At 65.2% G+C, this 48,046-nt stretch carries 46 protein-coding genes, 1 tRNA gene and 4 pseudogenes; 24 read left to right on the top strand and 27 right to left on the bottom strand.

The genetic code is table 11. The annotated features are described in order from the left end of the window. Positions 1-1,199 (top strand): HNH endonuclease signature motif containing protein (locus QOC76_RS22170; protein WP_526360412.1); only part of this gene is annotated, 1,199 nt, incomplete at its 5' end. Between the two features lie 19 nt (positions 1,200-1,218). On the opposite strand, the pseudogene QOC76_RS22165 reads toward QOC76_RS22170, so the two are convergent. Further along, positions 1,219-2,022, bottom strand: a pseudogene (locus QOC76_RS22165) (dolichyl-phosphate beta-glucosyltransferase); the annotation flags it as partial. 73 nt (positions 2,023-2,095) lie between these two features. On the opposite strand from QOC76_RS22165, the gene QOC76_RS22160 reads away from it, so the two are divergent. Beyond that, the gene (locus tag QOC76_RS22160; RefSeq protein WP_526360410.1) at positions 2,096-2,500 is read left to right on the top strand and encodes an HIT family protein; all 405 of its coding nucleotides are present in this window, start codon (positions 2,096-2,098) and stop codon (positions 2,498-2,500) included. Here QOC76_RS22160 and QOC76_RS22155 read toward each other — a convergent pair. Both QOC76_RS22155 and QOC76_RS22150 read right to left on the bottom strand, forming a co-directional pair. Beyond that, the gene (locus QOC76_RS22155) at positions 2,472-3,938 is read right to left on the bottom strand and encodes a sensor histidine kinase (RefSeq protein ID WP_526360408.1); all 1,467 of its coding nucleotides are present in this window, start codon (positions 3,936-3,938) and stop codon (positions 2,472-2,474) included. The two genes, QOC76_RS22160 and QOC76_RS22155, sit on opposite strands and share 29 nt — an antisense overlap. Before the next feature lie 54 nt (positions 3,939-3,992). Further along, positions 3,993-4,712: a response regulator transcription factor gene (locus tag QOC76_RS22150; protein WP_526360420.1), complete on the bottom strand. Its 720-nt coding sequence runs from the start codon at positions 4,710-4,712 to the stop codon at positions 3,993-3,995. A 125-nt stretch (positions 4,713-4,837) separates the two neighbouring features. On the opposite strand from QOC76_RS22150, the gene QOC76_RS22145 reads away from it, so the two are divergent. The 9 genes and pseudogenes from QOC76_RS22145 to QOC76_RS22105 all read left to right on the top strand — a co-directional run bounded on the left by QOC76_RS22145 (position 4,838) and on the right by QOC76_RS22105 (position 13,851). Then, positions 4,838-5,575, top strand: coding sequence for an MlaD family protein (locus QOC76_RS22145; RefSeq protein ID WP_526360406.1), 738 nt, complete (start codon positions 4,838-4,840; stop codon positions 5,573-5,575). A gap of 22 nt (positions 5,576-5,597) precedes the next feature. Next, a tRNA-Thr gene (locus tag QOC76_RS22140) sits at positions 5,598-5,672 on the top strand. Between the two features lie 71 nt (positions 5,673-5,743). Then, positions 5,744-6,147: pseudogene (locus QOC76_RS22135) on the top strand (HNH endonuclease). A 233-nt stretch (positions 6,148-6,380) separates the two neighbouring features. Further along, complete coding sequence (locus QOC76_RS22130) at positions 6,381-6,596, top strand: hypothetical protein (RefSeq protein ID WP_526360404.1); 216 nt, start codon at positions 6,381-6,383, stop codon at positions 6,594-6,596. Positions 6,597-6,746: 150 nt separating this feature from the next. Beyond that, positions 6,747-7,152, top strand: a pseudogene (locus tag QOC76_RS22125) (HNH endonuclease signature motif containing protein). 533 nt (positions 7,153-7,685) lie between these two features. Further along, positions 7,686-8,024, top strand: a complete 339-nt coding sequence (locus QOC76_RS22120) for a hypothetical protein (RefSeq protein ID WP_526360402.1) — start codon at positions 7,686-7,688, stop codon at positions 8,022-8,024. Between the two features lie 343 nt (positions 8,025-8,367). Further along, the gene (locus QOC76_RS22115; RefSeq protein WP_526360400.1) at positions 8,368-10,368 is read left to right on the top strand and encodes a glycosyltransferase family 2 protein; all 2,001 of its coding nucleotides are present in this window, start codon (positions 8,368-8,370) and stop codon (positions 10,366-10,368) included. 167 nt (positions 10,369-10,535) lie between these two features. Further along, positions 10,536-12,785 carry an acyltransferase family protein gene (locus tag QOC76_RS22110; protein ID WP_526360398.1) on the top strand — a complete coding sequence of 750 codons (2,250 nt, stop codon included), beginning with the start codon at positions 10,536-10,538 and terminating at the stop codon, positions 12,783-12,785. 67 nt (positions 12,786-12,852) lie between these two features. After that, entirely contained in the window at positions 12,853-13,851 is a 999-nt protein-coding gene (locus QOC76_RS22105; RefSeq protein WP_526360396.1) for a glycoside hydrolase family 26 protein, read from the top strand. A gap of 15 nt (positions 13,852-13,866) precedes the next feature. On the opposite strand, the gene QOC76_RS22100 is transcribed toward QOC76_RS22105, so the two are convergent. Continuing rightward, a complete protein-coding gene (locus QOC76_RS22100) occupies positions 13,867-15,105 on the bottom strand; it encodes a lipase family protein (protein WP_526360394.1) in 1,239 nt (412 codons plus the stop codon). A gap of 161 nt (positions 15,106-15,266) precedes the next feature. Further along, on the bottom strand, positions 15,267-15,563 hold the full coding sequence (locus tag QOC76_RS22095; protein ID WP_526360392.1) for a hypothetical protein: 297 nt from the start codon (positions 15,561-15,563) through the stop codon (positions 15,267-15,269). A gap of 102 nt (positions 15,564-15,665) precedes the next feature. Between QOC76_RS22095 and QOC76_RS22090 the strand changes: the two genes are divergently transcribed. Both QOC76_RS22090 and QOC76_RS22085 read left to right on the top strand, forming a co-directional pair. After that, entirely contained in the window at positions 15,666-16,370 is a 705-nt protein-coding gene (locus QOC76_RS22090) for an ABC transporter ATP-binding protein (RefSeq protein WP_526360390.1), read from the top strand. Next, a complete protein-coding gene (locus QOC76_RS22085) occupies positions 16,370-18,928 on the top strand; it encodes an ABC transporter permease (protein WP_526360388.1) in 2,559 nt (852 codons plus the stop codon). The genes QOC76_RS22090 and QOC76_RS22085 overlap by 1 nt, the downstream gene beginning before the upstream one ends. 4 nt (positions 18,929-18,932) lie before the next feature. Here QOC76_RS22085 and QOC76_RS22080 read toward each other — a convergent pair whose 3' ends face one another. From QOC76_RS22080 to QOC76_RS22070, 3 genes are all read right to left on the bottom strand, one after another. Further along, on the bottom strand, positions 18,933-20,252 hold the full coding sequence (locus QOC76_RS22080; protein ID WP_526360386.1) for an acyltransferase: 1,320 nt from the start codon (positions 20,250-20,252) through the stop codon (positions 18,933-18,935). A 6-nt stretch (positions 20,253-20,258) separates the two neighbouring features. Then, on the bottom strand, positions 20,259-21,596 hold the full coding sequence (locus QOC76_RS22075; RefSeq protein ID WP_526360384.1) for a cytochrome P450: 1,338 nt from the start codon (positions 21,594-21,596) through the stop codon (positions 20,259-20,261). A 226-nt stretch (positions 21,597-21,822) separates the two neighbouring features. Beyond that, positions 21,823-22,185 carry an intersectin-EH binding protein Ibp1 gene (locus QOC76_RS22070; RefSeq protein WP_526360382.1) on the bottom strand — a complete coding sequence of 121 codons (363 nt, stop codon included), beginning with the start codon at positions 22,183-22,185 and terminating at the stop codon, positions 21,823-21,825. A gap of 327 nt (positions 22,186-22,512) precedes the next feature. Between QOC76_RS22070 and QOC76_RS22065 the strand changes: the two genes are divergently transcribed. Continuing rightward, on the top strand, positions 22,513-23,244 hold the full coding sequence (locus tag QOC76_RS22065; protein ID WP_526360418.1) for a cutinase family protein: 732 nt from the start codon (positions 22,513-22,515) through the stop codon (positions 23,242-23,244). Here QOC76_RS22065 and QOC76_RS22060 read toward each other — a convergent pair. Further along, positions 23,237-24,040: a bestrophin-like domain gene (locus tag QOC76_RS22060; protein ID WP_526360380.1), complete on the bottom strand. Its 804-nt coding sequence runs from the start codon at positions 24,038-24,040 to the stop codon at positions 23,237-23,239. The genes QOC76_RS22065 and QOC76_RS22060 overlap by 8 nt on opposite strands. Before the next feature lie 64 nt (positions 24,041-24,104). After that, positions 24,105-24,689, bottom strand: a complete 585-nt coding sequence (locus tag QOC76_RS22055; RefSeq protein WP_526360378.1) for a TetR/AcrR family transcriptional regulator — start codon at positions 24,687-24,689, stop codon at positions 24,105-24,107. Between the two features lie 132 nt (positions 24,690-24,821). Here QOC76_RS22055 and QOC76_RS22050 point away from each other — a divergent pair, with 132 nt between their 5' ends. After that, positions 24,822-24,983 carry a hypothetical protein gene (locus QOC76_RS22050; RefSeq protein ID WP_526360376.1) on the top strand — a complete coding sequence of 54 codons (162 nt, stop codon included), beginning with the start codon at positions 24,822-24,824 and terminating at the stop codon, positions 24,981-24,983. Between the two features lie 9 nt (positions 24,984-24,992). Here the strand turns inward: QOC76_RS22050 and QOC76_RS22045 are convergent, their stop codons facing one another. After that, a complete protein-coding gene (locus tag QOC76_RS22045) occupies positions 24,993-25,229 on the bottom strand; it encodes a hypothetical protein (protein ID WP_526360374.1) in 237 nt (78 codons plus the stop codon). Between the two features lie 56 nt (positions 25,230-25,285). Further along, positions 25,286-25,729 (bottom strand): YdeI/OmpD-associated family protein, encoded by a 444-nt coding sequence (locus QOC76_RS22040; protein ID WP_526360372.1) that lies wholly within the window; start codon positions 25,727-25,729, stop codon positions 25,286-25,288. 112 nt (positions 25,730-25,841) lie between these two features. On the opposite strand from QOC76_RS22040, the gene QOC76_RS22035 reads away from it, so the two are divergent. Next, entirely contained in the window at positions 25,842-26,735 is an 894-nt protein-coding gene (locus QOC76_RS22035; protein ID WP_526360416.1) for an NAD(P)-dependent oxidoreductase, read from the top strand. Here the strand turns inward: QOC76_RS22035 and QOC76_RS22030 are convergent. The 3 genes from QOC76_RS22030 to QOC76_RS22020 all read right to left on the bottom strand — a co-directional run bounded on the left by QOC76_RS22030 (position 26,732) and on the right by QOC76_RS22020 (position 29,474). Beyond that, a complete protein-coding gene (locus tag QOC76_RS22030; RefSeq protein WP_526360370.1) occupies positions 26,732-27,571 on the bottom strand; it encodes an SDR family oxidoreductase in 840 nt (279 codons plus the stop codon). The two genes, QOC76_RS22035 and QOC76_RS22030, sit on opposite strands and share 4 nt — an antisense overlap. A gap of 52 nt (positions 27,572-27,623) precedes the next feature. After that, positions 27,624-28,559, bottom strand: coding sequence for an enoyl-CoA hydratase/isomerase family protein (locus QOC76_RS22025; protein WP_526360368.1), 936 nt, complete (start codon positions 28,557-28,559; stop codon positions 27,624-27,626). Positions 28,560-28,862: 303 nt separating this feature from the next. After that, positions 28,863-29,474: a hypothetical protein gene (locus QOC76_RS22020; protein ID WP_526360366.1), complete on the bottom strand. Its 612-nt coding sequence runs from the start codon at positions 29,472-29,474 to the stop codon at positions 28,863-28,865. Between QOC76_RS22020 and QOC76_RS22015 the strand changes: the two genes are divergently transcribed. The 3 genes from QOC76_RS22015 to QOC76_RS22005 are packed head-to-tail and all read left to right on the top strand — an operon-like array spanning position 29,464 to position 31,530. Beyond that, the gene (locus QOC76_RS22015; RefSeq protein WP_526360364.1) at positions 29,464-29,856 is read left to right on the top strand and encodes an intersectin-EH binding protein Ibp1; all 393 of its coding nucleotides are present in this window, start codon (positions 29,464-29,466) and stop codon (positions 29,854-29,856) included. The genes QOC76_RS22020 and QOC76_RS22015 overlap by 11 nt on opposite strands. Before the next feature lie 45 nt (positions 29,857-29,901). Next, complete coding sequence (locus tag QOC76_RS22010) at positions 29,902-30,063, top strand: hypothetical protein (RefSeq protein ID WP_526360362.1); 162 nt, start codon at positions 29,902-29,904, stop codon at positions 30,061-30,063. Continuing rightward, complete coding sequence (locus QOC76_RS22005) at positions 30,064-31,530, top strand: alpha,alpha-trehalose-phosphate synthase (UDP-forming) (protein WP_526360360.1); 1,467 nt, start codon at positions 30,064-30,066, stop codon at positions 31,528-31,530. It abuts the gene before it with no gap. On the opposite strand, the gene QOC76_RS22000 is transcribed toward QOC76_RS22005, so the two are convergent. The 12 genes from QOC76_RS22000 to QOC76_RS21945 form a co-directional block, all read right to left on the bottom strand. Then, positions 31,517-32,011 (bottom strand): mammalian cell entry protein, encoded by a 495-nt coding sequence (locus QOC76_RS22000; protein WP_526360358.1) that lies wholly within the window; start codon positions 32,009-32,011, stop codon positions 31,517-31,519. The two genes, QOC76_RS22005 and QOC76_RS22000, sit on opposite strands and share 14 nt — an antisense overlap. After that, complete coding sequence (locus QOC76_RS21995; protein WP_526360356.1) at positions 32,011-32,736, bottom strand: Rv1363c family protein; 726 nt, start codon at positions 32,734-32,736, stop codon at positions 32,011-32,013. Before QOC76_RS21995 ends, QOC76_RS22000 begins: the two co-directional genes overlap by 1 nt. Continuing rightward, entirely contained in the window at positions 32,737-34,449 is a 1,713-nt protein-coding gene (locus QOC76_RS21990; protein ID WP_526360354.1) for an MCE family protein, read from the bottom strand. Beyond that, positions 34,449-35,642, bottom strand: coding sequence for an MCE family protein (locus QOC76_RS21985; protein WP_526360352.1), 1,194 nt, complete (start codon positions 35,640-35,642; stop codon positions 34,449-34,451). The genes QOC76_RS21990 and QOC76_RS21985 overlap by 1 nt, the downstream gene beginning before the upstream one ends. After that, positions 35,642-37,051 (bottom strand): MCE family protein, encoded by a 1,410-nt coding sequence (locus QOC76_RS21980; RefSeq protein WP_526360350.1) that lies wholly within the window; start codon positions 37,049-37,051, stop codon positions 35,642-35,644. The genes QOC76_RS21985 and QOC76_RS21980 overlap by 1 nt, the downstream gene beginning before the upstream one ends. Then, positions 37,048-38,106: a virulence factor Mce family protein gene (locus tag QOC76_RS21975; protein WP_526360348.1), complete on the bottom strand. Its 1,059-nt coding sequence runs from the start codon at positions 38,104-38,106 to the stop codon at positions 37,048-37,050. Before QOC76_RS21975 ends, QOC76_RS21980 begins: the two co-directional genes overlap by 4 nt. After that, positions 38,099-39,133: an MCE family protein gene (locus QOC76_RS21970; protein WP_526360346.1), complete on the bottom strand. Its 1,035-nt coding sequence runs from the start codon at positions 39,131-39,133 to the stop codon at positions 38,099-38,101. Before QOC76_RS21970 ends, QOC76_RS21975 begins: the two co-directional genes overlap by 8 nt. Beyond that, complete coding sequence (locus QOC76_RS21965) at positions 39,133-40,335, bottom strand: MCE family protein (protein ID WP_526360344.1); 1,203 nt, start codon at positions 40,333-40,335, stop codon at positions 39,133-39,135. Before QOC76_RS21965 ends, QOC76_RS21970 begins: the two co-directional genes overlap by 1 nt. 7 nt (positions 40,336-40,342) lie before the next feature. Continuing rightward, entirely contained in the window at positions 40,343-41,185 is an 843-nt protein-coding gene (locus QOC76_RS21960) for an MlaE family ABC transporter permease (RefSeq protein ID WP_526360414.1), read from the bottom strand. A 183-nt stretch (positions 41,186-41,368) separates the two neighbouring features. Beyond that, the gene (locus QOC76_RS21955; RefSeq protein ID WP_526360342.1) at positions 41,369-42,133 is read right to left on the bottom strand and encodes an MlaE family ABC transporter permease; all 765 of its coding nucleotides are present in this window, start codon (positions 42,131-42,133) and stop codon (positions 41,369-41,371) included. A gap of 264 nt (positions 42,134-42,397) precedes the next feature. Then, complete coding sequence (locus tag QOC76_RS21950) at positions 42,398-43,318, bottom strand: 3-oxoacyl-ACP reductase (RefSeq protein ID WP_526360340.1); 921 nt, start codon at positions 43,316-43,318, stop codon at positions 42,398-42,400. A gap of 12 nt (positions 43,319-43,330) precedes the next feature. Continuing rightward, positions 43,331-43,522 carry a ferredoxin gene (locus tag QOC76_RS21945; protein ID WP_067077361.1) on the bottom strand — a complete coding sequence of 64 codons (192 nt, stop codon included), beginning with the start codon at positions 43,520-43,522 and terminating at the stop codon, positions 43,331-43,333. A 174-nt stretch (positions 43,523-43,696) separates the two neighbouring features. Between QOC76_RS21945 and QOC76_RS21940 the strand changes: the two genes are divergently transcribed. The 5 genes and pseudogenes from QOC76_RS21940 to QOC76_RS21920 all read left to right on the top strand — a co-directional run. Further along, entirely contained in the window at positions 43,697-44,878 is a 1,182-nt protein-coding gene (locus QOC76_RS21940) for an acyl-CoA dehydrogenase family protein (RefSeq protein WP_526360338.1), read from the top strand. Between the two features lie 17 nt (positions 44,879-44,895). Further along, positions 44,896-45,993 carry an acyl-CoA dehydrogenase family protein gene (locus QOC76_RS21935; protein WP_526360336.1) on the top strand — a complete coding sequence of 366 codons (1,098 nt, stop codon included), beginning with the start codon at positions 44,896-44,898 and terminating at the stop codon, positions 45,991-45,993. Positions 45,994-46,070: 77 nt separating this feature from the next. Next, positions 46,071-47,624 carry a long-chain-fatty-acid--CoA ligase FadD17 gene (gene fadD17, locus QOC76_RS21930; RefSeq protein ID WP_526360334.1) on the top strand — a complete coding sequence of 518 codons (1,554 nt, stop codon included), beginning with the start codon at positions 46,071-46,073 and terminating at the stop codon, positions 47,622-47,624. Positions 47,625-47,634: 10 nt separating this feature from the next. Continuing rightward, positions 47,635-47,763 (top strand): DUF6597 domain-containing transcriptional factor, encoded by a 129-nt coding sequence (locus QOC76_RS21925; protein ID WP_526360332.1) that lies wholly within the window; start codon positions 47,635-47,637, stop codon positions 47,761-47,763. Positions 47,764-47,835: 72 nt separating this feature from the next. Then, positions 47,836-48,046 (top strand): annotated as a pseudogene (locus QOC76_RS21920) (AraC family transcriptional regulator); the annotation flags it as partial.

Raw genomic sequence — 48,046 nt, 5'->3', positions numbered from 1 at the left:
TTGCGATGGGCAAGAGGCTGCCACAGGTCGGCAAGGTCTTTTTGGCCGGCGATATCGACTACCTGATATTTCAGGCGCTTGTGTCGCGCACCGACCTGATCATCGACGAAGACCGGCTGGCTGCGGTCGACGCCGCGCTCTCGCTGGCTTCGGCGCGGTGGCCGTCGTTGACCAGGGGCCAAATGATCGCGCGGATCGACCGCATCGTCGCTCGCCACGACCCCGATGCCCGTCGGCGGCGGAAGAAGAAGCGAGACGACCGCTGGGTCGATATCTGGGACAGCGGCGACGGCGTCAGCGAGATCCGCGGCTTCCTTCGCGTGATGGACGGCCGTACGCTCGATGCGCGGCTCGACATTCTTGCGGCCACCGTCTGCAAGAACGATCTCCGCTCTCATGCGCAACGGCGCGCTGATGCGTTCGGCGCGTTGGGGACTGGCGCGGACCGCCTCGCCTGCGAATGCGACAGAGCGGATTGCGCAGCCGCCGACAAGCCGGCAAGCGCTGTCGTCATGTACGTAGTCGCCAACCAGGACACCGTCGACGGGGTCGGAGACAACCCGGGCTACACCGTTGACCCGGATGACCTTGTCCCTCCTGACCTCATCGCGGAATTGGCCGAGTCGGCCAAGCTGGTGCCGCTCGTCCATCCCGGCGACGCCCCCGCGGAGTGCGGCTACACCGCATCGCGGCAATTGAGCGATTTCGTGCGCTGCCGGGATCTGACATGTCGCTTCCCAGGCTGTGACCGTGCCGCCATCCATTGCGATCTGGATCACACGAATCCCTACGGCGACGGTGGTCGCACCCATGCGTCGAACCTGAAGTGCCTCTGCAGGATTCATCATCTGCTCAAAACGTTCGGCGGTTGGCGCGACCGACAATTGCGAGACGGCACTGTCATCTGGACGTCCCCGTCAGGCGAAACCTATGTCACCACACCCGGTAGCGCGCTGCTGTTTCCGTCGCTATGCGCACCGACCGGAGCACTCCCCGTGCCCGCCACCCCATCTCGGGAATGCACAGACCGCGCCACGATGATGCCCAGACGCAGTCGCACCCGGGCGCAGAACCGGGCACTGCGCATCGCTGCCGAACGCAGGCTCAACCGACAACACCGCGAGACCGAGCTCGGCAGACGACGCTGGGAAGAGGCGATCGCGATGTCTGCCGTCAAGGACGAGCCACCGCCCTTTTAGGCGCCGAAGACGTTTCACATCGAGGCGCCCCCGCCACCTTTGGCGCGCGGCCAAGTCTGTGCCGTAATTCGCGGATCGGCAGCGCCCGAGTGACGAGTGCCCACCAGAGTCGCCAGCAGCCCTTCAGATCACCGATCGCGGTCGGCACGATGTCCACCCGTGAGTCGGGGTCTTCGATCCAGTCGACGGGCACCTCGTGGATCCGCAAGCCGACGCGTTCGGCGATGACCAGCAGTTCGGTGTCGAAGAACCAGCCGGTGTCACCGACGAATGGAAGCAGTTCGCGGGCGACCTCGGCGCGCACCGCCTTGAAGCCGCACTGAGCGTCGGAAAAGCGTGCACCCAGCGCTGCGCGCAGCAGCAAGTTGTAACTGCGCGAAACGAACTCACGCTTGGCACTTCGGATGACTCGCGACGACGAAGTCAACCGCGAGCCAATCGCCAGCTCGGAATGGCCTGAGATCACCGGCGCGACGAGGGGCATCAACGCCGACAGGTCCGTGGACAGGTCGACGTCCATGTAGGCGACAACGTCCGCAGGCGATTTCGCCCACGCCGCGTGCAGCGCCGCGCCACGGCCCTTCGCATCGATATGGATGACGTCGACGTCGGGGAGTTCGTCGACGAGCCTGTGTGCAACGTTGAGTGTGTCGTCCGTACTTGCGTTGTCGGCCACCGTGATCCGCGCCGAGTACGGCACGTAGGTGCCGACATAGTCATGAAGGCGGTGGATGCAGCCGGGAAGGCCACGCTCCTCGTTGTGAACGGGAATGACGATGTCGAGCAGATAGCCCGGCGCACATGAATGCGCCGGATCAGTCATAGCGTCAACCGTCTACGAGCGAGCTGCCACCCCACTGCCACGTCACTGGGAGATTGCTGCAATGCTCGTGGGCATGGCTACCGTCTTTACCCAGATCATCAACGGCGATTTGCCTGGCCGGTTCGTGTACGAAGACGATGACATCGCGGCGTTCCTGACGATCCAGCCGATGACGCAGGGGCACACGCTCGTCGTCCCGCGGGCGGAGATCGACAAGTGGCAGGACGTCGACTCGGCCGCGTTCGGCAGAGTCATGGAGGTCTCGCAATTGATCGGCAAGGCGGTGTGCAAGGCATTCGGCGCCGAGCGGGCGGGCATGATCATCGCCGGGCTTGAGGTTCCCCACCTGCACGTGCATGTCTTCCCGGCCTACAACCTCACCGATTTCGGGTTCGCGCATGTCGACCAGAATCCGTCGCCGGAGTCACTCGACGAGGCGCAGACCAAGATCAAGGCGGCGCTGGCCGACCTGACCTGACCGACGCCGCGACATCGTGCGCGACGGCATCCGCGATGCGCGGCAACTTGACGGTGAACCGGGAACCCCTGCCCGGTGCGGTGGTGACGCTGACCGAGCCGCCGTGGGCGTAGACCAGCGAGTCGACGATCGACAGCCCCAGCCCGGTGCCGCCACTTGCCCGGTCGCGGGACTCATCGGTGCGGTAGAACCGCTCGAAGACACGGTGGGCGTCCTCGGGAGTCATGCCGGGACCCTCGTCGGCGACCTCGAGCAGGGCGTTGTCGTCGTCGGTGCCGACACGCACGGTGATTCGGGCGGTTTCCGGCGTGTGCTGCAGCGCGTTGGCGACGAGATTGCCCAGTACCTGGCGCAACCGCGCCTCGTCACCGAGCACCTCCGGCGTGCCGGGGCCGTCGATGACCTCCACGGTGATTTTGCGTTTCGGGGCGATCGACCGCGCGTCGTGCACTGAGTCGGTGGCCAGCGCCAGCAGATCGACGCGGTGACGATCCAGTGGTCGCTGCGCGTCGAGGCGGGCGAGCATCAGAAGATCCTCCACCAGCAACCCCATCCGGCGCGACTCGCTCTCGATACGCGACATCAGCATCTCGATGTCGCGGGCGGCGCCCTGGCGGTACAGCTCCGCGAAACCCCGGATCGTGGTCAGCGGCGTCCGCAGCTCGTGGCTGGCGTCGGTGATGAAGCGGCGCATGCGCTCCTCGGATCTGCGGGCGTGTTCCGCGGAGGATTCCGATGAGGCGACAGCACGCTGGATCTGTGCCAGCATGCCGTTGAGCGCCAACGACAAGCGGCCCACCTCGGTACGCGGATCACGTTGTGGGATACGGCGATCCAGCTGTCCGGCGGCGATGTCGGCGGCGGTCTGCTCGACTTCGGTCAGCGGCCGCAGGCTGCGGTGCACCACCCAGAAACCGGCGACGCCAAGCACCAGCAGCACGGCAGCGCCGATGCCGGCCTGCGACCAGATCAGCGCGCGAACCGTCGACTGGACATCGGACAGATCGATGGCCACGGTCGTGATCTGATCCTGCGGCCCGTGCACCGACATCGCGCGCCACTGCACGTGCGAATTGTCGATCGAGCCGACGGTCACCGGTGCCGGACCGACGTCGTTGTTCGCGGGCAGTGCCGGTTCAGCCGCACGATCGTTGACGGCCATCCAGATCCGGCCGTCGGGATCGACCCCCCGCACGTAGAAGTCCGACGGCGGACGGGCCGGGTTGGGCTCCATCGGAGGCACCGGCATGCGACGCGGCGCCTGCGCCCAGCTACGTGAGGCGTCGAGCAGTGTCTCGTCGATGCGATTTGTCAGGCTGTGCCGAAGTATCGAGGTGACGGCGATGCCGGACGCCAGCAAACCGCACGCCACCAATACGAGGGTCGCGGCCACCAGCCCGACCCGCAGCGGCACACCTCGTCCGCGCACACCCGCCATACTCCTATTGTTCAGCAGAATCTAGCTGAGTTCTCGGCTCTTCACGGCAAGTGTTCATCGCGGTTCCCGCAAAACGTAGCCGACGCCCCTCAGTGTGTGCAGAAGGCGCTTCTCGCCGGTGTCGATCTTGCGGCGCAGGTAGGAGACGTAGGACTCGACGACGTTCACGTCGCCGCCGAAGTCGTAGCGCCAGACGTGGTCGAGGATCTTCGGCTTGGACAGCACCGTGCCTGCGTTGATGATGAAATACCGCAGCAGCGTGAACTCGGTCGGCGACAGCGAAACCGGCTCGCCGGCCTTCCACACCTCGTGGGTGTCCTCGTCGAGTTCGATGTCGGCGAAGGTCAGTCGGGCGCTTCGCGGCTCCTCGGTGCCCTTGCCGGAGCGGCGCAGGATCACCCGCAGCCGGGCGACGACTTCTTCCAGGCTGAAGGGCTTGGTGACGTAGTCGTCGCCGCCGAGCGTCAGGCCTGCGATCTTGTCCTGGAGGGTGTCGCGGGCGGTGAGGAACAGCGCGGGCGAGTCGATGCCGTCGGCGCGCAGCCTACGGAGTACGCCGAAGCCGTCCATCCCGGGCATCATCACGTCGAGGATGACAGCGTCGGGCCGCACTTCACGGGCCTTGTCGAGCGCGGCGGGCCCGTTGGAGGCCGTGTGGACCTCGAAGCCCTGGAACTTGAGGCTCACCGAAAGCAGCTCGACGATGTTGGTCTCGTCGTCGACGACGAGAACTCGGGCCTCTGGGACGGATTCTGGGAGTGCAGCCATGGCCATCATCCAAATGTCTCCTGATTTCCTGGCAATGAAGCTGCAGGACGGCTGTCAACTTCCTGTGAGTCTTATTGTGCTCCTCTCTATGGCGTGGCCGTAGGCGGCAGCTACAGCCATACACTGAGGTGATGAATCTGGGGAAGAGCCTGGCCGATCTCGCCACCGCCCCGGTCCGAGTCGGGCTTGCTGCCGCCGAAACCGGCCTTGACGTCGCCAATGGCGCGTTGGGTCTGGCGCAGCGCACGCTGGGGCAGGCCAATTCGAGGGCCAGGTCCGGATCGGGTTCGGTCGCCCACATGCTGGGCATCGACGAGGCGGTCGAGCGGGCGAACCGGCTGGCCAGATTGATGGACGAGGACCAGCCGCTGGGCCGGGCGCTGACGCCGGGCGGTCCAGTCGACCGGCTTCTGCAGCCGGGCGGTGTGATCGACAAGGTCACCATGCCGGGCGGGGTATTGGATCGGCTGACACAAGACGACGGCGGCCTGATGAGGGCGATCGAACCGGGCGGCCTGGTCGACCAGTTGCTCAACGAGGATGGCCTGGTCGAGCGATTGCTGGCCGAGGACGGCTTGGCCGATCGACTGCTCGCCGAGGGCGGATTGGTGGACAAGCTGACCGCCAGGAATGGGCCGCTCGAGCAGTTGGCCGGTGTCGCCGACACACTCAACCGGCTGACGCCCGGGCTCGAAGCCCTGGAGCCGACGATCGAAGCGTTACGCGAGGCCGTCATCGTGCTGAGCCAGGTGGTCAATCCGCTGAGCAATATCGCCGATCGCATCCCATTTCCCGGCCGCAGGCCCCGTCGGTCGTCGTCCCCGGCGCGCCCCGTCACGTCACAGCGCGTCATCGATGCCGACGAGTGACCCGATAAGCTCGGGCCCGCAGGCCTCCTTAGCTCAGTGGTAGAGCAACATACTTGTAATATGTAGGTCATCGGTTCAATCCCGATAGGAGGCTCCACCCGAGGTGGCTCCACCCGAGGCTCAGACCGCCGACGGCTGGTTGTCGGTCGCCCGTCCTAGCTTGCATACATGAGGCAGTGCCGCGGCTGTGGTTCAGAACTCTCAAAGCGCAGCCAGAAGGTCTGCTGCGGCAATGCCTGTCAGGCGTCAGCCCGGCGCAGATCGAATACGACGCGCTGGCTCGAATCCGGCGAGGCGTGGGTCGGGACTCGCCGCGGTCACTACATCCGGGAGTATCTCGCTGACGCCCAGTCGGGGTGCTGCGCGATCTGTGGCGGAGCCGTCACTTGGCTTGACCTGCCCTGGCGTTGGTCTTGGACCACAACGACGGGGACCCGACGAACAATCGCCGGGAGAACCTGCGGCTGGTCTGCCCGAACTGTGACTCGCAGCTCGCAACATACAAGAGCCGGAACCGCGGCAACGGTCGCGCCTTCCGTCGGCAGCGATACGCCAACGGCCAGTCGTACTGAGCGGCGACCAGCGACGAAACGCTGCCGACTTAACGCACAAGGATGAATCCACCAACCGCCTAGCAGGACCAGTACGCACCTCTCGCCAGACGGCGCCTGCTACTCACGAGGGTGCCCGCCGCGCAATATGCCAAACCTTGGCACGGCGCCTTGTCTCGATCGGCCCCCGGAACAAACGATGATTGCGTCGGCAGATACGGGGCAATATCAACCTTCACGAAGGAGGTGCAGCAATGGGAAATGCAGACGACGCAGCTGCAGCGGCAGCCGATCGAGCCGACGACGCAGAAGCGGGCGCACACCGGGCACACGAGTCAGCTGACCGGGCCCACAAGTCGGCCGCTGACACCCACCGTCGGTCCACTCGACTACGCGAGCAAGCCGAAGCCCTCCATCGCGAAGCCCGGTCCATCCGCGAACGCGCAACCGAGCGGGCTGACGAGGACTGAGCATCGCCAACCACATGCAGTAGCGCTCTACTGCGCCCCGCCGCAATTCACGCAAGTGACGATGTAAGCGGAATGTCATCGGTTCAATCCCGATAGGAGGCTCCACCCAGCGTCCAATTCATGTCGGTGGCCGATCGTAGCGTCAAACGCATGAGGCAGTGCCGCGGCTGTGGTTCAGAGCTGCTCTCGAAGCGAAGCCAGAAGATTTACTGCGGCAATGCGTGCCAGGGTTCGTTCCGACGCAAAGCCCTCACGAAATTGTGGCTCGAATCCTGAGGCGTGGATTGACGGCCGCCGCGGCCACTACATCCGCGAGTATCTCGCCGACGCTCAGGCGCGCTGCTGTGCTATCTGCGGTGGAAGCAGCATGTGGCTTGGCCTGCCCCTCGCGCTGGTGTTGGACCATGTCGACGGGGACCCGACGAACAATCGGCGGGAGAACCTACGGCTGGTTTGTCCGAACTGTGACTCGCAGCTTGCGACATACAAGAGCCGCAACCGCGGAAACGGTCGCGCGTTCCGCCGGCAGCGATACGCCATCGGACAGTCGTACTGAGAGCGGCACCGCTCGCTCTCATCCGATCTCGCGTCCGGCTTGCTTGCCAATCAGATAGGAAACCCTTTCGGTTCCAGACCGGAATCTGGCTTTCTGGCGATTACGGAATCATCACTTGATCATCATGATTTAGCTCATGGCCACGTACTGGAAAGAACCGCAACTCAACTGGTGGCCCATGACGTGGCAGGAGCGTCGTCACGCATGAAAGGAACTGGGCTACGACACACTGTCGGTATTGCTACCGATCTTGTTTAGCGGCCTAACCGGTTCTACCCCAAGCGTTTCCGACTGTGGCCACATATGCCTGCCTCTGCACAGCGTGGTACAGCGGCGGACTGTCTACACCGCAGGCGATAGGAGAAGGAGTATCCGACATGAACGTGGAGTTGATGCAAGAGAGCCGAAGACGCCGGCACCGGAGCGGCCGAGGCAGTGCATGGCAGTCCGGACGCTACCGCGATTTCCACCTCGAGGCATCATCACGCGTTCGTGGGCGTACTCATCTTCGAGCTGCTGGTGACGCTGACGGAATGACGGTGGAACCTCAATCACCCTGCGAGCCAGAACATGACACCACGACACAAGAAGGAACTGATGACCTCATGATGCCACTCACACCCGGCGCACAAATCGATGAACTGCGCCGTCTTTTGCGCGAGTCGGAGCAGCGCCGCCAGGCCGCCGAACACAAGCTCGCCGATCGCGAGCGCCAACTCGGCACCGCATCCCAGACGATCGCTGCCCAAGATCACCGTCTCGGCAGCATGACTGGTGAACTCGCGCGGCTGCGGGGTACGGCGGCAGCGACTGTAGTCAACGCCTACGCGCTCGACTTCCCGCACTTATTCAAGAGTAACCAGAAGGCTTGACGCCCCTTGCTGCGTTCTAGCCAGAGCCCTACCTCACGCTGCATTCTAGCCAGAGCCCTACCTCACGCTGCGTACCGGGCGAAGCACTGCCCTTCGTCACCCGACAGCAGTTCAAAGTCCCCGGCGCTACTGCCGGGGACTTTTGTGCTGGGCTCCATGCCGAGTCGAACCCCAAGTGCTCACCAGACGGATAGGAAATCCTTCCCCTTCAGAAGTGGACTCTGGCTTCCTGGCGATTACGGACGCGCTCCCCGATCACGACGATGTTTCTATGACTACGTACTGCGAAGAGACGACGAGCCTTCGTCCTGGCCCGACGGAAGCTACGGTCCCGGCCGGCGCCATGCCGCTCGCGCAGATGCCCCGCACGTCCGGTAGCCGCACACTGGGGCGCAATGACCTGAACCGGTCCGATCCGCGCCGCCATGTGCACCGGCCAGACCCGCGTCGACACGACCGGCGGCACGATCATCGTGGCGCCGACGGGACGTGGACCGGCCGCACCAAGGTGCTGCACGAGCCTCTCACGGAGCGGCTAGCGCTGCACGAGCCCGCCACAGAGCGGATCGTCCGCAAGGATCTGGCAGCGCTGGACACTTATCAGCTCACCGAACAGGCCGTCGAAGCGGAAGCAGAAGGCCTGGTCGCCCCGCCGGGTGACAACGAGGTCTACTCCTACTTCGGCGCGCAGATGCGGTGGGTGCAGATCCTACTGCTGGCCGCCTCTGTGCTCGCGGGATGGAGCCTGCTGCATTTCGCCATCGCGTCGATCGCAGTCTTATGGCCTATGTTGATTGTGTTGGGGCTGAACGTGATTGGCACCATACTTTCGTCGCTGACCAGCTTCAACACCAGGCGGGTGTCGGCGAAGACACACCGCAAGCTTGTCGAGGGTTGGGTTCCCTCAGGTCCTGCGCCGAGCATCGATGTCTTTCTTCCCACATACGGAGAAGACGTGGCGGTTCTGCGCAACACGTACACGCATGTCAAGGCGATGGAGTGGGCGGGCAGGGTCGACGTTCACGTACTCGACGACGGCGATCGCGGCGAAGTCGGGGAGCTGGCCGCAGAGTTCGGCTTCGACTACGTCGTGCGACCGAATCGTGGGCACCTGAAGAAAGCCGGCAACCTTCAATACGCCTTCTCCCGCACGTCGGGAGACCACATCGTGATTCTGGACGCGGATTTCTGCCCGCGGCCAGATTTCCTGCAGCACCTCGTTCCGTATATGGATGACCCGGCCGTCGGCATCGTACAGAGCCCGCAATACTTCGACAGCGGCGAGAACCTGAACTGGATTCAGCGCACGGCGGGCTCGACCCAAGAATTGTTCTACCGCTGGATCCTGCCGTCGCGGGACCGGGTCAACGCTGCGATCTGCGTCGGCACCTGCGCGCTGTACCGACGCAAGGCCCTCGACGCCACCGGCGGATTCGCGCAGATCGAGCACAGCGAAGACATTCACACGGGGCTGCATCTGATGCAGGCGGGCTTTCAGACCCGCTACGTGCCGATCGTCGTCTCACGCGGCTTGTGCCCAGGCGACATGGCCGGCTTTCTCAACCAGCAGTACCGGTGGTGCAACGGGTCGCTGGTGAAGCTGCACAACGCGAAGCTTGACGGCTCCCGAGTGAAAATGACCTTGCGCCAACGGCTCTGCTTCTGGGCGGGGTTGTTCTATTACATCACCACCGCTGTCAATGTCCTCGCGCTCTACCTTCCCGGCATGATCATGGCCGCGTTTTTTCCGACCCAGGTCCAGCCCGCACAGTTTGTGCCCTTCCTCGTCGGACTCTGGGTCTATCTGGTGGTGATACCGGTGGTGTCCAAGAGCCGCTGGCGGTTTGAGGTCCTGCGCCTGCAGATGGCCTATAGCTACGCCCACCTCATCGCGATCGCGCACAAACTGCGGGGCCGCTCAGCGGGATGGGTACCCACCGGCGCGATGGATCGCCCCAATCCCCTGGCCCGCAGCATCAGCCGGTTGGGCGCCGTTGCGATCATGGCATCGCTCGTGCCGTTCTGGGCCGTGGTCATCTACGACATACACGCCTATGGCGTGCGCCAGTACTGGCTGATGGCGATGTTCGTGGGTATCTACACATATCTCGCCCTGCCGTTGCTTGTCGAGTTCATCAAGATCCTGTGGCCATCCTTCGGCAAGCTCCTGGGATCCCGGACGGACGGCGCTTCGGCACCAGCAACCCAAAGCGGCCCTAAGCCAAGGCGGCGCAATCCACATCGGATCTCCGCTTACGAGGCGGTGTGCTACACACTCGCGCTGGTTCTGGCCGCAGCCGTCGCGTCCGGGTGGTTCGACCTGATGATTCCCTGGACCTCCTGAGTTCGACTACCGCCGATGCCCGCCGAACCGAATTATCTGTGGCACAGGAGGTTCGGGAGCAACCGCCGGCCTCCCTTACCAGGGGGATAGAAAACCCTTGCCTGTCAGCAGTCGATTCTGGCTTGCCGGCGATTACGCCCGTACTCCGAAAACGCGACGATTTCCTCATGACTAAGTACTGGGAAGAACCGACCGTGAGGTATCGCCCGGGGCCGACCAGCGCGACGGCCCAGACGGCGAGGATGCAGCTGCCGCGGACGTCCCGTACCGCGAGTATCCCGGCGCCGGCGCACCACCGTGTACACCGGCATCCGGCCACCGTCGTCGTCCCGACACAGCCGTCCACGGCCAAGGCGAAGGTCGAGCCCAAGCCCAAGCCCGAAGCCAAGAAATCGGAAAACCGCTTCTTCAACGATGTCGAAGGGCTGCGAGGCATCGCCGTCGCGCTGGTGGTGCTGTTTCATGCGGGTGTGCCGCACATGGCTGGCGGCTTTGTGGGCGTCGACGTGTTCTTCGTCATTTCGGGCTTCCTGATCACCGGCCTGCTGCTGCGTGAGTTCGAGCGCAACGGGCGGGTGTCCTTCAGGGGCTTCTACGCGCGGCGTGCACGCCGCATCATCCCCCCGGCGGCAGTGACCATCATCGCGACGTCGATCGCCGTTTGGTTCCTGATGCCGCTGCTCTCGGTCTTCCGCCAGGCACTCGATCTGCTGGCCGCAACGATGAATATCGCCAACTGGCGCTTCATCGCCGCGGGCAAGGACTACCTCGCCGGGGCGTCGGACGACAGCGTTGCCACGCACTTCTGGTCGCTTTCCATCGAGGAACAGTTCTACTTCATCTGGCCCGTGCTGTTGGTCGCGCTGGCTGTGCTGGCCAAGCGCATGCGGTGGTCCATCCGTATGGTCGTCGGCTGGGGAATCGCCGTGGTCACCGCCGCCTCCCTGTTGGCATCGCTGCACTTCACGGCCAGCGACCCCACCCTGTCTTACATGGCGACCCACACGCGCGCATGGCAATTCGGCATCGGCGGAGTCGTCGCGGTTGCGGGCCCTCTGCTAACCGGCTTGATCACGAGATTGTCCGTGCGAGTGGCGATGTGGGTGCTCGGTTGGGCGGGACTGGCGGCAGTACTGGTGGCGACAGTCGCCTACGACCACACCACGCCTTATCCGGGCGTGGCCGCGTTGTTACCGACGCTCGGTGCCGCCGCGATCATTGTGGCCGGACAGGTGGCCACCAGCAGCAGGCCCGCCGTCGGATGGTTTCTCGGGGCGCGTCCCTTGCGGTGGCTGGGAAAGGTCTCCTACGGCTGGTATCTGTGGCACTGGCCCGCGCTGGTGCTGTTCAAGAGCTACACCCACAACACCGGCTGGCCGACGTTGGTGGGCGTGACCATGGCGGCACTGGCGCTGGCATGGGCCTCCACCGCACTGCTGGAACGCCCGATCATGTCGTCAGGCGAACTGAAGCGCAATCTGCAGGCCTCATTGTCAGTCGGCTTCACCGGCACCATTGTGGCCGCCGCTGTGACGATGAGCCTGGGCGTCCTGGCGGTCAACCTGGCCAGCGGGGCGACTTCGTCCAATGCGTCGGTGAGCTTCCAATCCGTTTTCGGCGCCGACACCGGTGCGAAATCGGGACCGGTCACGCCCAACCCGTTCAAGGCCTTCGACGATCGGCCCGACCGTGACGAGTGCCTGGTTCCACTGGGCAAGCGCGAACAGCCGAGCACTTGCGTGGATGGCCCAGCAGGCGGCGTGCCTGCGGTGCTCTTCGGCGACAGCCACGCACAGCAGTGGCTGCCGGTGGTTCAGGTCATCGCCAAGGAAAATAACTGGCGGCTCAACCAATTCACCAAGGCGGCATGCCCTGTCGCCGCCCTACAACCCAGAGACGGCCGCACCGACCCGTTCACGAAGTCGGACTGCCTCGGCTGGCGTGCGGACAGCGTCAAGGCGATCGTCGCGCTGAAGCCCAAGTACATCGTGATCAGCTCGCTGTCCACGTACGTGCCCGACTATCAGGAGTTCAAGACCGCCTGGGATCAAACGCTGAACCAACTGCGGGCGACTGGCGCGAAGTTGATCTACTTGCGCGATACGCCATACCCGAACAAGAACATGCCGGAATGCATCTCGGGCGCCACCGACAACTGGTCCGCGTGCGACTTCAACCTGAACAACACCCCCCGGACCGAACCCATTGTCACAGACCAGGTCCGGGGCCAGAACCTCGACATTCCCGTGCTCGACCTCAACGCGTACCTGTGCGAGGACAACAAATGCCGCGCAGTGCGCAACGGCACGTTGCTCTACCGCGACGATTCTCACCTGACGGCAACCGCGGTCAAGGCGCTACTGCCGGCGGTCCAAGCCGGGGTCCGTGACAAGGGAATCGATCTGAGCGGCCGCTGACGTTCGGCGGGGCGAAGGCTCGGGCGTCCCGTAGGGTGTGTCTCTGCCGAACACATGAGGGTCGGAGGTGTCGTTGCCCAGCGGACACGCGGCGAGGTTGTCCCGTCGCAGCCTGCTCGCATCGATCCCCCTGGCGGCGTTCACCGTGGTGGCCGCCGGCGGATGCCAAAGGTCAGAACCGCGCCAACCAGACCAACCTCACGAATCACGCCGGTTCGGGCTGGCCGCAACCGGTATCGACGACGCGACGGTGCAGCGGTCACAGGCCGCCGCGCAGCAATTGGGCAAGCACTTGGACGTGTTGACCGTCTACGAGGCATTCGTCTGGGAGAGGTCGCTGCCCACCACGTTTCTGGATGCCGCCGCGGCCGCCGGCTGCACCCCGGAGTTGACGTGGGAACCCTGGGATCCCCGCGCCGGCAAGCACCAGGTGGCTTACACGGCCGGACAGATCGCAGGTGGTCGATACGACAACTATGTGCGCACCTGGGCCAACCAGGCGGCCTCCTATGACAAACCGTTCCGGCTCCGGTTCGCACACGAGATGAACGGAAACTGGTACCCCTGGGCGGTGGGATCACCGGGCGGCTCGTCGCAAGATTACGTCGCGGCCTACCGCAGAGTCCGCAGCATTTTTGACGACGCGGGGGCCAAGCGCGTCGAGTGGGTGTGGTGCCCGAACGTCATCATCGATGGCAATGCCGAGGCGATCTCACCGTGCTATCCCGGCGACAGTTTCGTCGACATCCTCGGCGTCGACGGCTACAACTTCGGCGATCGGCCAGGCCATCAATGGATCCAGCCGGCTGAGCTTTTCGGCACCACGTTGGCCCTTGTCGCGCAACTCGCGCCGGGCAAACCGGTGTGGATCAACGAGGTCGGCTGCGGCGACCAAGGCGGCGACAAGTCGCGCTGGATCTCCGATTTCGTCAGCTGGCTCGCCGGCACCGACGTCCGCGGGCTGACCTGGTTCGAGGTCGACGGCAACCCCGATGCACCCGACTGGCGGCTCACGAGTTCGGCCGTAACCACCGCTGCTGCCAAGGCCGTACTGGCGTCCTGGTAGCGCGGCTGATCTCGGTCAGCAGTTGCCGACGGCGGGGACGCCGGCGAAGCGATCGGCGATCCACTGGCCCAAGGCCGCACCGGGATCAAGTTTGTGCCCTTGGTCTTGCAGGCGGATCCGCAGAATGGTGTCGCCCAACGCGCAGGCCCGGCCCATGGCGACCTCGGTCCATTCCGGCGGAACGGTTTGATCCGATCCACCGTAGATCGCCAACAGCGGGATTTTGGTTGGCTGTTGGGGCAGCGCGTAGGAGCTGAGCCGCTGGCTCAGCCGGTCGGCCGCGGCCGGCGACGACGGCTCGGCGTCGGCCGGAGCGAACTTGGCAGCCAGGGCATCCTTGCGTTGGGACGCCGGCGGTCGGCAGGCAAGCAACGTCGCTTTATCGTCGCGTAGAACGCCGTGCAGGTAGTCGTTCGGATCGATTGCCTTGTCGACCGATGCCAAACCCTCGATCACGTTCGGGTACAGGAACATCTGGTCGTTGGTCAACGTCGATGACTCGGCCCGCTGCACCAGCCCGAGCATGTCTGCCGTGGGAACCAGCGCCGCGGCGCCAAGCAGATCGGTGCCCTGACCGTAATCCGCAGAATATTCGGCGGCCGCCCAAGCGGTCTCGCCGCCCTGCGAGGATCCCAACGCCACCCACCGCGACGACAGCTGCGGCACCACCGTGCGGGCGGCTCGCACCGCGTCGATGAGGTTGAATGCCGCCGACTTCGGCTCTAGGTAAGCATGTGGTGTCATCGCGTCCTGGCTTGACCCGTCGGGCTTGCCCAGACCCGCATAGTCGGTGTAGGCCACCGCGTAGCCGAGGTTGAGCTGTATCGCCACCGGAGTGATGTCGCCGAGCAGGCGGGAATCCGCGGTTGGGCCACAGTCGGGGGTTACCCCAACGGTTCCATGGGCGTAGCCGATGACAGGCCACCCTCCGGGCGGCGGGTCGCCTGGCGGTGTGAATACCGCACCGGAAACCACGGTGGGCAATCCAGTGATGCCGGATATCGATCGGTACACCATCGTGTGTGCCGTTGAGCCGACAGGCAGCTCGCTGAAATCGAACGGCGTCTGGTCTGATGAGCTCGCCACGGTGCCGCGGGCGGCCAAGTCACCGTTGGTGATGGCTGGCATCTGTCGGGAGTAGTTGAGTTCCTCCGGCCCTGTGTTGGAGGGGGCGGCGGGTTGCGACGCGCTGCACGCGGCAACCACGGCGCATGCGAGCACGCCGCCCACTCGCCCAACGAACCTCGCGATCATGTGTGTCCCCTTGATCCTTGATCACGAGGATGGCATAGGCGACACCCTTCAGAGGCCTTTCCAGTCGCTTGCATTCTGCCCACGCGGGGGTAGCTGACCTCCCATCGCCGCTTGGCGGTCTTCGTCCGAGAACGCAGCGGACCTCCCGGCGCGCGTTTCGCTCACCATCTCGTGCGCGCGCCGCATTGCTCCGGTTGTGGCCGCTTGGCCAGCATTTCCACTGTCTGCCAAGTGCATTCGTGACTAGAGTCTTCCATCCCGTCGGTCATGATCAGGCAGATGACGTGGCCCGGCCGCTGCTCGACGCGCAGCGCTGACAACTGGTCGCCGATCTCGGTGATGAATCGCCCGATGGCGTCGAGCAGGGCAAGGGTCACCTGGCAACCGCCAAGCTGCTGGTGTTGCGCGTTAATGAGTTCACGCCAGCCGTCCTCGATCGCGGCCTTGGAGCTCTCCATCGAACCTGAGCGGTCGAGCAGGGCGGCAAAACTGCACCCGGATCAGATTGCAGTAGCGCGCCACTGCGCCCATCGCAATCCACGCGAGTGACGATCGACAGCGTGAAGCCGGTACTGCAGCTCGAAGGCGTCGGCAAGACGTACCGCAGGGGCGACGAGCAGGTGCGCGTGCTCGTCGACTTCGACTTCACGTTGAACGCAGGCGAATTCGTTGTCGTGACCGGACCATCGGGAGCAGGCAAGTCGACCCTCCTTCATATTGCCGGCGGGTTGGACGCACCAGAGCGCGGCAACGTCGCGGTGAACGGCCAGGACGTGTGGTCGATGAGCAGCGGCGCCCGCGCGGCATTCCGGCGGCGCAACCTCGGATTCGTGTTCCAGTTCTTCAACTTGGTGCCCATGCTGACCGCCGTGGAGAACGTGTCGCTGCCGCTGGTTCTGGACGGTATGTCTGCCCGAGCAGCCGACGCACGCGCTGAGGAGTTGCTGGAACGGGTCGGGCTCGGCGACCGCGCACGGTACCGGCCGGCCGAACTGTCGGGCGGACAGATGCAGCGGGCGGCGGTGGCGCGTGCGCTGGTGGCCCGGCCGTCCCTCGTCCTCGCCGACGAGCCGACCGGAAACCTGGACAGCCATTCGTCGACGGAGGTGTTGAATCTCCTGCGTTCCCTGTCAGACGAAGACGGCGCGGCGGTCGTCATGGTGACCCACGACCGGGCCGCGGCGCGCTACGGATCCCGCGAGCTGCACCTTGTCGACGGGCGCGCTTCTGCAGTAGACGCCGACGCGCCCGCCATGGAGCGGTGATGCATAGGCTCGGCGCCGGATGGCTGTCTTTCCGGCGCATCCACCTCGCTGCGCTGATCGCCGACTGGCGCCGGACGATGCTCAGCGTGATCGGCGTCGCGCTCGGAGTGACGGTGGTTCTCGGGACATTGATACTCAAAACCGAGCTCGCCAGCCCGTTCGACTCATTCGGCCCGTCGCTCACCCACTCCGCCGACAAAGGGGTGGTCGAGGTCACCCCGAACGTGAGCGGCCGGTTGCCGATCGAGACCGTCGACCGGCTGCACGCCGAGGTGGCAGGGGCGCAGGCGGTCATCCCGATCGTCGCCGCCTTGACTCCGGTGGACATCGCCGGCGGCAGTCACGGGTTCTTTCTGCTGGGCGGGTCATGCCAGATCGAGCTGCTGGTCGGAAATTTCAACTGCGAACAGCGCGCCCACGAGGGCGAACCCGCGGCCGGCCCCGGCGTGCCACTGCAGATCGCGGCGGTCATCGCCCAGCGGCATGGCCTACAGCTCGGCGACGAGTTACGCATCCCGGGCCTACCTCCCGGTTCGGCACACGTGGGTTGGACGTTCCAGGAGTTCGACCCGGTCAAGGGCATCAACGACGGCTACGTGCTGTTGGCCCCTTCGGTGGACATCGCCGCGGGCCTGCTCTCCTCGCCCGGCTACGCAACGGCCGCGTTCGTCCTGCCGACTCAAGGTGTCGACATCGCGGCCGACGTCGACCGCGTCATCGCCGGCGTCGCAACGGCAGGCCCGCCCAGGCCGCACCTGCCTGCCGTATTCGCGAACAGCACACAGAGTCTCAACCTCACCGCGCTGGCCGGCATCATCGTCGGCATTCTCATCGCCGTGAACACCGTGCTGCTTGCCGTGGAGGATCGGCGAGCGGTGATGGGGACCATCGGCGCGATCGGCGCCAAACCGGTCGGGTTGTTCGTCGGAATGCTTGGCGAGGGCGCCGTGGTGGGTCTGCTCGGTGGCTTGTTTGGCGTCCCAAGTGGTTTTCTGCTGGGGACATATCTGGTGGACAGATTCGGGCGTTCGATGTTGGCCGGGTCAGGGGGCAGCATCGCGGCGCACTTCACGCCCACCTTGATCGTGATGGGAGCTGCCGCCGGGACCGTGTGTGGAATCCTCGCGATGTTCGGGCCTGCCGCCAGGTTGGTCCGCGACGGGCCGTTGGCTTCGATGGCGAGCGCCGGCGGAGTGCAGCGCGCCAGGAAGATCCCGATGTGGCCGCTGATCGTCGGGGCAGCGTTGCTGGCCGCCGCCGTCGTCCTGCTGAAGATATTCGAGCGCGGGTCGCTGCCGCTGAGCATGGGCATCAACGGCTTGACCGTGGGGCTGTGCGGCGTGGTGTCGGTGACGGTGTGGATCGCCCCGCGTGCCGCCGGGCTGTCGAGCGGGTTGCTGACAAAAGTGCGGCCCGCCGTCGGGCGGCTGCTGGGTGCCGACATCAGGCGCTACACGCTGCTGTTCGGACTCTCTGCCGCACTACTCGCCGAGAGCACCAGCCTGGCCATCGGCTCGAGCGGCATGCAACTGCTCGGCACCGAGCAGATTGCCACGCAGAAGGCGAACCGACTGCCCGCAGCCTTGTTGATCAGCGCACAATCGGTGCTCGATCAGCGCGACGGCAGGATTTCCGACCCCACATTCGAGATGGTGACCGGCGCCGCCGACGGGCGGAGCGTCTCGTCGCATTGGCAGTCGACGATCTCGTCGGGGACGTTGTCGCGAGAGGTGGTCGGCGTCACGCCGGGCGATTGGTACAGCGAAGCCATCTATGAGCCGAACGACGTCCGTGACAGATTCTGGCAGGGTTTGCGGGACGGCGAGGTCGGCCTTACCGAGATCGCCGCGAGCCGCCTCGGCGTTGCCGCGGGTGACAGCGTCGACCTGCCCACCGTCGAAGGGCCGAAGCGCTACCGGGTGGCTGGAATCTTCCGTCCACAGATGGTCAATGACGCCGCGGTGGGCGATATCGTGCTGGTGTCGGAAAGATTGGCGCGTTCCGATTGGGCTGCCGCACGCGACCACGTCGCGGTGGCCTATCCGTCCTCCGCCGACGCGACCGCACACCGTAGCGATTTCCTCGACCTCGGCGCCGGATTGTTCGTGTACGACAATGAGCAGTGGCGTTCGGTGGCCACCAACGGGATCACCCGCTTCTTGCAGCCGCTCACTTTCGCGGCGTACGTAGTGATGGCGGCGGCCGGCCTGAGCGTGCTGAACGTGTTCCTGCTGGGGCTTGTGCAGCGCAAGCGTGAGCGAGCCGCGTTGCGTGCAATCGGGGTGACCTCCGGGCAGGAACAGGCCGTCATCATCGCCAACGCCGGCCTGCTCGGCCTTCTCGTCGCCGGCCTCGCCGTGCTTGGCGGTATTGGCCTCACGTACCTCTGGTCGCTCGGCTCACCAGTGTTCTACGGCATCAAGATTCAATGGGGTGTGCTGGGTCTGCCGTTGCAGACCGGAGTGGCGGCCGTGTTCGGACTCGTCCTCGCCGCCGCGGTGTATCCCGTGATCCATGCACGGCGGCTGGAGACCGTCGAGGTGCTGCGAGCCAGTTGACGCGTCAGGCGTGAACCGGACGGTGCAATCGTGGAATGTCGTCGTATGCGCACCGAAACCGGTGTAGGTATTCCCGAATCCCGGGGCTCGACATGGCCTCGAATTCCTTGGGCGGCAATGCCATCTGGAAGACCAGTCCGCGACCGTCTGCCCCTTCCAACAACGCCCCGAGTCCGGCAACAGGTGATTGCACCACCGACGTGACGTAGGACGTGAACGTGTCTTCGAAGTGGATGCGATAGACGCCGAAGCCGCTCTGGTTCGAGACGAAGGGGTTCCACCGGGCCGGATCGAAGGCGGTGGCTACACAGCGAGCGCCCCGCCATGCACTGGCAGCGTCCAGGACCTGTTGGTTGATGCGCATGTCGCAGTGTTCGTCGGCAAAGTGGTCCACGCTGTGCCGAATGCGTTCGGCAATCGAACTGGCAGCCTCTCCACGCCGCAGGTCCACGTTCAGCGTCGTGATGATATTGCCGATAAGCAGCGGCTCGAGGCCACAACGACTCCTCGCATTCACCGCGATCGCAAGGGTGCGACGATCCACCGCGGGATTCGCCTTCATGAGCGCTTCGGAAACATGGGCGCACACAACGTCGTTCGCAGACAAGCGGATCCGGGCTCCGTAGGCGTCGCGCATGCGGGCGATTTCGTCTTCTCCGAAATAGAGAATCAAGGTCCGCTGCTTGCGCGCATCCTTGGCCAGGTACAGCGCGCTACGGGCAAACTCTGCGATGCCGAGGAAACGCACACCGGGCTTACAAGCCCCGTCGGCGGGAAGATGCTCGTCGAGGTAGGCGGCGCGGTCTTCGACGATCAACGGCTCAGCGAGTGGCTTGTCGGCGGCCGCGGCCGACCATGCGTTCATGAGGTGCATCGACGTCTGCATGTCGCCGATCGCGTGGTGCCAGGAGAAGCCGATCGCCGTCGCGTCGTCGGCAAGATGCGTGACGCGCACCTTGCACACCGGGCCCAATCCCCATCGTGCCGTGGCGCCGTTCACCGGGTCGACGAGCCATCGTCCGCGGTCCTCCGACGTCGAACGGATCGCATCACAGAGCGTGCGGTCCGACGACACAGTCGTGAAAGGCACACCCTGCCCCTCACATCGGATTCGCATCCTCCCGCCGTCGGTGGCCATTCGCCCCGCGAAGATCGGAATATTCGTGAGCGCTTGCGCAAACGCACGGGCGAGCGCCGTCGTGTCGAGATGGCGCTCGAAGAAGAACACAACGTGGACCGCCAGGTTCGCGACAATGGCGTCGCCCGCATTGCACCGGATCTCGAGCCGTTGTGGGTGCGATGGACTGATCAGCTGGGTCGACACGGTTGCCTACTTTCGGCGGTTCACTGTTACGCGGCCGCCGAGTTTCGGAGTGTGGGCGATTCCCCGAAAATGCGACTTCTCATCGGCGGCGGCATCCGTCTGGATCCGGAAGTTCTGCAGCACCGTTCGCAGCACGACATCCATCTCGGCGATCGCGAAATCGGCGCCGATGCATCGACGCGCTCCGCCACCGAACGCGAGCCAGGTCGGTGCCACCGCCTTGGCGCCGCGGAAGCGGTGCGGATCGAACCGTTCCGGGTGCGGGAAGACTTCCGGATTCTCATGCAGATCGGAGATCCTCACGAGCACCGTGCGACCCCGCGGAATCCGCCAGTCGCCGAGGTCGGCGCTCGGCGCCCTGACCCGGCGGCCGGCCACATCGATGACGGTGCGCACCCGCAGCGACTCGACGATTGTGGCCCGACGAAACTCACTGCCCCCCTCGTCGACCTCTCTGACCAGTTCGGCCAGCACGTCCGGGTGGCGCCGCAGCCGCTCAAACGTCCAGGCCAATGCCGACGCCGTGGTTTCGTGGCCCGCACAAATGAGGGTCAGGAGTTCGTCGCAAAGGTCCACCCGCGACATTCCAGCTCCGTCGTCGTGCCCTTTGCGCACCAAGAACGCCACGACGTCCGTCCGCCCGCCGAGACCCGGATCGGCATCGGCGTGAGCGATCAGCGTGCAGACGATCCGGTCGAACGCCGTGCGGAGCTTGTCCAGCCTGCCCCACGGACCGGGGCGTCCGGCCCAGGATGGCGGCGCCGGTAAGAATGCCATCAGCTGTCCGAGTTTCATGTATGGCGGGATGAGCGCACGTAGTTTCGCGAGCTCCGGCCCATCAGCACCGAAGATGGTCCGCAAGATCACGTTCAAGGTGATCCTGTTCATCGGTTCGAGCATCCGGAATTCTTGGCCCTCAGGCCAATTCGCGAATTCGCGAATTGTCTCGCCCACGATGACCGCTTCGTAGCTTTTGAGGCTGTGACCGTGAAATGCCGGCGCGAGCAGCCGGCGCCGATCGCGATGCGTACCGGCGTCAAGTCCGAATACCGAACCGGGTCCGAACCAATTGCCGAGGTTCGGCCGCACGTTGCTCAGTTGGTCGGCGCTCGCGGTACACACCGACCTCACCAGAGCCGGGTCAGAAACGACGATCGATCGACCGAACAATGGGACGTTGATTTCGAAGATGCGGCCGTGCCGCTTGATCCAACGCCACATCGCCTTGCGTCGAAAGAAAGCGAATCGAACGCCTTGCAGGAGCTTGGGTGAGCCCACCCGCGGAGGGTTCAACCTGTTCGGCGTGGATGTGTCACACGGATCGGCCGTGGCCGGATGAGGCATGCGGTCTCCCGAACTGCGACGTTCCCCGGTATCTCGATGGGAATCGTGGCTCGCCTGCGGTGGGACGGGCGCAGTAGTGCCCTACTGCGATCTGGTTCGGCTTCCGCTGCGTTGGACCTTGTTGAATGCGTCGTTCGGGCGCATTAGAGGCCCGATTCGCCCCTCGCGCTCTTCGCCGAGAAGAACTAACTGATCATCGGGGCTTTGGGTTTCGCACTCCGAAGTGCTACGGGCTGGAACTGATGGTCGAGCGCGGCACCGGCTGCGGGCCCATGTCCTGCTGCTCCTCCGACAGGCCGATGCAGGCTCCGCTGTCATGGCCGGTGCACGGGACGCCGTCGATCTCCGGGATGTCGGGGTTGGCCGCGTTCGTGGTGAATCCGCTGTCGTCGGGTGAGTTGGGCACCATGAAGGGCACGCAAGATGTGGTGTAGACGTCCTCTTCCTCACCACCCGTGCACGCCGCGAGCGGCGTGGAGATCACTGCACCGGGCATCGCAATCACCGCCACCGCCGGTGCGCCGACGACTGCCAAAGCCAGCACAGCTGCGGGGAAAAGCCGTCGAGCCGGGGCCGAAAAGTTCACCATGCGTGCGATCCTCTTCCTTCGGTGCCTATCTACCTGCTGTGAGCATTCTAGGAGGGGAATGGCCGGCCTCGGGATGAATCGGCCCCGAGCACATCCGTTCTGGGCGCCAGGATGCGGTCACCGACCTTCCGCTGCTCGGTCAGCAGGCGACAGGGTGCCGCGCGACGGAAAGTTTCACCCCTTCCGAGATGACGCGGCTTACGTCGACGGACTAAAGTTTGTAGACACAGCCGTTGGGTAGGCATGCAAGGCGGAGTGCGATGAAGCCCCGCCTAAGGTCGAGAACCAATAAGGGGCGGTGGGTTCAAGTTGATCGTCGTCAGTCGTTTGTTCGCAGCTACCGGAGTTGTCGCGTCCACGGTCTTCGCTCCTTTCCTCACTGCTCCCGCCGCTTCGGCTGCGCCTTGCCCCGACGTCGAGCTCGTCTTCGCACGCGGCACCTTCGAGCCGCCCGGTGTCGGCGGGACCGGGCAGGCATTCGTCGACTCGCTGCGCTCGAAACTCGGCGACAAGTCCTTGGACGTGTATCCGGTGGAGTATCCGGCGTCGCTGGACTTCGAGACCGCCGCTGACGGTGTCATCGATGCGAGCAACAAGGTTCAGGCGGTCGCCGCTGAGTGCCCCAAGACCAAGATCGTTCTCAGCGGTTTCTCTCAAGGGGCGGCCGTCACCGGATATCTCACCGCTGACTCGGTACCCGCAGGTTTCGAGATGCCTGCCGGTCTGACCGGGCCGATGCCGCCCGCCATCGCCGACCACGTCGCTGCGGTTGCGCTGTTCGGCAAGCCCTCGAGCGGATTCCTGCAGATGATCGCCAACACCGCACCGCCGATCACCGTCGGACATCTCTACACGGCGAAGACCGTCGACCTGTGCATCCCGGAGGATCCGATCTGCTCGCCAGGCGGCGGAGACAGCAATGCGCACAACATGTATCCCGCGAACGGTCTGACCGATCAGGCGGCGGATTTCGTCGCGCAGAAGGTCTCCGCGGCCCCCAGCACGCCGAGCACGTCCACCCCGGCCACGTCCGCCCCGAGCGTTCAGACGGCTAGGTAGGGTTACCCCGCTGGTCGCACGGAACTTGGCCGCCGTCGTCGATGCGCGTGAGCGTGCGAGTCATCTCCGTCGGCTTGATGCTGCCGTTTCCGCCGGTGTACGGGTTGTCGAGGAAGACGACCACGAGCATTCCCGCAGTAATGAGTGCGGCGACGAATCCGATCGGAATGGCCTGAATCACCATCTTCTCGCGCTTGTCGGCCTGGACGACCATGTATGCCAGGGTGAGCGTCGCCCCGATCCCCAGCGCGAACCACAGCGGCATGGGTAGAAACGGAGTTGCCTCGGCGAGCCGTTCGCGCCGACCATTGCGTCGCTGGGCAACCTCGTCGAACCACTGTGCATAGGCGGCCTCGTGTTGCGACTCCTGCGGGGCGGCCGCAGTGAAGTCGGCTTGTAGCGTGTCGACCCACGACTCCACCAGTGCGCTGGACTGGCCGTGCTCCATGGCCGGCCACTCGTCGTTGACGACGGCGCGTCCGTAGCAGACCAAGCCCCCATGCAGGCGATCACCGGTCGGCGCCGGGAAAAGGCTTGCGACAGTACTGAGTTCGGTCACGGAAACGGCTTCGATGCTGGCGCCCTCTCGCGCGCGCTGGAAACTCTGCAGCGAGAAGAGGATCACGAACGCGAGCATCACCGCGAACATCGTGCTGATCACCGACAACGACCCCGCGCTGCGCGGGAAGTCGGTGAACCAGCCACCTTCCGGCGCGCGTCGGCGGACGAGAAGCTTCGCGGTGACAGCCAACGCAACCACGACCACAACGATGATCGGGGCGAGCCAGGTCAGCACGGACAGTTACTCTATTGGCCCCGCGTCCGACTCGGCCGGCAATTCACCGAACGTCGGGCTCCGCTCAGCGAAGGTCGATCAGGCGGCGGCTGAAATGGGTGAGCTTCGACCTGAGTGTTTCATCGTCGATGTCGCCTACGAGCGGATGCATGACGGCGCTGCTGATCGCGCCCGACAACATCGCCACCTGGATGAGGTTGTCCTCGCCGGCCTCGTCGAGCAACACCCGGTACAGCCGCGACATGAAGCGCTGGAACGGTTCATGTTCGGCGAGCAACCGCACCACGATGGGATCGAACTGCAGCGTCCGCACCAGCCTGCGGTCGCGCACCGCCATGTCGATCACGCCGACCAGTAGAGCGTCGCGCGCCTGTGACCCCTGGCTATGCGCCTCGGCCTCTTCGAGCGCAGGCACCAGCCTGCCCAGTTCGCGCTCGGTCACGGCGACGACGATGTCGGCCTTGGTCCGGAACTGGTGATACACCGCCGCTTTGGTAATGCCGATCGCGTCAGCCATCATCTGCAGCGACGTCCCGCTAACCCCGTGGTCGGCGAACAGATCCAACGCGGCGTCGAGCACGCGGGTGCGTGCCGCGCTGTACTCGGTGGTCCCCAACTCATCGGTTACCTGCGGTTGCGCTGATCCCACCCGATGAGACTAGCCGACCGGCTACGGTCGGGCGCATGACTGAACACGGACCGCAGACGCGGAATGTTCTGGAGTACCAAGAGCTCATGAAGCAACTGGCGCCTACGGTCGAAGCGCCGGAGGACTGGGCCCGTGCATCGCGTCTCCGAATTGCCCGACCTGGTGTACTTCGCGGCCGAGGAGCGACACTTCCGTGATCAAGAAATCACCGTGGTGAACTCGCTGAGCGTGTTCGAGTTCGACACGGCCGCGAAGATCCGCCGCCTGTCCGTCTACCTGCAACAGGCGCGCTAGATCCGAGCCCTAGAGGAAGTGGCGGGTGGATCTGGCGACGAGGTAACCCGCCGGGAATGACTTCTCGATCACCTGGCACTGGTTGTTGTGCAGGCACTCCAGCTCGAGAACGACGCCGCCGCCTGCGATGGCTCTGCTCTCCAGGACCTTGTAGTGCTGGCAACCGCCATCCGCGTCGTAGATGGGGTCACCACAACGGACGTTCTCGATCGGAACTCGGTCCCCGCCGTCGGGAGATGAAGACATATCGACGAGCGTAAGCCGTGGTCCGGGCGCCATGACCCATTTCGCACGCAATGGGGCTACCCCAGGTTGGCGACGATGGCTGCGATGCGCCGGGCGCGGGTTTGGGCGGCCTTGGCGCCCAGCACCGATTCGACCTGCGCTCTGCGGTTGCTGGTCGAGAGCGTCTCCCAGGCGGCCGCCGCGGTAGGCGAAGCGTCCAGCGCCGCACTTAGGTCCGCGGGCACCTCGACGGTCCGCGGCGCGGTGTCGAGAGTCAACTCGACGTCGATCTGGTCACCTCCCCCGATCCCCGACTCCTGCCGCCTGGCCGCGCTGAACGGAAGCAGATACCTGCCGCCCATGGAGGCAACCGTCGAGCGGTACTCGAAGCCGTTCACATTCACCACCACGGGCGGCCGCTTACCCGACCCGAGAGCGTCCACCACATCGGCCGGGACTTCGATGCCGGTGTTGTTGCCGTCCTGGAACATCGTGGTCGAGAACTTGGTCGAGAACTTCACGCATCCGGCATAGCACAGAACTGACGAAAATTCGCTGTGCCCTGCGGATTTGGCTCGAGTCGATTCGAGAGCCGGGTGACGGGCGCATACTCGGCGCATGGCCAGGGACATACTGCGGATCGGCTTCATCGGACTGGGCAACATGGGAGCGGCCATGGCCGCGAACCTCGTCAAGGCGGGCCATGACGTCACCGTATACAACCGGTCGCGGGCCAAGGTGGACGCCCTCGTCGCCGAGGGCGCACGGCCGGCGGACTCGATCGCCGACGCGTGCGGCGGTGACGTCGTGATCACCATGCTCGCGAACGACGACGCCGTCGAGGCGGTCACCTTCGGGGACGGCGGAATCCTCGCCTCGCTTGGCCGCGGTGCGACTCACGTGTCGTCGTCGACCATCAGCGTGCCGCTCTCCGAACGGATGACCGCCGCCCACGCCGAGGCGGGCCAACAGTTCGTCGCCGCGCCGGTATTCGGCAGGCCGGAGGCGGCGCAGGCGGCGAAGCTCTTCGTCGTCGCGGCAGGCGATCGCGCAACGCTGGAAGCGATTTCGGGGGTGCTCGACGCTTTCAGCCAGCGCACGTTCATCGTCTCCGAAGAGCCGAAAGCCGCCAACCTGGTGAAGCTGAGCGGCAATTTCCTCATCACGTCGGTGATCGAGTCGCTGGGCGAGGCGATGGCCCTGATCGGCAAGGCCGGCGTCGATAAGCACCAGTACCTCGACATCCTCACCTCGACGCTGTTCGGCGCCCCGATCTACAAGACATACGGCGAGTTGATCGCGGGTGAGAGATTCCAACCCGCCGGATTCGCCGCAACGCTAGGGCAGAAGGACATCCGGCTCGTGTTGGCCGCCGCGGAAGACCTACAGGTGCCGATGCCGGTGGCCAGCTTGATCCGCGATCGCTTCCTGACCCTGCTGGCCCGCGGCGGCGCCGACCTCGACTGGTCGGCAATCGGCGCTCTGCCGGCCTGGGAGGCGGGTGCCTCCGGTCCCACCGGTTCCTAGGTCGACACCACGCCACGCAACCCGTCGGCGCCGAAGACGGGCTCGAGCATCGACGAGTAGTCCGGGCCGCGCCGCAGCATCAGGCCTCCGTCGACGTTGATCACCTGACCGGTGACGTAGCTGGACGCGTCGCTGAGGAGGAAGACGGCGGCGTTGGCGATGTCCTCGACCTCGCCAGGCCGCGGCAGCGGCGTGCACGATGCGTAGTCAGCACTCAGTTCGGGCGAATCCAGAACCGGCGCAACGAGTTCGGTCTTGATAAGGCCCGGGCGGATGCAGTTCACCCGGACCCACGACGGGCCGAGTTCGTCGGCGGCCAACTGCATCAGGTGGTCGATACCGGACTTGGAGACGCCGTACGCGCCGAACCACCGATGGGTATTGCTCGCTGCGATCGACGAGATCCCGACGAAGGACCCGCCGCCGCCCCGGACCATTTCCCGCGCCGCGTGCTTGAGCACGTACATGGTGCCGTTGATGTTCAGGTCGACGGTGCGCCGCCACAGCTCGGAGTCGATCTGCGTGACGGGACCGATCGTCTCGCTTCCGCCTGCACAGTGCACGACCCCGTGCAGCACGCCGGTCCACGCGGTCGCCGCCTCGACGACCCGGCTGACCTCGTCTTCGTTGGTGACGTCGGCGGGTTCGTAGAGCACCGAGCCCCCGTTGGCGGCATGCGGTTTGATCTCGTCGACGGCGGCGGCAAGTCGGTCGGCGTTGCGGCCGGCGATCATGACCTTTGCGCCGGCTTCGGCGGCCGTCCTGGCGACGCCCTTGCCTATTCCGCTGCCACCGCCGGTGACCAGGACCGTCCTATCCGCCAACGACAGCTGCACCGTCACTCCTCACGAAAAACTGGAACAGGTTCTCGTTATGGAACCACGCACGTCAAGGGGTGTCACGGCGCGATGGCGTCGGCGCGCCCAGCGTGCGCCAGTCCGGAACATCGGGCGGCAGACCGACGGGATACCTGTTCTCGTTGGCCGCCGCCCAATGCGCGTGGCCGAGCTCGTGAATGTGAAACGCGTGCCGCAATGCCGCGGTGAAACCCATGGCGTCGCTGGCCGCGTTGACCGAATCCTTTACAAGTAGGGCCGCCATCGTCGGCCGCTCGGCAATACGACGGGCGAACGCCAATGTCTTGTCCTCCAACTCGGCGCGCGGGAAGACCTTGGACACCATGCCGAGACGGTATGCCTCGTCCGCGTCGATCGAATCACCGGTCAGCAGAAGCTCTTTGGCTTTGCGCGCGCCGAATTCCCATGGATGCGCGTAGTACTCGACACCCGGCATACCCATCCGGACCGCCACGACGTCGCTGAACTTCGCATCGTCGGCGGCGACGATGAGGTCACACGCCCAAATCAGCATCAGTCCGGCGGAGATGGCATTTCCCTGCACCTGCGCGATGGTGATCTTGCGCAGATCCCGCCAGCGTCGGGTGTTTTCGAAGAAGAAGTGCCATTCCTGCAGATACGTTCTCTCGGCGATGCTGCTCATGCTCGAGCCGTGCGAGCGAAACGTCGGGTGCTGCTCCGGTCCCGGCTTGCGTTCGAGCAGGGCCTCCTCTGAGCCCAGGTCGTGCCCGGCGGAGAAGTTCTTTCCGCGACCGGCCAGAATCACCACCCGCACGTTGTCATCGGCCTCGGCCCTGCCGAATGCCTCATCCAATTGCACGAGCAGGGTGCGCGATTGCGCATTCTGGGCGCCCGGCCGGTTGAGCCAGATACGGGCGATTCGGCCCTCGTCCAAGGTCTCGTAGGTCACCTGCTGGGCCGGCTCTTGCGGAACCGAATCGGCGTTGGTCAGGTCCGGGCTAGCCACGGTGCACACCTCGTTACGTTCGACGCTTCAGATGTAAGGCACACTACTTCTCCTGCCCAACCCACCGCCCGGCGGGATGTCCGGCGCGCCGACCTGCGGCCCCAGCCGTCTGCGCAGCGTCACCACAGCAACCTGGCAGTCACCTCACAGTTAGACCACGAGCAAACCGCGGATACCGGCTATCAGCCAGTACTTTTCGTTGGTCGCAGGTACGCTTGCGCTAGCAGATGCCAACTCCTGCTACAACTTCGGACGAGGCATAGGCAGGGAACCGGAGGGCTGCGGTCAGGGCGCTGACAGCAATCAGCCGCTTCTCGACCGACACGGCCAGCAAACTACAGAAAGCGTGACGATGGCGACCTTCCACCTTCCAACTCGACGACTGATCCTTGCGGGGGGATTCGCTGTTGCGATCGCTGCTGCACCGGCGGTCGCAATGTTCGCCGTTTCGCCGAACGGCACGTCGGCGCCGTCGGTTTCGGCGTGCGCAGGCGGTGAAACCGAGGACCAGTTCACCAATATCTGCGTGCCCGATATCGTGCCGAACTCACCGGACTTCTCGAGCACCGCGCCGGTCGGCGGCCTTCCGGAGATCGGCGGCATCCCCTGCACCGGACACAATTCGGGCCAGTGCATCGGCCTGGGCGAGGAAGAGAACGCCGCGGGCCCGATCGCGGTTCCACATTCGTCGGTCAGCTCGAGCCCGTAGAACAGCCAGATCAGATAGGGCCGGACTCCATTTTGGCGTCCGGCCCTTTCCTTTGTGCGCCACGTTTCTCGGGTTGGCCTGCAGAAATCGCGCGAGCGTATTGACAGGAAACTTTGCGAACTCATGCAGATATCGCCCAGTTTCCATACAATCGCCCCGACGATAACCGTCAGGAGTTCTACAGAAAGCGTGACGATGGCGACCATGAAGTTCTCAGCACGACGACTGATCATTGCCGGTGGATTCGCCGTCGCGGTCGCGGCAGCGCCCGCGATCGCCTTCGTCGCGACACCCGTCCCCTCGGCCGCCCCGTTGGCCTGTACCGGTGGCGAGGAGCCCGACCTCTACACCTCGCTGTGCGTTCCGCACCTGGTGCCGAATGCCGGCCAGCCGTATTCGACGATCGCCGGCAACCCCGACCTGCCCGCAGTGAACCTGCCCGGCGGCGGCGGGTCCATTCCCTGCACCGGCCACAACTCCGGACAGTGCATCGGACTGGCAGAGGAACAGCAGGCACCCGTCGTTACACCGGAGTCGACGATAGGCAGCAGCCCGACAGTCACCGGTGTCGAAGACAACGTCGGGTAGCCCCGCCGGGGCGCTCGTCCGTCCGGCCGCATATATGGTGGTGTGATGGCTACAAAATCTGATCCCGCCGAGCTCGGCGACGTCGAACCGCTAGCCGACAGCACCGCCCGCCAGGCCCGCCGCGTCGTCGCCGCCTATGCGACCGACGCAGACGAGTGCCGGGTCTTTCTGTCGATGCTCGGCATTGGACCGAAGCTCGAGGCGTAGGTGAGTTCGGGAGACGACGAGGAAGTCGGCTCCGGCAACTCTGACTTCGTCGTCGTGGCCAACCGGCTGCCGATCGACATGGAGCGGCTGCCTGACGGCACGACGCGCTGGAAACGCAGCCCTGGCGGCCTTGTCACGGCCCTCGAGCCGCTATTGCGCCGACGGAAGGGCGCCTGGATCGGCTGGCCGGGTGTTCCGGACGCCGACGAGGAGCCCATCGCCGAGGAAGACATGCGGCTCTATCCGGTGCGGCTGTCGGCCGAAGACGTCGAGATGTACTACGAGGGGTTCTCCAACGCCGCGCTGTGGCCGCTGTACCACGATGTCATCGTCAAGCCGATCTACCACCGCGAGTGGTGGGATCGCTACGTCGAGGTGAATCGGCGCTTCGCCGAGGCGACCGCACGCGCCGCGGCGCAGGGCGCGACCGTGTGGGTCCAGGACTACCAGCTGCAGCTGGTACCGAAGATGTTGCGGATGCTGCGGCCCGATCTCACCATCGGATTTTTCTTGCACATTCCGTTTCCGCCGGTGGAGCTGTTCATGCAGATGCCGTGGCGCACCGAGATCATCGAGGGCCTGCTGGGTGCGGACCTGGTGGGCTTCCATCTGCCGGGCGGCGCCCAAAACTTTCTGATCCTGTCCCGACGCCTGGTGGGCGCCAACACGTCGCGAGCCTCGGTCGGTGTCCGGTCCCGATTCGGCGAGGTGCAGATCGGCTTTCGCACAGTCAAAGTCGGCGCCTTCCCCATCTCGATCGACTCGGGGGAACTCGATGCCAAGGCCAGGGCGAGAAGCGTTCGCCAGCGTGCGCGCGAGATCCGCAACGAGCTCGGAAATCCGCGCAAGATCCTGCTCGGAGTCGACCGGCTGGACTATACCAAGGGCATAAACGTTCGGCTGGAAGCGTTTTCAGAACTGCTCAGCGAGGACCGCGTCAAACGCGACGACACAGTGCTCGTGCAGCTGGCCACGCCGAGCCGTGAGCGCGTGGAAAGCTACAAAGTGATGCGCGAGGACATCGAGCGGCAGGTCGGCCACATCAACGGTGAATTCGGTGAGGTCGGCCATCCGATCGTGCATTACATTCACCGGCCGGTCCCCCGCGACGAACTGATCGCCTTCTTCGTGGCGGCCGACGTCATGCTGGTGACCCCGTTGCGCGACGGCATGAACCTGGTCGCCAAGGAGTACGTCGCCTGCCGCAGCGATTTGGGCGGCGCCCTGGTCCTCAGTGAATTCACCGGTGCGGCGGCCGAACTCCGGCAGGCTTACCTGGTCAACCCTCACCACCTCGACGGCGTGAAGGACGCGATCGACGAAGCGCTGAATCAGTCGCCGGAAGAGGGCAGACGCAGGATGCGCGCCCTACGCAGGCAGGTGCTCGTCCACGACGTCGACCGCTGGGCGCGGTCGTTCCTGGAGGCACTGGCCTCCACTCGCAAAGGTGACGTCAGATCGGGGTGATGTAGTTGATCAGCCACTGGCCGTCGACCTTGACGTAGTCCACCTTCAGCCGACTGCCGTCATAGACCGGCTGCTTGGACTTGTCGGTCACGGTGCGGTTCAGATACACCATAACCGAGCCTGAATTGCGTTGCGCGGCCAGCACTCCCACTCCGACGGTGTTGGCTTGGCTGACCAGTTGCCGTTCACGCGCCTGCGGGATGATGTCCTTGTTCGCCCGGTCCTTGAACTCCTGGCGGTAGCTCGGCGTCAGAAGCGGATAGATGTCGTTGAGGCTGCGCTCGACAGTCTGGTAGTCGTAGCCGAACACCTTGGGGATCTGCTCTTTCGCCTTGTCGACCAGGATGGCGCTCGCGGCGTTCTCACCCTGAATCTCGACCCCGGTCCAGTAGTACCAGCCGCCGGCGCCGGCGAGCACGACGAAGCCGAACGCCAGCAGAATGGACAACGCGCCGACGAACCTGGCGACTCGCGTCGACATCAGTTGCCCCCGTCGGGATATTTGAGGTCGTAGAACGACATGTGGCCGTTGTCGTCTTCTGCCACCGTTACCCGGAGCCGGTACGGCTTGGAGGGCTGGTTGTTGCCGTCGATGTCGGTGACCGTCACGCGCACCGCGACCAGCACATCGGCCCGATTGGCGAGCGCATCGACCTTCTCCAGCGCGGCGCCGTTGATGACCGCCTCGGCGCTGGCGTTGGTGTCGCGGAACAGCAGCTTGAGGTTGTCGGCGTTCTGCCCCTGGCTCATCATGTCCCGCAGCGGCCCGCTGGTGCTGTTGATGAACCGGTCGACATCGGCGTCGATGGAGTCCTGCGTATAGCTGAACATGTTCACCACGTACTGCGATGCGGTGTCGACGAACAGTTGGTTCTGCGCCTTTTGCGCTTCCTCGCCGCGTTGATGGCTCACGGTGAGCAAGACGGCCACCCCGAGCGCGACGACCGCGACCAGGGCGGTCACCAGCGACACCAGCGCTACCAGTCCCCGATGGGACTGCCTGCGCGGTGGGGGGCCGACGGGTTTGGACAGCCGGACCTTGGTGGTCTTCGGCACCTCGACAGGCACTCCCGACGACTGGGGGTAGCTCCCCCCCGAAGGGGAGGGGGAGGCCACCGCACCGCTGGCCGGCCCCGCCGCCCTCGACGCACGACGTCTTCCCGCCGACTTCGGCGATGCTTGCGCCGAAGCCGTGTCTTCACTCATCTACGCCTGCCTTGGAGCCATCATCAGATCAACCCAGTTTTCCGCGGGCGCCAGTGTGTCATTTCCACCCGCGAACACGCCAGTTCCCCCTGCTGGGTCGACGAACTTGCCGCTCTGGTCATAGGTTGCGCTGGCCATCGGAGGCGCCTCGGCGGGTAGCGGCGGCGCATCCGCAGGCGGGGGCGCGTCCGCAGGCGGTTGGCCGGGCAGCGGCAACAACGGCGCACCCTCCGGAGGAGGCGGCGGCGTCCTGCCGTACGGCGGCACCGCCTGATCGGGCGGCGCGTAGAACGGAAACGGCGATGGCAACGGCCCTGGCTGATTCGGCGGCACCGGCAGCGGGAACGGACCGTGAGGCGCCGGACCGGGCCCCGGTGCGACACCGGGCGGCAATTGCACCACCGGCGGGCCCGGGTCGGGATCCACCTGCGGCGGGATGAACGGGAACTTGTTCTGCGGCAGGATCATTCGCGGATCATCGATCGGCTGGCTGCCGTACGGGATCGGCGGCCCCCGCCACGGATTGCTTCCAAGCGGCACGTAGCCCTTCGGGTCGCGGCAGAGCTGGATGGTGGGCGCCCGCTTACCGGGGAACTCCTGGCACGGATAGTTGCGCGCACCACGCACCACGGACGGATCGTTCTGCGCGGTCTTGCAGTAAAGGCCCGGCGGTATGTCGCGCAGAGTGGTGTCGGCTGGGGAGCGGATCTGCGTCGGGGGGATGAATCCCGTCGAGCACGGCGGCGGATCCTGAAGATGGATCTTGAAGTCGAGCTTGCCGCCTTCGTCGGCGGGCACCCCACCGGCGACGGTGCTCAATGCTGCGAGCAGCGCCGGGAAGATCACCAGCGCCTGTTCGATCGACTTGCTGTAGATCACGCCGATTCTGCCGAAGTTCGCCAGGTTGGCGGCCAGCACAGGAAAGGACGGCCGGATCCCGGTGAACGTGTCGTTGGCCGCCTCGGCAGCGCCGGGCACCGTCTGCAGGGTCGTCCGCAGCTGGGGGTCCGCGTTGTTTACTTCCCCGGTCAGCCGGGCCAGGCCCTCGGTGAGCGACTTGATGTCGTCCCCTCCGCGGATCTGCGCGTCGAGGAACGGCCCGGCCTGATCGATCAGCTGCGTGGTCTGTCCGTAGTTGCTGTTGGCCTCGTCGACCAGCAGCCGCGAGGACTCGATCAAGCGGGCCAGTTCGGGGCCGGATCCGTTGAAGGCCTTGAACGTTTCGCGCAGCAGATCCTGCAGTCTGGTGTCGCCGACGCTGGCGACCAGCCTGTCCGCCTCGTCGAGCAGACCGGAGATGTCCTGGCCGATCGCCGTGCGGTCCTTGCCGATGCTCGCACCGTTGCGCAGCTTCCCCGACGACGTGTTCTTCGGCGGCACCAGGTCGATGTACTGCTCGCCGACAGCCGAGACACTCTTCACCGTCGCGGTGACGTTGTCGGGCACCGGTGTGCCGCTGTTGAGCCTCATGTGCGCGACGATGCCGTCGTTGGTCAGCCCGACGGACTCAACCCGTCCGACCGTCACGCCGCGGTAGGTGACGTTGGCATTCTCGTAGATGCCGCCGCCGGCAACGAAGTTCGCGTCCACTTTGTACGCACCGATGCCGACGGCAGCGGGCAGATGCAGATAGAACAGCGAAATGGCGCTGACGGTGAGCACCGTGACGATCGCGAAGATCGTCAGTTGGATACGAGTCAGCCGGTCCAGCATCAGGGCCCCCCGTCGTGTTGGGTGGCCGAACCGGCAGGGATCTTGAATGGATCCGCGGCCTGACCCGAAAGGTTGGCAACAGCACCGGTGAGGAAGTCGGGCGGGTTGATGACCTCGTTCATGTGGGCCATGTTCGTGTCGAGGCCCCACGCTGTGGTGAACACGGACTCGCCGAGTCGACGCAGCGTCAAATCGAAGGTCACGTACACGTTCAGGTAGTCACCCCGCACAGCTCGCCGCAGATATTTGTAGTGGAACGGGAAGGTCGGCAGGAACTCGAGGTCCTTGATCAGGTAGTCGACATTGTCGTTGAACGACTTGATGACCGGGTACAGGTCCTTGAAGTCGGCCGCGAAGTCGTCCTTCGTCTTCTGCAGGATGTTCGAGGCGATTCCCGCGAAGCGCTGCAGTGCGCCGAACGCGTCGACGATGTTGCCGCGGTTCTTGTTCAACACGTCCAGCGCGGCCGGCAACGTGTCGAGGGTGCGGCCGAGGCTGTCCTTGCTGCGCGCCAGGATCCCAGAGAAACGGTTCAACCCCTCCGCGGCGGCGATGATGTCGTTGGTCTGCTGATCGAGCGACGTCGTCAGGTCGGCCAATCTCGGCACCAGATCGGTGAAGCTGCCCTGGCGGCCCACGACCGCATTGTAGGCCTCGTCGGTGATGTCCTGCAGCGCACCGAGATTGCCCTTGTTCACCACGACGCCGAGAGACGACAACACCTCTTCAGTGGTGGGATACCGCCCGGTGCGGTCAAGCGGAATCTGTGAGCCCTCCCTGAGCTGACCGACCCCCTTCTCGTCGGCCGGCGCGGCGAGCTCGATGTGCTGGGAACCCAGCAGTGAGGTCTGTGCCACCTTGGCCGTCGCGTTCTGCGGTAACTTGACGTTCTTGTCCAGGGAAAGCTGCACGGCCGCATAAAAAGTGCCGTCGGAACGCTGCACAGCTTCGATACCCGAGACGCTGCCGACGGTGACGTCGTCGATCATCACCGGGGAGTTCTGCGGCAGGGTGGCCACGTCGGGCAGTTGGACGGTGATCTTGTATGCGCCCGATCCGTGGCCCGCTGTGCCCGGCATGTTGAGCGAGTTCAACCCGCCGAACGAGCAGCCGGCGAGCAGCGTGGCACCGGCGGCGATCGCTACGGTCCGTCGGACGGCTCGGGATGCCTTGGCGCGCGATACGTTCCGCATCACCCACCCCCCTCGGCGGGCGCGGGCCCGACCGGTGACTGCTCGGCAGCCGGCGGCGCGGAGGCATTCGGGTCGGCCGGTCCGGGGGCCGCCTCGGGGCCGCCTGCGTGTGATGTCGACTGCGCGGGCGGCACCATCAGCGAACTGAGGTCGGTGGCATCGCTGGTCTTCGGCGGGTTCACGCCCGGCGCGGGCTGCCATTGCAGATAGGGCACCGGGGTCTCGGCCTTGGCCTCCGTCTGCGGTGTGTCGTAGATGATCTGGCCCTTGTAGGCGGTGATGCTGTTGATCGGGTGGAACATCAGCGGCGGGAAGTTCATGGTGATGCGGCGCAGCACCGGACCCATGCGCTGCCTGCAGAGTTCGGCACGCTTGTAGTTGTCGGTGGACGTGCCCGCGTCGAACACGCCGCCGCAGACGAACTGAACCGGGTTGGCGAAGTTTGGCAGCGTCAGCAGGCCGCCGACGGTGCCCTGCGCGGGGTTGTAGATGTTGTAGAAGTTCGCAAGCCCGTTGGGCGTGATGTGCAGGATCTGCTCGATGTCGTCGCTGTGTTCGGTCAGGATGCTGGTGAAGTCCGTCAGCTTGTTGACCTGCTTGATCAGCGCGTCGTTGCTGTCGTTGAGGAAGCCGCGGACATCGCCGAGGGCCTGGTTGAGCGTGCCCAGCGTGTTGTCGAGATCTGTCGAACTGTCGGCCAGCACCTGTGACACAGAGGCGACGTGGTTGGTGAACTGCACGATCTGTTCGTTGCTGTTGGACAGGGCGTTGACGAGCACCTGCAGGTTGCGGACGGTGCCGAACAGGTCGGTGCGTGAGTCGCCCAGCCGGCCCGCCGTCTGCGACAGCTCCCGCAGCGCCTGGCGGAACGAGTCACCGTTTCCCTCGAAGGTGTCGGCGGCCTGGTTCACGAACGAGCTCAGCGGACCTTGCAGCGACCCCTGCTGTGGTCCCAGCTCGCGGCTGAGTGCCGTCAGCTGCTCCTTGACCTCGTCCCATTCGACCGGCACCGCGGTGCGGTCCAGCCCGATGCTCGCCCCGTCGGACAGCGCCGGGCCCCCGGTGTATGCGGGACCCAGCTGAATGAAGCGCGCAGACACCAGGTTCGGCGAGATGATGAGCGCCTTCGCATCGGCGGCCACCTTCACCCCGTCGTCGACGGACATGGTGATCTTGACGTCGCCGGCCCGGGGTTCGATCGAGTCGATCTTGCCGACCGGCACGCCGACGATGCGCACATCGTCACCCGGGTACAGACCGACGGCGGACGTGAAGTAGGCCACGACCTTGTTGCCGGTCCGCGCCGGCCACACCAGGTACACGCCGACGGCCAGCACCGCGACCAGCACAGCGGCCAGCGCTATCCGCAGCCAGCGGCTGCGGATGGGGGACGAATTCGCGTAGGTCATGGCGACTTCGGCCTGATGATCAGTCGCTCGGAGATGTACCCCTTGAGCATGTCGGAGAGGCTGTCCGGCAGCTTGCCCGGCTGGAAGTAGGTGTCGAACAACACTTCCCCGATCCCCGCGGGCGGCAAGCCGTACAGGTTGATCTGGAAACCGGGTCCTGAACCGACCACCTCGCCGAGCGCCGTCGCGTACGGCGGCAGCCGCTTGAGCGCCTCCCCGATGTGCTGGCGCCGTTCGAGAAGGTTGTCGAGCACCAGGTTGAGCTTCTCCAGGGCGGGCTTGAACTCCTTGCGGTTGTCAGCAACGAAGCCCGAAAGTTGCTGCGAGACATCGTCGATGCCGCCGATGAGGTTGCTCAGCGCTTGACGGCGCTCGTCGAGCGCGGCGAACAGCAAATTGCCGTCGAGCACCAGCTGGTTCACCTGCCCCGCCCGCTGAGCCAGCGTGTCCGACACCTTCTTGGCGTGTACCAGAAGCTGTTGCAGCGCCTCGTCACGCTTGTTGATACTGCGCGACAGCGCGGTGACACCGTCAAGAGCGTTGCGCAACTGCGGCGTCGCATCACGAAGCGAGTCGGTGAGCGTCTGCAGCGCCTGCTCGAAACGCGGCTTGTCCAGCTCGCCGGCGTTCTGGCCGAGATCCTGCAGCGCGGTGTTGAGGGTGTAGGGCGTCGTGGTCCGGCCCAGCGGGATCACAGTGGAATTCCCGGTGCCACGGGGCGTGACCGCCAGCGACTTCTCGCCGAGCACGGTGTCGGTCTTGATCGCGATCAGCGACTGGTCTCCGACCTTGACGTCACGGTTCACGGTGAACGTCACCTTCGCCGTGTCACCCGCCAGCGCCACACCGGTGACCTTGCCCACGTTGATACCCGACACGTTGACGTCGTTGCCCGGTGAGATGCCGCCCGCGTCGGTGAAGTACGCCTCGTACGGCTTGCCCTGTGGCCAGAACGGCAGGCTGGTGTAGCCGAACGACACCAGCACCAGGCACGCCACCAGGGCGATCCCGAATATTCCGGTGCGAAGCGGGTTTCCGTCGTCGGGCCTAGCCATTCTCGGAACACCTCCCCTTGGACGGATCCGGCGGCCCACCGAACGGAACCAGGATGTCACTGCCCGCGGGCCCGTTGATTTTCAGCCGGACGGAGCAGTAGAAGATGTTGAAGAACGACCCGTATGCACCGAGGGCGTTGAGTCGCAGATAATTCTCGGCCAGCGGCTCGATGACCTTGTTGACGTCCGCCTTCCGTTCGTCGAACCGCTGCGCCATCGGCCGGACGTTCTCGATGACGCCCTGGACCGGCCGACGTGACTGCTTCAACATGTCGGTCAGGTCATTCTCGGCCGACGCCAGCGGCGGGATGGCACCGGCGATCGGGTCGCGACCCGCTGCCAGTCCGGTCAGCAGCTTCTGCAGCTGATCCACGCTGGCGTCGAACTGAACACCCTTCTCGTCGACCGTCCCCAGCACCGTGTTCAGGTTGTTGACCACATCGCCGATCAACTGGTCGCGCGCCGCAAGATTCTGGGTGAAGGCGCTGGTGGTCGACAACAGGTTGGACAGCGCGCCGCCCTGACCCTGGAGCAACTCCATGACGGCGCTGCTGACCTCGTTTATCTTGCCGCCGTCGAGGCCCTTGAGGACCGGACGTAGCCCGCCCAGAAGTGCATCGAGGTCGAGCGCGGGCTGAGTGTTCTCCTTCGGAATGGTGCTCCCCGGCGCAATCTTTCGTAATTCCCCCGGCCCCGCGGTGATCTCGAGATACCGGTCGCCAACGAGGTTCTCGTAGCGGACCACCGCGCGCGTCGACGTATAAAGCTGATATTTCTTGTCCACTGCGAAGGCGACGTCGACGGTGTTGTCGGGATTCAGTTTGAGCGAACCGACCGTTCCCACCGGAACGCCGGAGATGCGCACGTCCTGTCCGGCTTTCAGCCGCGCGGCGTCGGTGAACGTCGCGTGGTATTTGCTTTCGGACGCGAAGCGGAACTCGCCGAACACCACCACCAGCATCGCCGCCACAAGCAGCATCGCCACCGTGAAGATGCTGACGTTGAGCAGGGTCCGATTACGCTTCATCAGTAATCGTCCCTCTCCGCGAACGCGCCGTTGAACAAGAACTGCGCCGTCGACGGCGCGTCGAACTGCAACTCGGTGTTCGGCTGGTATGGGACATACGCGTTGTCGGTGACGAGAAACGGCGTGTGGTACCAGGACCCGCCCAACTGCTTGCTCGGGACATGGGGCAAACCACGGCAATTGGGGCCGCCGGACCCATTCACGATCGGCAGGCTCTCCGGGTACGTGTAGGCCGGCGAACCGGGCAGGAAGTTGGAAGACACGAACAGGCCCGGCCGGGTGCCGCCGATGATGGGCGCGAAGAAGTCGACAACAGAGCCGGTGCCTTCGAGGATGCACCCGAATTCCGGCGAGTAGTCACCGGCCACCTTCAGCGGCGCGCGCAACCGGTTCACCGCGGCAATGTAGTCGTTCTCCGCGGGCTCCAACGTGTCGGCGCCGTTGTTGGCCAGGCCTGTCGCCGCCAGCAGCGTCGCGTTGAGGTTGTCCTGTTCGTCGACGATGGTGTTGCTGATGGCCGGCACGTTGTCGAGGATGCGCGTCAGGTCCGGACCGGCGTCGCCGTAGATGTTCGCCACCACAGCAGTCTTCTGGAAGTCCTGCTGCAGCGTCGGGAGCTTCGGATTCAGTTGCTGCAGATAATAGTTCAGGCCGGTAAGCAAAGCGCCGAGGTCGTCGCCGTGACCGCGTAGACCCTCCGCGAGCGCGCTCAGCGTCCCGTTCAGCTGCACCGGGTCGATCTTGTGCAGCACGTCGGTCAACGTCTGGAAGAGCGTGTTGACCTCGAGTTGCACCGACGACGCCTGGACCTGCGACCCAGGGCGTAGCGAGGAGACCGAAGGTTGTTCCGGCGGGACGAACTCCACCGACTTCGCACCGAAAACCGTTGTGCTGGCGATACGGACGACCGCGTTCGACGGGATGAACCGCATCTCGTTGCTGTCGATCGCAAGCGTCAACTTGGCCTGATCGCCCGCATAGTCGATCGATTTGACCTCGCCGATCTGGATACCGCGGTACTTCACCTTGGCGTCGCGGTCCATGACCAGACCTGCTCGAGGTGAGGTGACGGTGACCTTGTCGGTCGACGTGAATGCGGCCGTGTAGGCCAGGTAGGTGAAGACGATGGCGGCGGCGACCAGCGCCGCGAGGATCGCAGCGGCGATCCGCACGTGGCTGCGCTTGGCCCCTCCGTCAGACATCGCCCACCTATCCGGAAAGGTTGAAATTGCCGGACGAGCCGTAGACGGCAAGTGAGATGAACAGGGTGATGGTGACGACCACGATCAGCGAGGTGCGGACGGCCTGACCCACCGCGATCCCGACGCCGACCGGACCGCCCGACGCGTTGTACCCGTAATAGGTGTGCACCAGCATCACGGCGATCGCCATGACGATCGCCTGCAGGAACGACCACAACAGATCGGTCGGTACCAGGAACGTGTTGAAGTAGTGGTCGTAGAGGCCCGCCGACTGCTTGTTGATGAAGACCGTGGTGAAGCGGGCGGCGAAGAACGCGGCGAGCACCGACAGCGAGTACAGCGGGATGATCGCCACCATCCCGGCCATCAACCGGGTGGACACCAGGTATGACACCGAATGCACGGCCATCGATTCGACCGCGTCGATCTCCTCGGCGACCCGCATTGCACCCAGTTGTGCCGTGGTACCGGCGCCGATGGTGGCCGCCAGCGCGATGCCGGCGATCACAGGGGCGACGATGCGCACGTTGAGGAACGCGGACAGGAAGCCGGTCAACGCCTCGATGCCGATGTTGCCCAGCGACGAGTAGCCTTGAACGGCGATGACACCGCCGGAGGCCAGGGTCAGGAACGCAGCCACACCGACGGTGCCGCCGATCATCACCAGCGCGCCGGTGCCCATCGTCATCTCGGCGATGTTGCGGATGGTCTCCTTGCGGTAGCGGGTGACAGCGTTGGGGATGTAGCGGATCGTCTCGCCGTAGAACAGCGCCTGCTCGCCGATGTTGTCGACGACCTTCGGCACGCCGCGGAAGGCCCGGCGGAAGCGCAGGGTGAGGTCGTAGCTCATCAGCGCCCTCTGTTCTTCGCGCAAGCGCTCATCAGCGCCCTCTGTTCTTCGCGCAAGCGCTCATCAGAGCCTTCTGTTCTTCGCGCAAGCGCTCATCAGAGCCTTCTGTTCTTCGCGCAAGCGCTCATCAGTGCCCTCTGTTCTTCGCGCAAGCGTCCCCCGCAAGCGGGCGGTACCCCCACATCAGCGCACCAGCACTCTCACGCCGACCGCCGTCATGATGACGTTGATGACGAACAGGCAGATGAACGCGTAGACCACGGTTTCGTTGACCGCCGTGCCGACGCCCTTGGGGCCGCCCTGCACGGTCAGCCCGCGATAACAACCGACCAGCCCTGCGACGACGCCGAACAGCAAAGCCTTCACCTCCGCGAGCACCAGCTCGCCGAGACCGGTGAGGACGGTCAGGCCGTTGATGAACGCGCCGGGATTGACGCCCTGGAGGAACACGGAGAAGACGTAGCCGCCGGCAAGCCCAATCGCGCAGACCAGACCGTTCAGCAGAAGCGCCACGACGGTCGAGGCCAGCACGCGCGGGACGACGAGCCGCTGGATCGGGTCGATGCCGAGCACGCGCATCGCGTCGATTTCCTCGCGGATGGTGCGGGCGCCCAGATCGGCGCAGATCGCGGTCGCGCCGGCGCCCGCGACCACCAGCACCGTCACCACGGGACCGAGCTGGGTGATGGTGCCGAACGCCGTGCCGGCGCCGGACAGGTCCGCCGCACCGATCTCCCGTAGGAGGATGTTCAAGGTGAAGGCCACCAGGACGGTGAACGGAATGGCGACGAGCAGGGTCGGAATCAGCGAGACCCGCGCGATCATCCACGTCTGCTCGAGGAATTCGCGGAACTGGAACGGCCGGCGAAAAATCTTGACGAACGTGTCGATGGACATCTCGACGAAACCGCCCACGGCCCGCGCCGGGGCCGCAAGCTGTTCGATCAACCTCGGCTCCGTTCTCGGGGCGGGGTTTCGTGAGCTTTCACCATGGCGAAGCTTTGGAAATTGCTTGCCGTGGCGACTTCTCCACCCCTGCGTCGCACGTAACTCTCAGTGAGCCGGATCATACTAACTAGAACAAGTTCGCAGTGTCAAAGGACCCGGTATTGAGACAAATTTGCAGCTTTTGTCCAGGTCAGGACGGGTGTGATCCAGGTCATTCTGGAACGTGTTCTAGCTACGAAAGGGCGCCCGGCTCTCAGCGGGCTCTTAGGGATTTCTCATCAGGTGGGTGGCAGAGAATCCGTGCTCGAGTTCACGGTCAGCAAAGAAATTACGCAGCTTGGTGCTCAGCTCGACGGGCACCCACGCGTCGCCGTCCGCAGTGAATTGCCGCTCGGCGGTCGGCGCCGCCAGGAGCGTAACCGTCGGCCCGTACACGATGAAGACCTGGCCGCTGACCCGGTCGGATGCGGGCGACGCCAGAAAGCGGACAAGTGAGACGACGTGATCCGGCGAGAGGCTGTCGGTCTGTCCCTCGGCGAGTTCCGGCGCATCGCCGAACACATCGGCCGTCATCGCGGTGCGTGCCCGCGGAGCGATGGCGTTCGCCCGCACGCCGTAGCGCTCCAGCGCCCTGGCGGCGCTCAGCGTCAGCGCAACGATGCCGGCCTTCGCAGCGCCGTAGTTGGCCTGGCCGACCGGACCGGTCAGTCCCGCCTCCGAGGACGTGTTGATGATCCGGCCGTAAACCGAGCCGTCGCCCTCCTTGGCCTTGGCCCGCCAGTAGGTGGCGGCGTTGCGGGTCAACAAAAAGTGCCCGCGCAGGTGCACGGCGATAACGGCGTCCCAGTCCTCGTCGGACATGTTGAACAGCATCTTGTCGCGGGTGATGCCCGCGTTGTTGACGACGATGTGGAGGCCACCAAGACCTTCTGCGGTGGCGACGAGTTCGTCGGCGGTGCTGCGCGCACTGATGTCACCCTCGACCGCGACGGCCTTCGATCCTGCCGCGACGATCTCGTCGAAGACATCCGAGGCGTCCAGCGCCGCGGCCATGTCGTTGACCACGATCGTGGCGCCCGAACGGGCCAGGCCGATCGCCTCGGCCCTACCCAGGCCAGCGGCCGCCCCGGTGACCACCGCGACTCGGCCGGACAGATCGCTCAGGTCGTCTCGTTGTGCGCTCACTTATGAATACCTCTAGTCCTTTCGAAGCAACGCGGCTCGCGGGCATTCGGCGATCGACTGCTCGGCCAGGTCCTCCTGGTCGGCGGCCACCGGATCCTGCTTCACCACCGCGTAATCCTCGTCGTCGAGATCGAATAGGTCTGGTGCGATTCCCACGCACACGGCGTTACCTTCACACCGATCGCGATCGACTTCAACTCGCACGACAACCTCCTAGCACTGGGCTCCAACCGGCTGTTCCCCGGGCAGCACCCACAATACGACCAGGTCGAGAAGCGACCCGCGGGAACCGTCGCTGGACCCCAAGACTAGAACGTGTTACAACCGGGTTGGCAGATAGGCGTTCTTCTGGTTTATCGAGACGTTAAGGACTTGGCGATGCGGATCGGCTACACCCCTGAGCAAGAGGAGTTGCGGCGCGAGCTGCGCGCCTACTTCACCAAGCTGATGACCCCGCAGCGCGCCGAGGCGCTCGCCGCCAACGACGGCGAGATGGGTCGCGGCAACGTCTACCGAGAGACCGTTGCGCAGATGGGCAAGGACGGCTGGCTGACGCTGTCATGGCCCAAGGAGTTCGGCGGTCAGGCGCGCCCGCCGATGGACAGCCTGATCTTCAACGACGAGGCCTCCATCGCCAACGTCCCGGTCCCCTTCCTGACCATCAACAGCGTTGCGCCGACGATCATGGCGTTCGGCACCGAGGAGCAGAAGAAGTTCTTCCTGCCCAAGATCGCCTTGGGTGAGCTGCACTTCTCGATCGGCTACTCCGAGCCGGGGGCGGGCACCGATCTGGCCGCCCTGCGCACCTCCGCGGTCCGCGACGGCGACGACTACGTCATCAACGGCCAGAAGATGTGGACCAGCCTGATTGCGTACGCCGACTATGTCTGGCTGGCGGTGCGAACCAACCCGGAGGCCAAAAAACATCGCGGCATCTCGATGCTGATCGTGCCGACCACCGCCGAGGGCTTCTCGTGGACGCCGGTTCACACGATGGCAGGGGTCGACACCAGCGCCACTTACTACCAGGACGTCCGGGTGCCCACCACCAGCCTGGTCGGCGAGGAGAACGCGGGCTGGAAACTGGTCACCAACCAGCTCAACCACGAGCGCGTCGCGCTGGTATCCGCTCAGCCGATCTTCTCGGCGCTCAACGGTGTTCGCGAGTGGGCGCAGAACACCAAGGACGTGCTTGGTAATCGGCTGATCGACTCGGAGTGGGTGCAGCTGAACCTGGCCCGCGTGCACGCCAAGGCCGAGGTGCTCAAGCTGATCAACTGGGAGCTGGCCTCCACCGAACATGCCGCGCCGTCGCCTGCGGACGCATCGGCGGCCAAGGTGTACGGCACCGAGTTGGCCACCGAGGCCTACCGGCTGCTGATGGAGGTGCTCGGCACCGCCGCGACGGTGCGCGCGGATTCCCCCGGCGCCCTGCTGCGCGGTCGCATCGAGCGGATGCACCGGTCCTGCCTGATCCTCACGTTCGGCGGCGGCACCAACGAGATTCAGCGCGACATCATCGGCATGGTCGCGCTCGGCCTGCCCCGGGTTAACCGGTAGAGACGGAGATTTAAGCCATGGATTTCACGACGACGGAAGCCGCCGAGGATCTCGGCGGTCTGGCACGCACCATTACCGAATCGGTGTGCACGCCGGAGCGCCAACGGGAGCTCGACGGCCTCGAGGAGCGCTTCGACAGCGTTCTATGGGCGAAGCTCAAAGACGCCGACATCCTTTCGACCACGGCGCCGGAGGCGGTGGGCGGCGGGGGTTTTGGCGCGCTCGAGCAGGTTGCGGTGCTCGTCGCACTCGGCAGGCAGATGGCCGCGGTGCCCTACCTCGAGTCGGCGGTGCTGGCGGCGGGGGCTCTGGCCGAGTTCGGTTCGGAGGAGCTTCAGCGGGCGTGGGCGGTGCCCGCGATCAACGGAGACAAAATCGTCACCGTCGCACTCGACGGCGATATGGGTGAGGGTCCCGTGCGGGGGACGGCCAACGGCGACGCGTACCGGTTGACCGGAACGAGGACGCAGGTGTTCTACGGCCCCGTCGCCGACGCCTTCCTGGTTCCCGCCGAAACCGATTCGGGTACGAAGGTTTTCGTGGTGGCGAAGGACGATGCAGGCGTTTCGGTCGCCCCGCTGAACACCACAGGGCACGGCAGCGTCGGGCACCTTCAGTGCCACGGCGTCGAACTCGGAGCCGACCGGGTCATCGGTGGCGAAGATGTCGTCTCGTGGCTGATCGCGCGCACCGCTTTGGGCCGCAGCGCTTTTCAGCTCGGCGTGCTCGAGCGTGCGCTGGAGCTCACCGCCGAATACGCGCGCGAACGCGAGCAGTTCGATCGGCCGATCGGCAGCTTCCAGGCGGTCTCCTCGCGGCTGGCCGACGGCTACATCGACATCAAGGGCCTGCGCCTGACCGTGACGCAGGCGGCGTGGCGGTTGTCGGAGGATTTGCCCGCCGACGTCGACGTGAGTACGGCGGCGTTCTGGGCGGCGGAGGCAGGACACCGTGTCGCGCACACCGCTGTGCACGTGCACGGGGGCGTCGGCATCGACACCGACCATCCCGTCCACCGGTACTTCCTCGCGGCCAAGCAGACGGAGTTCGCGGTCGGCGGTGCCACGGGGCAGCTGCTGCGCATCGGTCGGGAACTCGCCTCCACACCGGCTTGAATCCCGCGGACGTGTGGGGCACCTCCCGCCCGAAGGGAAGGGGGAGAGCAATTGAACCCTGCGGACGTGAGGAGCAATTGAACCCAGCGACCGGAAGCGAGCTTCCCACCGTAACCTCGCTGATCACACCGCTTCTCGACGTCGACGAGCGCGGCGTGTACTTCGCCGATGAGCCGCTTGCGCGAAGAGCAGACATCGAGGGATCGTTCACCTCGTGGCGCGATCACATTCAGCAGGCGGCGGCCGTGGCCGCAGCACTGCGCGCGCGAATGGATCCCGACAGGCCGCCACACGTGGGTGTGCTGCTGCAGAACACTCCCTTCTTCTCGACGCTGCTCGTCGCCGCGGGCCTGACGGGGATCGTGCCGGTCGGTCTCAACCCGATCCGCCGCGGCGCTGCACTGGAGCGCGATATTCGGCATGCGGATTGCCAGGCCGTCCTTGCTGATTCGGCGTCAGCCGCGATCGTCGGCGACATCGACCACATCGACGTCGACTCTCCGCAATGGGCGGAAGAGATCGCCGCGCATCACGCTGCGCCGGTGACGGTGCGCGCCGCTGACCCCGCCGACACCTTCATGCTGATCTACACGTCGGGTACCAGCGGTGACCCCAAGGCGGTGATCTGCAGCCACGGCAAGGTCGCGATCGCGGGCCTGATGATGACGGAGCGATTCGGGCTCCGAGCCGACGACGTCTGCTACGTGTCCATGCCGTTGTTCCACTCGAACGCGGTGCTGGTGGGCTGGTCGGTGTCACTGGCCTGTGGAGGCTCGATGGTGTTGCGGCGCAAGTTCTCTGCGTCGCAGTTCATTCCCGACGTCCGGCACTATGGGGTGACCTATGCCAACTACGTCGGCAAGCCACTTTCGTATGTGCTCGCGACGCCGGAACGTCCCGATGATGCCGACAACCCGTTAAGGGCGGTGTACGGGAACGAGGGCGCGCCCGCCGACGTCGAGCGGTTCGCGCGCCGGTTCGACACCGTCGTCGTCGACGGATTCGGTTCCACCGAAGGCGGAGTCGCGATCGGACGCACGCCGGACACCCCGCCGGGCGCCTTGGGCCCGCTGCCCGAGGGCACCGACATCGTCGACGTGGATACCGGTGAACCGTGTCCACCCGGCGTCACGGGTGAGATCGTCAACACCACGGGGCCGGGACGCTTCGAGGGCTACTACAACGATCCCGGCGCCGACGCCGAACGCATGCGTGGCGGCGTGTACCACAGCGGCGACCTCGGCTACCGCGACGAGAACGGCTACGCGTACTTCGCAGGGCGGTTGGGCGACTGGATGCGCGTCGACGGCGAGAACCTGGGTGCCGCGCCGATCGAGCGGGTGCTGCTGCGCCATCCCGACGTCATCGAAGTCGCCGTATACGGGATCCCGGCTCCCGACATCGGCGACCAGGTCATGGCGGCGCTACTGCTTGCCGACGGGGCCGAGTTCGACTCCGACGCGTTCCGCGAGTTCCTGACCGAGCAACCGGACCTGGGCCCCAAGCAGTGGCCCGCATTCGTGCGCATCGCCTCCGAGCTGCCGCGGACCGAGTCATTCAAGGTCATCAAACGCCGGCTCGCGGCCCAGGGCACCGAGTGCACGGACGCGGTGTGGCCGATTCGGCGGTAACGTCGACGAGGTGGGTTACCGCGACTTCCCACCCCCATCGCATCTGCGCGACCTCGTCGAGTGCGCGTGGGTGGTGGACGGGCCGCCTGAGCCGGTCCGGGTTCTGCCCGATGGCTGCATGGACCTCATCAGAATGTAGGGCCGCATCGTCGTCGCCGGTCCGGACACCACGGCACTTCTCAGCCCGCGTAATCGGGATGCGTTCGCGGGCTTGCGGTTTCGGCCCGGGGCCCTCCCGCGGCTGCTCGGCGTTCCGGCGGCGGCACTGCGCGACAACCGCGTTGCACTGACGGACCTTGGCGTCAAGTGTTCGCGGGACCGTTCGTTGATCGAGCTGACGACGGCGCTTGCGTCCGACGAGCCGGTTAAGGAGACGGCGCCGTGGTCGCTTCACCAGCTGCGCCTCATCACCTACAGCCTCG

This window comes from Mycobacterium sp., assembly GCF_032159565.1.
Classification (GTDB): domain Bacteria; phylum Actinomycetota; class Actinomycetes; order Mycobacteriales; family Mycobacteriaceae; genus Mycobacterium.
The sequence above is the reverse complement of the archived record's forward strand: the minus strand, read 5'-3'. Positions and strand labels throughout refer to the sequence as shown.

Excerpts from the sequence above, each read along its gene's own strand:
- QOC76_RS22160 (WP_526360410.1), top strand. The coding sequence starts at position 2,096 with ATGGCTACCGTCTTTACCCAGATCATCAACGGCGATTTGCCTGGCCGG.
- QOC76_RS22155 (WP_526360408.1), bottom strand. The coding sequence starts at position 3,938 with ATGGCGGGTGTGCGCGGACGAGGTGTGCCGCTGCGGGTCGGGCTGGTG.
- QOC76_RS22150 (WP_526360420.1), bottom strand. The coding sequence starts at position 4,712 with ATGGCCATGGCTGCACTCCCAGAATCCGTCCCAGAGGCCCGAGTTCTC.
- QOC76_RS22145 (WP_526360406.1), top strand. The coding sequence starts at position 4,838 with ATGAATCTGGGGAAGAGCCTGGCCGATCTCGCCACCGCCCCGGTCCGA.
- QOC76_RS22130 (WP_526360404.1), top strand. The coding sequence starts at position 6,381 with ATGGGAAATGCAGACGACGCAGCTGCAGCGGCAGCCGATCGAGCCGAC.
- QOC76_RS22120 (WP_526360402.1), top strand. The coding sequence starts at position 7,686 with ATGACGGTGGAACCTCAATCACCCTGCGAGCCAGAACATGACACCACG.
- QOC76_RS22115 (WP_526360400.1), top strand. The coding sequence starts at position 8,368 with ATGCCGCTCGCGCAGATGCCCCGCACGTCCGGTAGCCGCACACTGGGG.
- QOC76_RS22110 (WP_526360398.1), top strand. The coding sequence starts at position 10,536 with ATGACTAAGTACTGGGAAGAACCGACCGTGAGGTATCGCCCGGGGCCG.
- QOC76_RS22100 (WP_526360394.1), bottom strand. The coding sequence starts at position 15,105 with ATGATCGCGAGGTTCGTTGGGCGAGTGGGCGGCGTGCTCGCATGCGCC.
- QOC76_RS22095 (WP_526360392.1), bottom strand. The coding sequence starts at position 15,563 with ATGGAGAGCTCCAAGGCCGCGATCGAGGACGGCTGGCGTGAACTCATT.
- QOC76_RS22085 (WP_526360388.1), top strand. The coding sequence starts at position 16,370 with ATGCATAGGCTCGGCGCCGGATGGCTGTCTTTCCGGCGCATCCACCTC.
- QOC76_RS22075 (WP_526360384.1), bottom strand. The coding sequence starts at position 21,596 with ATGCCTCATCCGGCCACGGCCGATCCGTGTGACACATCCACGCCGAAC.
- QOC76_RS22070 (WP_526360382.1), bottom strand. The coding sequence starts at position 22,185 with ATGGTGAACTTTTCGGCCCCGGCTCGACGGCTTTTCCCCGCAGCTGTG.
- QOC76_RS22045 (WP_526360374.1), bottom strand. The coding sequence starts at position 25,229 with ATGTCTTCATCTCCCGACGGCGGGGACCGAGTTCCGATCGAGAACGTC.
- QOC76_RS22015 (WP_526360364.1), top strand. The coding sequence starts at position 29,464 with ATGGCGACCATGAAGTTCTCAGCACGACGACTGATCATTGCCGGTGGA.
- QOC76_RS22020 (WP_526360366.1), bottom strand. The coding sequence starts at position 29,474 with ATGGTCGCCATCGTCACGCTTTCTGTAGAACTCCTGACGGTTATCGTC.
- QOC76_RS22010 (WP_526360362.1), top strand. The coding sequence starts at position 29,902 with ATGGCTACAAAATCTGATCCCGCCGAGCTCGGCGACGTCGAACCGCTA.
- QOC76_RS22000 (WP_526360358.1), bottom strand. The coding sequence starts at position 32,011 with ATGTCGACGCGAGTCGCCAGGTTCGTCGGCGCGTTGTCCATTCTGCTG.
- QOC76_RS21995 (WP_526360356.1), bottom strand. The coding sequence starts at position 32,736 with ATGAGTGAAGACACGGCTTCGGCGCAAGCATCGCCGAAGTCGGCGGGA.
- QOC76_RS21990 (WP_526360354.1), bottom strand. The coding sequence starts at position 34,449 with ATGCTGGACCGGCTGACTCGTATCCAACTGACGATCTTCGCGATCGTC.
- QOC76_RS21985 (WP_526360352.1), bottom strand. The coding sequence starts at position 35,642 with ATGCGGAACGTATCGCGCGCCAAGGCATCCCGAGCCGTCCGACGGACC.
- QOC76_RS21980 (WP_526360350.1), bottom strand. The coding sequence starts at position 37,051 with ATGACCTACGCGAATTCGTCCCCCATCCGCAGCCGCTGGCTGCGGATA.
- QOC76_RS21975 (WP_526360348.1), bottom strand. The coding sequence starts at position 38,106 with ATGGCTAGGCCCGACGACGGAAACCCGCTTCGCACCGGAATATTCGGG.
- QOC76_RS21970 (WP_526360346.1), bottom strand. The coding sequence starts at position 39,133 with ATGAAGCGTAATCGGACCCTGCTCAACGTCAGCATCTTCACGGTGGCG.
- QOC76_RS21965 (WP_526360344.1), bottom strand. The coding sequence starts at position 40,335 with ATGTCTGACGGAGGGGCCAAGCGCAGCCACGTGCGGATCGCCGCTGCG.
- QOC76_RS21960 (WP_526360414.1), bottom strand. The coding sequence starts at position 41,185 with ATGAGCTACGACCTCACCCTGCGCTTCCGCCGGGCCTTCCGCGGCGTG.
- QOC76_RS21940 (WP_526360338.1), top strand. The coding sequence starts at position 43,697 with ATGCGGATCGGCTACACCCCTGAGCAAGAGGAGTTGCGGCGCGAGCTG.
- QOC76_RS21935 (WP_526360336.1), top strand. The coding sequence starts at position 44,896 with ATGGATTTCACGACGACGGAAGCCGCCGAGGATCTCGGCGGTCTGGCA.